Origin of the sequence: Pseudomonas sp. MIACH (assembly GCF_001269925.1) — a bacterium.
Classification (GTDB): Bacteria; Pseudomonadota; Gammaproteobacteria; order Pseudomonadales; family Pseudomonadaceae; genus Aquipseudomonas.
In genome coordinates this window covers 1-57,671 of the sequence record NZ_LHVO01000056.1, presented here as the reverse complement: position 1 = coordinate 57,671, position 57,671 = coordinate 1, and the positions used below count along the sequence as shown (strand labels likewise).

50 protein-coding genes and 2 tRNA genes (1 of these 52 running past the window's edge) are annotated in these 57,671 nt (G+C 58.4%); 33 read left to right on the top strand and 19 right to left on the bottom strand.

The annotated features are described in order from the left end of the window. The 3 genes in view from carB to AD670_RS23070 are tightly spaced (at most 28 nt apart) and all read left to right on the top strand, a layout consistent with a single transcriptional unit that may run on beyond the window. Positions 1-2,082, top strand: partial view of a carbamoyl-phosphate synthase large subunit gene (carB, locus tag AD670_RS23080; RefSeq protein WP_053137812.1) — the 3' portion only. Its footprint begins 1,140 nt before the window's first position; 2,082 of the gene's 3,222 nt are visible here — the last part of the coding sequence; its start codon lies beyond the left edge, outside the window; it ends in the stop codon at positions 2,080-2,082. After that, entirely contained in the window at positions 2,079-2,555 is a 477-nt protein-coding gene (greA, locus tag AD670_RS23075; protein WP_053137809.1) for a transcription elongation factor GreA, read from the top strand. The genes carB and greA overlap by 4 nt, the downstream gene beginning before the upstream one ends. Before the next feature lie 28 nt (positions 2,556-2,583). After that, positions 2,584-2,988, top strand: coding sequence for a hypothetical protein (locus tag AD670_RS23070; protein ID WP_053137806.1), 405 nt, complete (start codon positions 2,584-2,586; stop codon positions 2,986-2,988). A 9-nt stretch (positions 2,989-2,997) separates the two neighbouring features. On the opposite strand, the gene AD670_RS23065 is transcribed toward AD670_RS23070, so the two are convergent. Then, complete coding sequence (locus tag AD670_RS23065; RefSeq protein ID WP_017139256.1) at positions 2,998-3,306, bottom strand: YhbY family RNA-binding protein; 309 nt, start codon at positions 3,304-3,306, stop codon at positions 2,998-3,000. A gap of 105 nt (positions 3,307-3,411) precedes the next feature. Between AD670_RS23065 and rlmE the strand changes: the two genes are divergently transcribed. The 16 genes from rlmE (at position 3,412) to AD670_RS22990 (ending at position 19,637) form a co-directional block, all read left to right on the top strand. Continuing rightward, positions 3,412-4,062: a 23S rRNA (uridine(2552)-2'-O)-methyltransferase RlmE gene (gene rlmE / locus AD670_RS23060; protein WP_032862906.1), complete on the top strand. Its 651-nt coding sequence runs from the start codon at positions 3,412-3,414 to the stop codon at positions 4,060-4,062. A 200-nt stretch (positions 4,063-4,262) separates the two neighbouring features. Beyond that, positions 4,263-6,173 carry an ATP-dependent zinc metalloprotease FtsH gene (ftsH, locus tag AD670_RS23055; RefSeq protein ID WP_053137803.1) on the top strand — a complete coding sequence of 637 codons (1,911 nt, stop codon included), beginning with the start codon at positions 4,263-4,265 and terminating at the stop codon, positions 6,171-6,173. A gap of 8 nt (positions 6,174-6,181) precedes the next feature. Continuing rightward, positions 6,182-7,033: a dihydropteroate synthase gene (gene folP / locus AD670_RS23050; RefSeq protein ID WP_053137800.1), complete on the top strand. Its 852-nt coding sequence runs from the start codon at positions 6,182-6,184 to the stop codon at positions 7,031-7,033. A 16-nt stretch (positions 7,034-7,049) separates the two neighbouring features. Then, complete coding sequence (gene glmM / locus AD670_RS23045) at positions 7,050-8,387, top strand: phosphoglucosamine mutase (protein ID WP_053137798.1); 1,338 nt, start codon at positions 7,050-7,052, stop codon at positions 8,385-8,387. A 66-nt stretch (positions 8,388-8,453) separates the two neighbouring features. Continuing rightward, entirely contained in the window at positions 8,454-9,209 is a 756-nt protein-coding gene (gene tpiA / locus AD670_RS23040) for a triose-phosphate isomerase (RefSeq protein WP_053137795.1), read from the top strand. Between the two features lie 4 nt (positions 9,210-9,213). After that, positions 9,214-9,597, top strand: a complete 384-nt coding sequence (gene secG / locus AD670_RS31155) for a preprotein translocase subunit SecG (protein WP_082341032.1) — start codon at positions 9,214-9,216, stop codon at positions 9,595-9,597. A gap of 22 nt (positions 9,598-9,619) precedes the next feature. Then, a tRNA-Leu gene (locus tag AD670_RS23035) sits at positions 9,620-9,705 on the top strand. Between the two features lie 96 nt (positions 9,706-9,801). Beyond that, positions 9,802-9,878: transfer RNA gene (locus tag AD670_RS23030), tRNA-Met, on the top strand. Positions 9,879-10,018: 140 nt separating this feature from the next. Next, entirely contained in the window at positions 10,019-10,477 is a 459-nt protein-coding gene (gene rimP, locus AD670_RS23025; protein ID WP_038843818.1) for a ribosome maturation factor RimP, read from the top strand. Between the two features lie 47 nt (positions 10,478-10,524). Next, positions 10,525-12,006, top strand: coding sequence for a transcription termination factor NusA (gene nusA / locus AD670_RS23020; protein WP_003212187.1), 1,482 nt, complete (start codon positions 10,525-10,527; stop codon positions 12,004-12,006). 27 nt (positions 12,007-12,033) lie between these two features. Further along, entirely contained in the window at positions 12,034-14,559 is a 2,526-nt protein-coding gene (gene infB, locus AD670_RS23015; RefSeq protein ID WP_053137792.1) for a translation initiation factor IF-2, read from the top strand. Positions 14,560-14,718: 159 nt separating this feature from the next. After that, positions 14,719-15,114: a 30S ribosome-binding factor RbfA gene (rbfA, locus tag AD670_RS23010; RefSeq protein WP_053137787.1), complete on the top strand. Its 396-nt coding sequence runs from the start codon at positions 14,719-14,721 to the stop codon at positions 15,112-15,114. Positions 15,115-15,117: 3 nt separating this feature from the next. Then, positions 15,118-16,035: a tRNA pseudouridine(55) synthase TruB gene (truB, locus tag AD670_RS23005; protein WP_053137784.1), complete on the top strand. Its 918-nt coding sequence runs from the start codon at positions 15,118-15,120 to the stop codon at positions 16,033-16,035. A gap of 115 nt (positions 16,036-16,150) precedes the next feature. Then, positions 16,151-16,420: a 30S ribosomal protein S15 gene (gene rpsO / locus AD670_RS23000; protein WP_003176135.1), complete on the top strand. Its 270-nt coding sequence runs from the start codon at positions 16,151-16,153 to the stop codon at positions 16,418-16,420. Between the two features lie 195 nt (positions 16,421-16,615). Then, a complete protein-coding gene (gene pnp / locus AD670_RS22995) occupies positions 16,616-18,721 on the top strand; it encodes a polyribonucleotide nucleotidyltransferase (protein WP_053137781.1) in 2,106 nt (701 codons plus the stop codon). A 295-nt stretch (positions 18,722-19,016) separates the two neighbouring features. Next, positions 19,017-19,637 (top strand): BON domain-containing protein, encoded by a 621-nt coding sequence (locus tag AD670_RS22990; protein WP_053137778.1) that lies wholly within the window; start codon positions 19,017-19,019, stop codon positions 19,635-19,637. Between the two features lie 221 nt (positions 19,638-19,858). On the opposite strand, the gene AD670_RS22985 is transcribed toward AD670_RS22990, so the two are convergent. The 14 genes from AD670_RS22985 to dksA form a co-directional block, all read right to left on the bottom strand. After that, entirely contained in the window at positions 19,859-22,789 is a 2,931-nt protein-coding gene (locus tag AD670_RS22985; RefSeq protein WP_053137775.1) for a DUF748 domain-containing protein, read from the bottom strand. A gap of 87 nt (positions 22,790-22,876) precedes the next feature. After that, positions 22,877-23,893 carry a class I SAM-dependent rRNA methyltransferase gene (locus AD670_RS22980; RefSeq protein ID WP_053137772.1) on the bottom strand — a complete coding sequence of 339 codons (1,017 nt, stop codon included), beginning with the start codon at positions 23,891-23,893 and terminating at the stop codon, positions 22,877-22,879. 57 nt (positions 23,894-23,950) lie between these two features. Then, on the bottom strand, positions 23,951-24,820 hold the full coding sequence (locus AD670_RS22975) for an oxygenase MpaB family protein (RefSeq protein ID WP_053137770.1): 870 nt from the start codon (positions 24,818-24,820) through the stop codon (positions 23,951-23,953). A 15-nt stretch (positions 24,821-24,835) separates the two neighbouring features. Further along, positions 24,836-26,773: an acetate--CoA ligase gene (gene acs, locus AD670_RS22970; protein WP_053137767.1), complete on the bottom strand. Its 1,938-nt coding sequence runs from the start codon at positions 26,771-26,773 to the stop codon at positions 24,836-24,838. Between the two features lie 105 nt (positions 26,774-26,878). Then, positions 26,879-28,543 carry a glucose-6-phosphate isomerase gene (pgi, locus tag AD670_RS22965; RefSeq protein ID WP_053137765.1) on the bottom strand — a complete coding sequence of 555 codons (1,665 nt, stop codon included), beginning with the start codon at positions 28,541-28,543 and terminating at the stop codon, positions 26,879-26,881. Positions 28,544-28,766: 223 nt separating this feature from the next. Then, entirely contained in the window at positions 28,767-29,618 is an 852-nt protein-coding gene (gene panC / locus AD670_RS22960; protein WP_053137762.1) for a pantoate--beta-alanine ligase, read from the bottom strand. Next, on the bottom strand, positions 29,615-30,415 hold the full coding sequence (panB, locus tag AD670_RS22955) for a 3-methyl-2-oxobutanoate hydroxymethyltransferase (RefSeq protein WP_053137759.1): 801 nt from the start codon (positions 30,413-30,415) through the stop codon (positions 29,615-29,617). The genes panC and panB overlap by 4 nt, the downstream gene beginning before the upstream one ends. Before the next feature lie 214 nt (positions 30,416-30,629). Then, entirely contained in the window at positions 30,630-31,127 is a 498-nt protein-coding gene (folK, locus tag AD670_RS22950; protein WP_053137756.1) for a 2-amino-4-hydroxy-6-hydroxymethyldihydropteridine diphosphokinase, read from the bottom strand. A 2-nt stretch (positions 31,128-31,129) separates the two neighbouring features. Next, on the bottom strand, positions 31,130-32,533 hold the full coding sequence (locus AD670_RS22945) for a polynucleotide adenylyltransferase PcnB (protein ID WP_053137753.1): 1,404 nt from the start codon (positions 32,531-32,533) through the stop codon (positions 31,130-31,132). A gap of 697 nt (positions 32,534-33,230) precedes the next feature. Next, complete coding sequence (locus AD670_RS22940) at positions 33,231-34,670, bottom strand: sigma-54 dependent transcriptional regulator (RefSeq protein WP_053137751.1); 1,440 nt, start codon at positions 34,668-34,670, stop codon at positions 33,231-33,233. Positions 34,671-34,692: 22 nt separating this feature from the next. Then, entirely contained in the window at positions 34,693-37,647 is a 2,955-nt protein-coding gene (locus AD670_RS22935) for a sensor histidine kinase (protein ID WP_172681518.1), read from the bottom strand. Beyond that, on the bottom strand, positions 37,631-37,807 hold the full coding sequence (locus AD670_RS31535; RefSeq protein ID WP_003176118.1) for a hypothetical protein: 177 nt from the start codon (positions 37,805-37,807) through the stop codon (positions 37,631-37,633). Before AD670_RS31535 ends, AD670_RS22935 begins: the two co-directional genes overlap by 17 nt. A gap of 176 nt (positions 37,808-37,983) precedes the next feature. Beyond that, on the bottom strand, positions 37,984-38,871 hold the full coding sequence (gene gluQRS / locus AD670_RS22925; protein WP_053137745.1) for a tRNA glutamyl-Q(34) synthetase GluQRS: 888 nt from the start codon (positions 38,869-38,871) through the stop codon (positions 37,984-37,986). 82 nt (positions 38,872-38,953) lie between these two features. Continuing rightward, positions 38,954-39,385 (bottom strand): RNA polymerase-binding protein DksA, encoded by a 432-nt coding sequence (gene dksA / locus AD670_RS22920; RefSeq protein WP_053137742.1) that lies wholly within the window; start codon positions 39,383-39,385, stop codon positions 38,954-38,956. A 320-nt stretch (positions 39,386-39,705) separates the two neighbouring features. Between dksA and AD670_RS22915 the strand changes: the two genes are divergently transcribed. Both AD670_RS22915 and sfsA read left to right on the top strand, forming a co-directional pair. Beyond that, entirely contained in the window at positions 39,706-40,878 is a 1,173-nt protein-coding gene (locus AD670_RS22915) for a pyridoxal phosphate-dependent aminotransferase (RefSeq protein ID WP_053137739.1), read from the top strand. Further along, positions 40,878-41,588 carry a DNA/RNA nuclease SfsA gene (gene sfsA / locus AD670_RS22910; protein ID WP_053137737.1) on the top strand — a complete coding sequence of 237 codons (711 nt, stop codon included), beginning with the start codon at positions 40,878-40,880 and terminating at the stop codon, positions 41,586-41,588. The genes AD670_RS22915 and sfsA overlap by 1 nt, the downstream gene beginning before the upstream one ends. Here the strand turns inward: sfsA and AD670_RS22905 are convergent. Beyond that, positions 41,585-41,902: a Rieske (2Fe-2S) protein gene (locus tag AD670_RS22905; RefSeq protein ID WP_053137734.1), complete on the bottom strand. Its 318-nt coding sequence runs from the start codon at positions 41,900-41,902 to the stop codon at positions 41,585-41,587. The genes sfsA and AD670_RS22905 overlap by 4 nt on opposite strands. A 156-nt stretch (positions 41,903-42,058) precedes the next feature. Between AD670_RS22905 and AD670_RS22900 the strand changes: the two genes are divergently transcribed. From AD670_RS22900 to AD670_RS22890, 3 genes are read left to right on the top strand one after another with little or no spacing between them, the layout of a single operon-like run. After that, positions 42,059-42,937 (top strand): hemin ABC transporter substrate-binding protein, encoded by an 879-nt coding sequence (locus AD670_RS22900; RefSeq protein ID WP_053137731.1) that lies wholly within the window; start codon positions 42,059-42,061, stop codon positions 42,935-42,937. A gap of 50 nt (positions 42,938-42,987) precedes the next feature. After that, positions 42,988-43,971: an iron ABC transporter permease gene (locus AD670_RS22895; protein ID WP_172681520.1), complete on the top strand. Its 984-nt coding sequence runs from the start codon at positions 42,988-42,990 to the stop codon at positions 43,969-43,971. Further along, positions 43,971-44,738, top strand: a complete 768-nt coding sequence (locus AD670_RS22890) for a heme ABC transporter ATP-binding protein (RefSeq protein ID WP_053137726.1) — start codon at positions 43,971-43,973, stop codon at positions 44,736-44,738. Before AD670_RS22895 ends, AD670_RS22890 begins: the two co-directional genes overlap by 1 nt. A gap of 244 nt (positions 44,739-44,982) precedes the next feature. Here the strand turns inward: AD670_RS22890 and AD670_RS22885 are convergent, their stop codons facing one another. From AD670_RS22885 to AD670_RS22875, 3 genes are all read right to left on the bottom strand, one after another. Next, complete coding sequence (locus AD670_RS22885) at positions 44,983-45,255, bottom strand: TfoX/Sxy family protein (protein ID WP_032884753.1); 273 nt, start codon at positions 45,253-45,255, stop codon at positions 44,983-44,985. A 201-nt stretch (positions 45,256-45,456) separates the two neighbouring features. Beyond that, positions 45,457-45,801 (bottom strand): pentapeptide repeat-containing protein, encoded by a 345-nt coding sequence (locus tag AD670_RS22880; RefSeq protein WP_053137723.1) that lies wholly within the window; start codon positions 45,799-45,801, stop codon positions 45,457-45,459. 92 nt (positions 45,802-45,893) lie between these two features. Then, positions 45,894-47,450, bottom strand: a complete 1,557-nt coding sequence (locus AD670_RS22875) for a bifunctional aminoglycoside phosphotransferase/ATP-binding protein (protein WP_053137722.1) — start codon at positions 47,448-47,450, stop codon at positions 45,894-45,896. A gap of 118 nt (positions 47,451-47,568) precedes the next feature. Between AD670_RS22875 and mrcB the strand changes: the two genes are divergently transcribed. The 9 genes from mrcB (at position 47,569) to msrQ (ending at position 57,387) form a co-directional block, all read left to right on the top strand. Next, positions 47,569-49,893, top strand: a complete 2,325-nt coding sequence (mrcB, locus tag AD670_RS22870; protein WP_053137721.1) for a penicillin-binding protein 1B — start codon at positions 47,569-47,571, stop codon at positions 49,891-49,893. A 16-nt stretch (positions 49,894-49,909) separates the two neighbouring features. Beyond that, positions 49,910-50,644: a M48 family metallopeptidase gene (locus tag AD670_RS22865; protein ID WP_053137718.1), complete on the top strand. Its 735-nt coding sequence runs from the start codon at positions 49,910-49,912 to the stop codon at positions 50,642-50,644. After that, positions 50,644-50,973 carry a YqcC family protein gene (locus AD670_RS22860; RefSeq protein ID WP_053137714.1) on the top strand — a complete coding sequence of 110 codons (330 nt, stop codon included), beginning with the start codon at positions 50,644-50,646 and terminating at the stop codon, positions 50,971-50,973. Before AD670_RS22865 ends, AD670_RS22860 begins: the two co-directional genes overlap by 1 nt. A 431-nt stretch (positions 50,974-51,404) precedes the next feature. Continuing rightward, entirely contained in the window at positions 51,405-53,129 is a 1,725-nt protein-coding gene (locus AD670_RS22855; protein ID WP_053138330.1) for an acetolactate synthase 3 large subunit, read from the top strand. Positions 53,130-53,131: 2 nt separating this feature from the next. Continuing rightward, positions 53,132-53,623, top strand: coding sequence for an acetolactate synthase small subunit (gene ilvN / locus AD670_RS22850; RefSeq protein ID WP_003176102.1), 492 nt, complete (start codon positions 53,132-53,134; stop codon positions 53,621-53,623). A 47-nt stretch (positions 53,624-53,670) separates the two neighbouring features. Continuing rightward, entirely contained in the window at positions 53,671-54,687 is a 1,017-nt protein-coding gene (ilvC, locus tag AD670_RS22845) for a ketol-acid reductoisomerase (RefSeq protein WP_003176099.1), read from the top strand. Positions 54,688-54,832: 145 nt separating this feature from the next. Next, entirely contained in the window at positions 54,833-55,690 is an 858-nt protein-coding gene (pssA, locus tag AD670_RS22840) for a CDP-diacylglycerol--serine O-phosphatidyltransferase (RefSeq protein ID WP_053137711.1), read from the top strand. Positions 55,691-55,753: 63 nt separating this feature from the next. Continuing rightward, entirely contained in the window at positions 55,754-56,767 is a 1,014-nt protein-coding gene (msrP, locus tag AD670_RS22835) for a protein-methionine-sulfoxide reductase catalytic subunit MsrP (RefSeq protein WP_053137708.1), read from the top strand. Beyond that, positions 56,767-57,387, top strand: a complete 621-nt coding sequence (gene msrQ, locus AD670_RS22830) for a protein-methionine-sulfoxide reductase heme-binding subunit MsrQ (RefSeq protein ID WP_053137705.1) — start codon at positions 56,767-56,769, stop codon at positions 57,385-57,387. Before msrP ends, msrQ begins: the two co-directional genes overlap by 1 nt. The last annotated feature ends 284 nt before the right edge of the window (positions 57,388-57,671 follow it).

Sequence of the window (57,671 nt, the reverse complement as noted above, 5' to 3'; positions counted from 1 at the left end):
GTCGGTGAAGTCATGGCTATCGGCCGGACCTTCCAGGAATCCCTGCAGAAAGCCCTGCGTGGCCTGGAAGTGGGTGTTTGCGGTCTGGACGAGAAGCTTGACCTGAGCAACCCGGAAAGCATGAGCGTTCTCAAGCGCGAGCTGACCGTGCCGGGCGCCGAGCGCATCTGGTACGTAGCCGATGCTTTCCGTGCCGGCATGACCGTTGAAGACATCTTCGGCATGAACATGATCGATCCGTGGTTCCTGGTGCAGATCGAAGATCTGATCAAGGAAGAAGAGAAGGTCAAGACCCTCGGTCTGTCGTCTATCGACCGCGACCTGATGTTCCGCCTCAAGCGCAAGGGCTTCTCCGACCAGCGCCTGGCCAAGCTGCTGGGTGTGACCGAGAAGAACCTGCGCACGCATCGCCACAAGCTGGATATCTTCCCGGTCTACAAGCGCGTTGACACCTGCGCCGCCGAGTTCGCCACCGACACTGCGTACCTGTACTCCACCTACGAGGAAGAGTGCGAAGCCGCACCGTCGGGCCGCGACAAGATTATCATCCTGGGCGGTGGTCCTAACCGTATTGGCCAGGGCATCGAATTCGACTATTGCTGCGTACACGCCGCCCTTGCGCTTCGCGAAGACGGGTACGAGACCATCATGGTCAACTGCAACCCGGAAACTGTTTCCACTGACTACGACACTTCCGACCGTCTGTACTTCGAGCCGGTAACGCTGGAAGACGTGCTGGAAATCTGCCGCGTCGAGAAGCCAAAAGGCGTGATCGTCCAGTATGGCGGCCAAACCCCGCTGAAACTGGCACGTGCCCTGGAAGCCGCTGGCGTACCAATTATCGGCACCAGCCCTGACGCCATCGACCGTGCTGAAGACCGTGAGCGCTTCCAGCAAATGGTTGAGCGCCTGAACCTGCGTCAGCCGCCAAACGCCACCGTGCGCAGCGAAGACGAAGCCATCCGTGCGGCCAGCAAGATCGGCTACCCGTTGGTGGTGCGTCCGTCCTACGTGCTGGGCGGCCGGGCGATGGAAATCGTCTACGAAGAAGAAGAGCTCAAGCGTTACCTGCGTGATGCGGTGAAAGTGTCCAACGACAGCCCGGTGCTGCTGGACCACTTCCTCAACTGCGCCATCGAGATGGACGTGGATGCGGTTTGCGACGGTACCGACGTGGTCATCGGCGCAATCATGCAGCACATCGAACAGGCGGGCGTTCACTCTGGTGACTCCGCGTGCTCGCTGCCGCCGTATTCGCTGCCGGCGCACATCCAGGATGAGATGCGCGAACAGGTCAAGAAAATGGCCCTGGAGTTGGGCGTGGTTGGCCTGATGAACGTACAGTTGGCGCTGCAAGGCGAAGACATCTACGTCATCGAAGTCAACCCGCGTGCTTCGCGTACCGTGCCGTTTGTTTCCAAGTGTATCGGTGTGTCCCTGGCGATGATCGCTGCTCGTGTGATGGCCGGTAAGACCCTTAAGGAAATTGGCTTCACCAAGGAAATCATTCCGAACTTCTACAGTGTGAAAGAGGCTGTGTTCCCATTCGCCAAATTCCCTGGTGTGGACCCGATCCTGGGCCCAGAGATGAAGTCCACCGGTGAAGTGATGGGCGTGGGCGATACCTTCGGTGAAGCGTTCGCCAAGGCGCAAATGGGCGCGAGCGAAGTGCTGCCGACCGGCGGTACTGCGTTTATCAGCGTGCGCGATGATGACAAGCCGTTGGTTGCAGGCGTGGCACGCGATCTGATCAACTTGGGCTTTGAAGTCGTGGCGACTGCCGGGACCGCCAAGCTGATCGAGGCGGCTGGCTTGAAAGTTCGCCGCGTGAACAAGGTGACGGAAGGCCGTCCGCATGTGGTCGACATGATCAAGAATGACGAAGTCACACTGATCATCAACACCACCGAAGGTCGCCAGTCGATCGCGGATTCCTACTCCATTCGCCGTAATGCCCTGCAGCACAAGATCTACTGCACCACCACTATTGCTGCTGGCGAAGCTATCTGCGAAGCGCTCAAGTTCGGTCCGGAAAAGACCGTGCGTCGCTTGCAGGATCTACACGCAGGATTGAAGGCATGATCAAATACCCAATGACCGTCCAGGGCGCCAAGGCCCTGGAAGAGGAGCACGCCCATCTGACCAAGGTCGTACGTCCAAAGCTGAGCCAGGACATCGGTACGGCCCGCGAGCTGGGTGATTTGAAGGAAAACGCGGAATACCACGCTGCTCGCGAGCAGCAGGGTATGGTCGAGGCGCGGATCCGTGACATCGAAGGCCGTATGCAGAACGCGGTGATCATCGACGTCACGACTATCCCGCACACCGGCAAGGTGATTTTCGGCACCACCGTGGAAATCGCCAACGTCGAGACCGACGAAAGCGTGGTCTACCACATCGTGGGAGAGGACGAGGCTGACTTCAAACTCGGCAAGATCTCCGTCGGCTCACCCCTGGCCCGTGCCCTGATCGCCAAGGAAGAGGGTGACGTGGTGTCTGTAAAAACCCCAGGTGGCGTGATCGAGTACGAGATTGTTGAAGTTCGTCACATCTGAAAGGCGGCGCCCGCTTCGCGCGGGCGCTATGCTTTGGCAGCTCTCCCAGATGCTTTGGGTGGGCGGCCTGTGGTTGTTGCACATAGGTGTATTGCCGGCGCTGGGCCTGATTGGCCTGGCTCCGTTGCTGATCGATGAGATCGATGGATTATTGAGTGCGCTGCTGGTGGGTTTCGCGGCGGCGTGCGTAGCGCTTCAGGTGTTGGTGCTGGTCTGGGCTGAAGGCTTGGAGAGTTTGTGGCGGGATATTCGCGGCCAACTGCTGTTGATGGCGCTGTACGCGTGTGCAATGTATTGCGTTGTGCATGTGTGGTTGCCGGAAGCGTTGCGCTGGCAGTTGTTCAGCTATCTTGTGCTAGGGTTTTCCGGCCTTGTGCTGGTTATACAGCCGGCGCCGGGATGGAGTGGCGGGGCGCGCGAAGCACGCCCGTGACCCTTTTTATTACTTGAAGCGGTGTACGTTCGACAGTTGCTTGTTGACGCTGAAGTTCTTGCGATACAGCAGCGCCATCTTGCCGATGACCTGAACCAGGTCTGCCTTGCCCACCTTGCAGAGTTCTGCAATAGCGGCCAGGCGCGCTTCGCGGTCAAGGATGTTGACCTTGATCTTGATCAGTTCGTGATCGCCCAATGCGCGTTCAAGTTCGGCTAACACACCTTCAGTCAAACCGTTGTCTGCCACAATCAGAACTGGTTTCAGATGGTGGCCAATGGATTTGTACTGTTTCTTCTGCTCTTGAGTGAGCGGCATAATCTGACCCCTGCGTCTGATCTTGTAAAAAGCGGCGGCCAGTTTACCCGAGCGAGTCCGGGACCGCCCAGTTAATCACGACCCGTTTTATTTTCGAGGTGGCCCGTGGCCCGTTCCAAAACTAGCCTTAAGTGGCTGCAAGAGCATTTCAACGATCCTTACGTCAAAAAGGCGCAGAAGGATGGCTATCGTTCCCGGGCCAGCTACAAGCTGTTGGAGATCCAGGACAAGGACAAATTGATTCGTCCAGGCATGAGCGTTATCGATCTTGGCGCGGCCCCCGGTGGTTGGTCCCAGGTGACCAGTCGTCTGATTGGTGGGCAAGGTCGCCTGATCGCTTCCGACATTCTGGAAATGGACAGCATTCCGGATGTGACCTTTGTTCATGGAGACTTTACCCAGGACGCGGTGCTCGCCCAGATTCTTGAGGCTGTGGGAAATTCGCAGGTAGACCTTGTGATTTCCGACATGGCCCCCAATATGAGTGGATTACCGGCCGTTGATATGCCACGCGCCATGTTCCTTTGCGAATTGGCGCTGGATTTGGCAGGTCGGGTGTTGCGTCCCGGTGGTGATTTTCTGGTGAAGGTGTTCCAGGGAGAAGGTTTCGACGAGTACCACAAGAACATTCGCAAGTTGTTCGATAAGGTGCAGACGCGTAAGCCTGACTCTTCTCGGGACAGGTCCAGAGAGCAATACCTGCTGTGTCGCGGCTTCCGTGGCGTCGAAGGCGCGGCGAGTGAAGAGCGTTTTTGAGAAATTCGAGGAGGGCGATAGGTTTTTTTATATCGCTTTCGTCACGAAGCTTTACGAATATTGTGTAGTCAAAGTTTCACAAAGGGTTACAGACGGCGCCTGCCAGAGTTGTAGGTAATGTAGTAAGTTAGGCCGGTGAATATCATGCGAAGCGCGCGCCAGTAGCGGAGCTTGCTTCAGAGGGTAGTTAATTGAACGATATGGCAAAGAATCTGATCCTGTGGTTGATCATCGCGGCTGTTCTCGTGACGGTGATGAACAACTTCTCCAGTCCTAACGAGCCGCAGACCCTCAACTATTCCGACTTCATCCAGCAAGTTAAGGATGGCAAGGTCGAGCGCGTAGCGGTTGATGGCTACGTGATCACCGGCAAACGCAACGATGGCGATAGCTTCAAGACCATTCGTCCGGCAATTCAGGACAACGGTCTGATCGGCGACTTGGTGGATAACCACGTGGTTGTCGAAGGCAAGCAGCCTGAGCAGCAGAGCATCTGGACTCAACTTCTGGTGGCCAGCTTCCCGATCTTGGTGATTATCGCCGTGTTCATGTTCTTCATGCGCCAGATGCAAGGTGGTGCGGGAGGCAAGGGTGGGCCGATGAGCTTCGGCAAGAGCAAGGCTCGCCTGCTCTCTGAGGATCAAGTGAAAACGACCCTGGCTGACGTGGCGGGTTGCGACGAAGCCAAGGAAGAAGTCGGCGAGTTGGTTGAGTTTTTGCGCGATCCGGGCAAATTCCAGCGACTGGGTGGGCGTATTCCTCGTGGCGTGCTGATGGTCGGTCCTCCGGGTACCGGTAAAACCTTGCTGGCTAAGGCGATTGCCGGCGAAGCCAAGGTGCCGTTCTTCACCATTTCCGGTTCTGACTTTGTTGAAATGTTCGTCGGTGTCGGTGCGAGCCGCGTCCGCGACATGTTCGAACAGGCCAAGAAACATGCGCCATGCATCATCTTCATCGATGAAATCGACGCCGTTGGTCGGCATCGTGGTGCTGGCATGGGCGGTGGTCACGATGAACGTGAGCAGACCCTCAACCAGTTGCTGGTCGAGATGGATGGTTTTGAGATGAATGACGGCATTATCGTCATCGCTGCAACCAACCGCCCGGACGTGCTGGACCCTGCGCTGCTGCGTCCAGGTCGTTTTGACCGTCAGGTTGTGGTTGGCTTGCCAGATATCCGTGGACGCGAACAAATCCTGAAAGTGCACATGCGCAAAGTGCCGATGGGCGACGACGTCGCACCGGCTGTGATTGCCCGTGGTACCCCTGGGTTCTCGGGTGCTGACTTGGCCAACCTGGTGAACGAGGCTTCGCTGTTTGCAGCCCGTACCGGTAAGCGCATCGTTGAAATGAAAGAGTTTGAGCTGGCGAAAGACAAGATCATGATGGGTGCCGAGCGCAAATCCATGGTCATGTCCGAAAAAGAGAAGCAGAACACTGCTTATCACGAAGCCGGTCACGCCATTGTGGGGCGCGTCGTGCCTGAGCATGATCCAGTTTATAAAGTGTCTATCATTCCTCGTGGTCGCGCCTTGGGTGTCACCATGTTCCTGCCGGAAGAGGATCGTTACAGCCTCTCCAAGCGTGCGCTGATCAGTCAGATTTGCTCGCTGTACGGCGGTCGAATCGCTGAAGAGATGACCCTGGGCTTCGACGGTGTGACCACTGGGGCTTCCAACGACATCATGCGTGCCAGCCAGATTGCGCGAAACATGGTGACGAAGTGGGGCTTGTCGGAAAAACTCGGTCCTTTGATGTACGCCGAGGAAGAAGGTGAAGTATTCCTGGGTCGTGGCGGCGGTGGTCAAAACGCCAGTTTCTCCGGTGAGACAGCCAAGCTGATCGACTCTGAGGTGCGCAGTATCATTGACCAGTGCTATGGCACGGCCAAACAGATCCTGACCGATAATCGCGACAAGCTTGATGCAATGGCTGATGCATTGATGAAGTACGAGACGATCGATGCTGACCAGATCGACGACATTATGGCCGGTCGGGTACCTCGTGAACCTCGTGATTGGGAAGGTGGTTCGGGTACTTCGGGCACCCCGCCTGTGGTTCAGAACGAGCGCCCTGAAACCCCGATCGGTGGCCCGGCAGCTGACCATTAAGGTTTGAAATGACTTTTGCTTCGTCCTCCCCCCGGTTGCCTTGCGGCAACCGGGTTCTTGATTTGGCCCATACACATGTTATGGGCATTCTTAATGTAACCCCTGACTCCTTTTCCGATGGTGGCCGCTTCAGCCAGCTTGATGCTGCATTGCGTCACGCAGAAGCCATGGTGGCGGCCGGCGCGACCTTGATTGATGTCGGTGGTGAATCGACTCGGCCTGGTGCTCGCGTTGTTTCTCCTCTGGAAGAGTTGGAGCGCGTGGCGCCGATTGTCGAGCGCATCGCTCGAGAGTTGGATGTGATTATTTCGGTTGATACCTCCACCCCGGCCGTGATGCGTGAGACTGCTCGATTAGGTGCCGGCTTGATCAATGATGTGCGGTCCCTGCGGCGCGACGGCGCTCTGGATGCAGCTGCAGCTACCGGTTTGCCGGTGTGTTTGATGCATATGCTGGGTGAGCCCGGCAATATGCAGGACAACCCGCACTATGATGACCTGGTTGGTGAGGTGAGTGGTTTTCTCTCCGAGCGTGTTGCCCAATGCGCTGCGGTAGGTATTGCGCCGGAAAGGATCATCCTTGATCCGGGGTTTGGTTTCGCCAAGACCCTGCAACACAATTTGAGTTTGTTCAAACACATGGAGTCCTTGCATGCCCTTGGTCGGCCCCTGTTGGTCGGTGTTTCGCGCAAGAGCATGATAGGGCTGGCATTGAGCCGTCCGGTGGGTGAGCGGTTGTACGGCGGTCTTGCGCTGGCGGCGCTTGCGGTGACCAAGGGTGCGCGCATCTTGCGCGTGCATGACGTTGCTGAGACCGTGGATGTGGTACGCATGATTGCAGCTGTGGAATCAGCCGAATAAGAATGATGGAGCACTTATGACTAAAAAATACTTTGGCACCGACGGTATCCGTGGTCGGGTCGGCGAGTTTCCGATTACTCCTGATTTCATGCTCAAGCTTGGATGGGCGGCGGGTATGGCGTTCCGCAGCATGGGGGCGTGCCGCATCCTGGTGGGCAAGGACACCCGAATTTCGGGATACATGTTTGAATCAGCGCTTGAGGCCGGCTTATCCGCCGCAGGCGCCGATGTAATGTTGCTGGGGCCAATGCCGACGCCGGCGATTGCATACCTGACGCGTACCTTTCACGCTGAGGCCGGTATTGTGATCAGTGCTTCGCACAATCCACATGACGACAATGGCATCAAGTTCTTTTCCGGTCAGGGCACCAAGTTGCCGGACGAGATTGAGCTGATGATCGAAGAATTGTTGGATGCGCCGATGACCGTGGTCGAGTCCAGTAAGTTGGGCAAGGTGTCCCGAATCAACGACGCGTCAGGTCGTTATATCGAGTTCTGCAAAAGCAGTGTGCCAACCAGCACCAATTTTGCCGGCCTGAAGATTGTTGTCGACTGCGCCCATGGTGCGACCTACAAAGTCGCGCCAAGCGTATTCAAGGAGCTGGGGGCGGACGTGACAGTGCTGTCGGCTCAGCCCAACGGATTGAACATCAACGAAAACTGCGGCTCCACCCATATGGAGCAGTTGCAGGCCGCTGTCCTGGCCGAACATGCCGACCTCGGGATTGCCTTCGACGGTGACGGCGACCGCGTGCTGATGGTTGATCACACGGGTGCCGTGGTCGATGGCGATGATCTGTTGTTCATCATTGCCCGCGACCTGCATGAGCGTAACAAGTTGCAAGGCGGTGTCGTCGGTACGCTGATGAGCAACCTTGGGCTTGAGCTGGCGTTGGCAGACCTGGGTATTCCTTTTGTTCGTGCCAACGTCGGTGACCGGTATGTTATCGCCGAGCTGCTGGAGCGTAACTGGCAGGTAGGTGGCGAGAACTCCGGGCACGTGGTGTGCTTCCAGCACACGACCACCGGTGACGCGATTATTGCGGCGTTGCAGGTGCTATTGGCCTTGCGCCGCCGCGAAGAGAGCCTGGCTCAGGCGCGCCAGGCTTTACGCAAGTGCCCGCAGGTATTGCTTAACGTGCGTTTCGCAGGTGGGGAAAACCCGATTGAGCATCCTGCTGTGAAAGAGGCTTGCGAGCGCGCGACGTTGGCAATGGCTGGTCGCGGACGGGTATTGCTGCGCAAGTCCGGCACAGAGCCTCTGGTGCGCGTTATGGTTGAAGGTGACGACGAAATACAGGTTCGCGGCCATGCCGAAGACCTGGCAAAACTGGTAACTGAAGTTTGCGCCTGAATTCGGCTTGCCAGTGGTGATGTGGTTGGGTAACATCTGCGCCCACTTTGACCGACGAGGTACAGCATGCGTCGCACTATGGTAGCTGGTAACTGGAAGATGCACGGTACCCGCGCCAGTGTCGCTGAGCTGATCAATGGCCTTCGTCACTTGGCCTTGCCCAGCGGTGTTGATATCGCGGTGTTCCCGCCTTGCTTGCATATCACCCAAGTGGTTGATGGCTTGAAAGGTAAGTCGATTCAGGTCGGCGCGCAGAATTCTGCGGTGGAAGCCATGCAAGGTGCGTTGACCGGAGAAGTTGCACCGAGTCAGCTGGTTGATGCGGGTTGTTCCTATGTGCTTGTTGGGCACTCCGAGCGCCGCCAGATGATGGGCGAGCGTGACGGGACACTCAATCGCAAGTTCGCAGCGGCACAGGCTTGTGGCTTGATTCCGGTGTTGTGTATTGGGGAAACCCTTGAGCAGCGTGAATCAGGCAAAACTCTTGAGGTTGTCTCGCGTCAGCTTGGCAGCATCATCGAGGAGCTGGGTGTTGGTGCGTTCGCAAAAGCGGTAATTGCTTACGAGCCGGTCTGGGCCATTGGTACCGGGCTGACTGCTACACCGCAACAGGCGCAGGATGTGCACGCAGCCATCCGCGCTCAGTTAGCGGCAGAGAATTCTGAAGTCGCACAAGGTGTGCGGCTTCTATACGGCGGCAGCGTGAAGGCGGCCAATGCGGTCGAACTGTTCGGCATGCCGGATATCGATGGGGGGCTCATTGGTGGAGCTTCCCTGAATGCAGATGAGTTCGGTGCGATTTGTCGCGCCGCGGGAAACTGAAAAAATGCTGGAAACAGTCGTAGTCGTTTTTCATCTGTTGGCTGCCTTGGGCGTAGTTGCCTTGGTTTTGTTGCAACAGGGTAAAGGTGCGGATGCTGGTGCGTCTTTCGGTGCAGGTGCTTCAAATACTGTGTTCGGAAGCCAAGGTTCCTCTACCTTTCTTAGTAAGTTTACTGCTATACTTGCCGCCGGTTTCTTCATAACCAGCTTAGGGTTAGGTTACTTTGCTAAAGAGAAAGCTCATGTGCTGACTCAAGTAGATTTGCCAAACCCAGCAGTGTTGGAAGTACCAAAGGCAAAACCGGCTTCTGATGATGTCCCGGTGCTTCAAGAGCAAAAGTCGGCTACTCCAGCGACTGACGTGCCTCCAGCTCAAGAGCAAAAGTAAGAAGGGTTGTAAACGCTGTATTGCCGAGGTGGTGGAATTGGTAGACACGCAACCTTGAGGTGGTTGTGCCCATAGGGTGTAGGGGTTCGAGTCCCCTTCTCGGTACCAATTATCAGGAGAGCCCGCTGTTGCGGGCTTTCTTGTAGGTGGAAGGTTACATTGACCCTGTAAGGGATCGGTCGTATACTTCCGCCCCAGCTTTGTCGCGGGGTGGAGCAGTCTGGTAGCTCGTCGGGCTCATAACCCGAAGGTCGTCGGTTCAAATCCGGCCCCCGCAACCAGTTTTAGCGGAGCCCCTTTTAAGGGGCTTTTTGTTAGCTGGACACTTTCAACGCCGCTGTTCGACGGCGTTTCAAGGATGGGCGTTTCGCCCATTTTTTTATTTTGCACAGCATGCACATACATGCACGAGGGGGTTCAGGTGTCGAGCAAGCTAGAAGAGTTGCAGGCCTTGTTGGCCCCGGTGGTCGTGGCCCTAGGCTATGAATGCTGGGGTATTGAGTTTTCGGCTCAAGGTCGCCACTCAATGTTGCGCGTTTATATCGATAAAGAGGGCGGTGTGCTGGTGGACGATTGTGCCATTGTCAGCCGTCAGATCAGTGGTGTTCTGGATGTTGAAGATCCTATCTCCGTTGAATATACCCTCGAAGTTTCCTCGCCAGGCATGGAACGCCCACTGTTCACTATTGAGCAGTTTGCAAAATTTGCCGGTGAACAAGTGAAGATCAAGCTGCGATCCCCGTTTGAAGGGCGTCGCAACTTTCAGGGCCTTCTGCGCGGTGTAGAAGAACAGGATGTCGTGGTGCAGGTAGAAGACCATGAATTCCTGTTGCCGATCGATATGATCGACAAGGCCAACATTATTCCCAGTTTTGACTGAGACGCGGATCCCGCGGATCCAATGGCTTGCGAAAGGCGAGGCGTACGATGAGCAAAGAAGTACTGCTGGTTGTTGAGTCGGTATCCAATGAAAAGGGCGTACCGGCAAACGTGATTTTTGAAGCGTTGGAGCTGGCCCTGGCCACTGCTACCAAAAAGCGTTTTGAAGACGAAGTTGATCTGCGTGTGGAAATCAACCGCCACACCGGCGCCTACGAGACGTTCCGTCGCTGGACGGTTGTCGAAGAAGCCGATCTTGATGATCCGGCGATTGAAACCTGGCCAAGCAAGGTTGCTGAAACGCACCCAGGCGCCCAGGTCGGTGATGTCGTCGAAGAAAAGATCGAATCCATCGAGTTCGGCCGCATTGCTGCACAGACCGCCAAGCAGGTCATCGTGCAGAAGGTTCGTGAGGCCGAGCGCGCTCAAGTCGTTGACGCCTATCGCGAGCGCCTGGGTGAAATCATCTCCGGCACCGTGAAAAAAGTTACCCGCGACAATGTGATCGTCGACCTGGGCAATAACGCCGAAGCGTTGCTGGCCCGCGAAGACATCATCTCTCGCGAAACCTTCCGTGTCGGCGTGCGTTTGCGTGCGCTGCTCAAGGAAATCCGCACCGAGAACCGTGGCCCTCAGTTGATCCTGTCGCGTACCGCGCCGGAAATGCTGATTGAGCTGTTCCGTATCGAGGTGCCGGAAATTGCCGAAGGCCTGATCGAAGTCATGGCTGCGTCCCGCGACCCGGGTTCGCGCGCCAAGATCGCGGTCCGTTCCAAGGACAAACGCATCGACCCGCAAGGCGCTTGCATCGGTATGCGCGGTTCGCGCGTCCAGGCAGTGTCGGGCGAATTGGGCGGTGAGCGTGTGGACATCGTCCTATGGGACGATAACCCGGCGCAGTTCGTGATCAACGCCATGTCGCCGGCTGAAGTGGCGGCAATTATCGTTGACGAAGATGCCCATGCAATGGACATCGCCGTTGGCGCAGACAATCTGGCTCAGGCCATTGGTCGTGGTGGTCAGAACGTGCGTCTGGCCAGCCAATTGACCGGCTGGACCCTGAACGTGATGACCGAATCGGACATCCAGGCTAAGCAGCAAGCTGAAACCGGTGACATCCTGCGCAACTTCATCGACGAGTTGGAAGTCGACGAAGACCTGGCGCAGGTGCTGGTAGATGAAGGCTTTACCAGCCTGGAAGAGATTGCCTACGTACCGTTGGAAGAAATGCTCAACATCGACGGCTTTGACGAAGACACCGTCAACGAGCTTCGCGCTCGGGCCAAGGATCGTTTGTTGACTAAAGCCATCGCTACTGAGGAAAAGCTGGCAGACGCCCATCCGGCCGAAGACCTGCTCTCGCTTGAGGGTATGGACAAGGATTTGGCGATGGAACTGGCGGTGCGCGGCGTAATTACCCGCGAAGACCTGGCCGAGCAGTCTATTGACGATCTGCTCGACATCGACGGCATTGACGATGATCGTGCCGGCAAGTTGATCATGGCCGCCCGAGCCCATTGGTTCGAGTAATTAGGCGCGGCCTGAGGAGAGAAGTGCATGACGCAAGTCACGGTGAAACAACTGGCCGATGAGGTCAAAACACCGGTAGAGCGCCTGTTGCAGCAGATGCGTGAGGCAGGTCTGCCGCACACCGCCGCCGATGAAGGTGTGAGCGATAGTGAGAAGCAGTCTTTGCTGACTCACTTGAAGAGCAGCCACAAGGCGAAAGTGGAAGAACCGCGCAAGATTACATTGCAGCGCAAAACCACCAGCACCCTGCGTGTTGCGGGTAGCAAGAGCATCAGCGTTGAAGTACGCAAGAAGAAAGTCTTCGTACAGCGCAGCCCGGAAGAAATTGAAGCCGAGCGCAAACGCGAACTGGATGAACGTCGCGCAGTAGAAAATGCTGCACGTCAGAAGGCTGAAGAAGAAGCCAAGCGTCGCGCCGAAGAAGAAGCGCGTCGCCAGCCTGCTGCTGCGCAAACTGCTTCCACTGAAGCGGTCGCCGCGCCTAGCGCTCCTGTAGAGGCTGTGCGTGAGGCTGCTCCGGCAGCCGCAGCACCAGCGCCTGCAGCTGATGCCCGCAAGCGTGACGAACCTCGTCGTCCGGATAAACCACGTGCCGACGATAACAATCGTCGCGGTGGTGGTGGCGATGGCGAGCGTAAAAACGCTCCGCATCGTGCTTCGGTCAAAGAGAAAGCGCCTGCTCCACGCGTTGCCCCACGTACTACCGACGAAGAAAGCGATAGCTTCCGTCGTGGTGGTCGTGGCAAGGCCAAGCTGAAGAAGCGCAATGCCCACGGTTTCCAGAGCCCAACCGGCCCTGTCGTGCGTGATGTGCAGATCGGCGAGACCATCACTGTTGGCGATCTTGCCAACCAGATGTCGGTCAAGGCTGCTGAAATCATCAAGTTCATGTTCAAACTGGGTACTCCAGCGACCATCAACCAGGTGCTTGATCAGGAAACTGCTCAACTGGTAGCCGAAGAACTGGGCCACAAAGTGACCCTGGTCAGCGACACCGCTCTGGAAGACTCCCTGGCTGAGTCCCTGAAGTTTGAAGGTGAGACGTTCTCCCGTGCGCCAGTCGTGACCGTAATGGGCCACGTTGACCATGGTAAGACTTCGCTGCTCGACTACATCCGTCGTGCCAAGGTAGCTGCTGGCGAAGCCGGTGGTATCACCCAGCATATCGGTGCGTACCACGTTGAAACCGAGCGCGGCATGGTCACCTTCCTCGATACCCCAGGTCACGCCGCGTTTACCGCAATGCGTGCCCGTGGTGCCAAGGCGACTGACATCGTGATCCTGGTTGTTGCAGCGGACGACGGCGTGATGCCGCAGACCATTGAAGCTGTCCAGCATGCTAAAGCAGCTGGTGTTCCTCTGGTTGTTGCTGTGAACAAGATCGACAAGCCGGGCGCCGATCTCGATCGCATCCGTAGCGAACTGTCGGTTCATGGCGTGACGTCTGAAGAGTGGGGCGGTGATACGCCGTTCGTTTCGGTTTCGGCGAAAGTCGGTACTGGCGTGGACGAACTGCTCGAAGCTGTCCTTCTGCAAGCTGAAGTACTTGAACTGAAAGCAACCCCATCGGCCCCAGGTCGTGGTGTTGTGGTTGAGTCGCGTCTCGATAAAGGTCGTGGCCCGGTTGCAACCGTATTGGTTCAAGACGGTACTCTGCGTCAAGGCGATATGGTTCTGGTCGGTTCGAACTATGGCCGTGTACGTGCCATGCTCGACGAGAACGGCAAGCCAATCAAGGAAGCCGGTCCTTCCATCCCTGTCGAGATCCTCGGCCTGGACGGTACTCCGGACGCTGGCGACGAGATGAGCGTGCTGTCTGACGAGAAGAAAGCCCGTGAAGTGGCTTTGTTCCGCCAAGGCAAGTTCCGCGAAGTCAAACTGGCTCGCGCTCACGCAGGCAAGCTGGAAAACATCTTCGAGAACATGGGCCAGGCAGAGAAGAAGACGCTTAATATCGTCCTCAAATCTGACGTTCGTGGTTCCCTCGAAGCGTTGAACGGCGCCTTGAATGGCCTGGGTAACGACGAAGTGCAAGTGCGTGTTGTGGGTGGCGGTGTCGGTGGTATCACCGAGTCCGACGCCAACCTGGCACTGGCTTCCAACGCTGTACTGTTTGGCTTCAACGTGCGTGCCGATGCTGGCGCTCGCAAGATTGTCGAGCAGGAAGGCCTGGACATGCGTTACTACAACGTCATCTACGACATCATCGAAGACGTCAAGAAAGCCCTCACCGGCATGCTTGGCAGCGACGTTCGGGAGAATATCCTGGGTATCGCCGAGGTACGTGACGTGTTCCGCTCGCCGAAATTCGGCGCGATCGCCGGTTGCATGGTTATCGAAGGTACTGTGTACCGTAACCGTCCAATCCGTGTACTGCGTGAAGACATCGTTATCTTCGAAGGCGAGCTGGAATCCCTGCGCCGCTTCAAGGATGACGCTTCTGAAGTACGTGCCGGCATGGAATGCGGTATCGGCGTCAAGAGCTACAACGACGTCAAGGCTGGCGACAAGATCGAAGTCTACGAGAAGGTTCAGGTTGCTCGCAGCCTCTAACTCGCGCACTTCCGGAGCCACGCCGCGTGTGGGCATGCAAATGCCCCGCAAAGCGTACGGACTCTAAACGCAACGCCCGGTCTGGCTTTTGTCAGGCCGGGCGTTTGCCGCTTTCAGACCCCATGGGTTTCACCGTGTGGCAGTAACAGGTAACAAGACATGGCAAAAGAATACAGCCGTACCCAGCGTATCGGCGATCAGATGCAGCGCGAGCTGGCCCAACTGATCCGTCGCGAAGTCAAAGACCCGCGCGTTGGCCTGGTCACTATCACCGCCGTTGAAGTGAGCCGTGACGTGGGTCACGCCAAGATCTTCATCACCGTGATGGGTGAGGACAGTGCCGAAGAAATCGCACAAAGCATCAAGGTGCTCAACGCTGCTGCAGGTTTCCTGCGCATGCAGTTAGCCCGCGAAATGAAGCTGCGCAGCGTGCCCCAGTTGCACTTCCACTACGACGAAAGCGTCGTGCGTGGCGCGCACCTGTCGGCACTGATCGAGCGTGCCGTGGCGGAAGACAGTCAGCACCCATCCACACCTGAAGACGCCAAGGAGTAAGCGGTGGCTCAGGTCAAACGTATCCGTCGCAACGTCAGCGGCATCATCCTGCTCGACAAGCCGCTTGGCTTTACCTCCAATGCTGCGTTGCAGAAGGTCCGCTGGTTGCTCAATGCCGAGAAAGCCGGACACACCGGCAGCCTCGATCCCCTGGCCACCGGCGTACTGCCGTTGTGCTTTGGCGAGGCCACCAAGTTCTCGCAATATCTGCTCGACTCCGACAAGGGTTACGAAACCCTGATGCAACTGGGTAAGACCACCACCACGGCTGATGCCGAAGGTGATGTTTTGCAGGTTCGCGACGTGACCGTTGGTCGTGCTGATATCGAAGCGGCTTTACCTGCTTTTCGTGGGCAAATCAGTCAGATACCGCCGATGTACTCGGCCCTCAAGCGTGATGGGCAGCCCCTTTACAAGCTGGCACGTGCGGGTGAAGTAGTGGAGCGCGAACCGCGTTCTGTTACTATTGCGCGCTTGGAATTACTCGCCTGTGAAGGTGACACCGCACGCTTGGCCGTCGACTGCAGCAAAGGCACCTATATCCGTACCCTGGTGGAAGATATTGGTGAACAACTCGGTTGCGGCGCGTACGTTGCAGAGCTGCGACGCACTCAGGCCGGACCTTTCAGCCTGGCCCAAACGGTCACGCTGGAGGAGTTGGAAGCGGTACACGCTGAAGGCGGAAACGAAGCGGTTGATCGCTTCCTGATGCCATCGGACAGCGGTTTGCTGGATTGGCCATTGCTGCACTTTTCGGAGCACAGCGCGTTCTACTGGCTGAATGGCCAGCCGGTACGCGCCCCGGATGCCCCGAAGTTCGGCATGGTGCGGGTACAGGATCATAACGGTCGCTTTATCGGTATCGGTGAAGTGAGCGAAGACGGGCGCATCGCGCCGCGTCGACTGATTCGGTCAGAATGACCGAACGAGTGTGGCTGTTAACAGGCATGGTCAACACTCATTTTTAGATACAGGGATTTGTCCCTGGCCTGTTGAAACTGCCCTTTGGGTGGTTTCCTGAAAAAAGGATTGCCTCATGGCTCTCGACGTTCAAGAAAAAGCACAAATCGTAGCTGACTATCAGCAAGCTGTTGGTGACACTGGTTCGCCAGAAGTGCAAGTTGCACTGCTGACCCACAACATCAACAAGCTGCAAGGTCACTTCAAGGCCAACGGTAAAGATCACCACTCCCGTCGTGGTCTGATCCGCATGGTAAACCAGCGCCGTAAGCTGCTGGACTACCTGAAAGGCAAGGATCTGGGTCGTTATCAGGCTCTGATCGGTCGCCTGGGTCTGCGTCGCTAATCAGCGATTGCGCTAGAGGTTGGTTGTCTGCCGTGTGTCAGTGGGATTCCCGCTGGCCCATGGTAGGCTCCCAGCCTCAAGTTTTATCTGGATACACGTTTTACCCCTGGACAAGGGTTGGGCCGATTCCCGACATTGCCCAAGAATTTCGCAAGAAGACAAGTTCCCCAAGAGCCACAAAGAAGGTAGGACACCGTGAACCCGGTTATCAAAAAATTCCAGTTCGGTCAGTCGACCGTTACCCTCGAGACAGGCCGTATCGCCCGTCAAGCCTCCGGCGCAGTGCTGGTTACCGTTGACGACGACGTTACCGTATTGGTGACCGTTGTTGGCGCCAAGCACGCCGACCCAAGCAAAGGCTTCTTCCCTCTTTCTGTTCACTACCAGGAAAAGACTTACGCTGCCGGTAAGATCCCTGGCGGTTTCTTCAAGCGCGAAGGCCGTCCTTCCGAGAAAGAAACCCTGACTTCCCGACTGATCGACCGTCCGATCCGTCCGCTGTTCCCAGAAGGCTTCATGAACGAAGTGCAGGTTGTCTGCACCGTCGTTTCCACCAGCAAGAAAACCGATCCTGACGTCGCTGCGATGATCGGTACTTCGGCTGCCCTGGCCATCTCCGGTATTCCTTTCGATGGCCCGATCGGCGCAGCCCGCGTTGCTTTCCACGAAAGCACCGGTTACCTGCTGAACCCGACTTACGAGCAGCTGAAAGCGTCGAGCCTGGACATGGTCGTTGCGGGTACTTCGGAAGCCGTATTGATGGTTGAATCGGAAGCCAAAGAGCTGACCGAAGACCAGATGCTGGGCGCCGTACTGTTTGCTCACGACGAGTTCCAGGTTGTGATCAACGCTGTGAAAGAACTGGCTGCCGAAGCTGCCAAGCCTACTTGGGCCTGGGCTCCGCAAGCCGAAGCCACCGAACTGCTGGGCGCTATCCGCTCCGAGTTCGGCGCAGCGATCTCCGACGCCTACACCATCACCGTCAAGGCCGATCGTTACGCTCGCTTGGGTGAGCTGAAGGACCAGGTTGTTGCCAAGCTGTCCGGCGAAGAAGGCCAGCCTTCTTCCAGCGAAGTCAAAGCAGCGTTCGGTGAAATCGAATACCGCACCGTTCGCGAAAACATCGTTAACGGCAAGCCGCGTATCGATGGCCGCGACACTCGCACCGTTCGTCCGCTGAACATCGAAGTCGGCGTTCTGCCGAAGACTCACGGTTCGGCACTGTTCACCCGTGGTGAAACCCAGGCACTGGTCGTTGCGACCCTGGGTACTGCCCGTGACGCACAGCTGCTGGACACCCTGGAAGGCGAGAAGAAAGACCCGTTCATGCTGCACTACAACTTCCCTCCGTTTTCGGTGGGCGAGTGTGGTCGCATGGGTGGCGCTGGTCGTCGCGAAATCGGTCACGGCCGTCTGGCCCGTCGTTCGGTTCAGGCCATGCTGCCTGCTGCTGACGTGTTCCCGTACACCATTCGTGTGGTGTCGGAAATCACCGAGTCCAACGGTTCCAGCTCCATGGCTTCGGTCTGCGGTGCTTCCCTGGCTCTGATGGACGCGGGTGTGCCGATGAAGGCGCCGGTTGCCGGTATCGCCATGGGCCTGGTTAAAGAAGGCGAGAAGTTCGCCATCCTGACCGACATCCTGGGTGACGAAGACCACTTGGGCGACATGGACTTCAAAGTAGCCGGTACCGCTAAAGGTGTTACCGCGCTGCAGATGGACATCAAGATCAAAGGTATCACCGAAGAAATCATGGAGATCGCCCTGGGCCAAGCCCTGGAAGCGCGCCTGAACATCCTCGGTCAGATGAACCAGATCATTGGTCAGTCGCGTACCGAACTGTCGGAAAATGCTCCGACCATGATCGCGATGAAAATCGACACCGACAAAATCCGCGATGTTATCGGTAAAGGCGGCGCGACCATTCGTGCGATCTGTGAAGAGACCAAGGCTTCGATCGACATCGAAGACGACGGCTCGATCAAGATCTTCGGCGAAACCAAGGAAGCTGCAGAAGCTGCGCGTCAGCGCGTCCTGGGCATCACCGCTGAAGCTGAGATCGGCAAGATCTACGTCGGTAAGGTTGAGCGCATCGTCGACTTCGGCGCATTCGTCAACATCCTGCCGGGCAAAGACGGTCTGGTTCACATCTCCATGCTGAGTGACGCTCGCGTTGAGAAAGTGACCGACATTCTGAAAGAAGGCCAGGAAGTGGAAGTGTTGGTACTGGACGTGGACAACCGCGGCCGTATCAAGCTCTCCATCAAGGACGTAGCAGCAGCCAAGGCTTCGGGCGTTTAATCACCCCGTGGCTCACGCTGAAAAGAAGGACTCCTCGGAGTCCTTTTTTTATGTTCATGGGAAAGTACCGATAAATCAGGCGCTTAGTAAATCCTAAAAGCCGCAACTTGCATGCAGGCACGATCGACTTCATGCAACTTGCACGATTTCGAAAATTTGCTGTTTCCGTAACTTGTTGTTTTTTAAGGATTTAATTGAGTGTCAGGACTTGGCACACTGCCTGCAATAACCCTGTTAACGCTGCAGCATCAAGGTTTACACGCTGCAGACTTTTTATAAAACAGGAGTTACTCGTATGAAGAAGTTCGCTTTCGCTGCTGCTACCGCTCTGACCCTGGCCATGGGTGCTAACGTGGCCTTTGCTCAGACTTCCCAAGCTCCAATGACCCTGGCCGCTGGTGAAGTGACCAAGGCTAAAGAATCCACTTCGGATACTTGGATCACCACCAAAGTCAAAGCTGACCTGCTGACTGAAAAAGGCATTCCTGGTTCGGACATCAAGGTTGAAACCAACAAAGGCGTGGTTTCCCTGTCTTCGACCGTTGCAATCTCTGATTCGCAAAAAGCTACCGCCGTAGCAATCACCAAGCGCATTAAAGGTGTAACTGCCGTTTCTGCTGACGGCCTGCTGGCTGGCGGCGCTACCAAGGCCGACGGCATCGACAAAACCAAAAGCGCAGCTGCTGATGCCAAGGGCGCAACCTCCGATACCTGGATCACCACCAAAGTGAAAGCTGACCTGGTTACCGAGAAAGGTATTCCTGGCACCGACATCAAAGTCGAAACCAACAAAGGCGTAGTTTCCCTGTCCTCTTCGGTTGCAGTGACCGAAGCACAGAAAACCACCGCGGTGAATATCACCAAGAAAATCAAAGGCGTTAAAGCTGTATCGGCCGATGGCCTGAAAGCAGAGTAACGCTTAACGATTCGTCTGAACTAGACAGAGGCGGCAACGGGTGAGTCAGATATCCACTTAATGCACCTCAAGGGTTCATGCGACCGACCACACGGATGTGGTCATTACAGGCCCCGGCACTTGTGTCGGGGCCTGTTCTATTGTGGGCTGGAACAAACCTGAATCGGATAAAGATCAAAGGTGGGGCTTGCTCCCACACCTTGATCCATGTGGATGGCTGATTACTCGGCATCCAAGTGCATTGGGGTCACGACACGGCCATCTTTCTCTGCCTGGCCCAGGCTGGCATCAATAAAGTACACCCGGTCATCTTCCAGCTGGCCTTTGTCCACCAGGTAATCCTTGATCGTGCTTGCGCGGTCCTGGCCCAGTTGACGCAGCAGCACATCACTGGAACTCCAGAACGTGATCACCCCGTCACGCAGTTTCGCGGTACGGTCTTCATCGCTCAGGTTTTTCCATTCGGCCGGTGGTTGTTGTTTGAGGCGGGTGCGGTAAATGCCTTCCAGCAACGGTGCCTTTTCCTTCTCAGGGACCACAAGCAACGATGCCTGGGCCGGGACTTTATCGCCACGGCGCTGCAAGATTTTGTAGTAGTTATATTGGTATTCACGTTCCAGGCGCTGACCGGCCAGGAACGGGCCATCACTGCTGGCAGCGGCCGTGCCTTCGATTTCCAGGCGTAGGGTAGGGCGTTCCTTGAGCGCCTTGGCTAGCTTGCCCAGGGCGTCCTCGGCGTCTTTGTTCAATTCGCTGGAGCCCGCCGCGAACGACACATTACCCAAGTCCTCCGAACCCCCTCCGGTTACCAGCCCACCAATGAACTTGAATGGCGCCGTAGCGGCGCGTACCACCAAGTTACGCAGGGTCTGCCACACGATCGGCATCACGCTGAATTGCGGATTGTTCAAATCCCCTGTCACGGGCAGTTCGATAGAGATCTTTCCGTCACTGTCCTTAAGCAGGGCGATCGCCAGGCGAATCGGCAAGTCCACGGCGTCGGCGCTGTCGACTTTTTCACCCAGTTGCAGTTGCTCGACCACTACTTTGTTTTCGGCCTTCAACTGGCCTTTGATGATCACATAGTGGAGGTCGAGGTTGAGGCGGCCCTTGCGGATCCGGAAACCGGCGAACTTACCAGAGTAGGGCGTCAGGGTGGTCAGCTCGACACGTTTAAAGCTGGTGGCAATATCCAGTGCGGCCATCGGATCAAACGGGTTCACGCTGCCCTTGATCGTAACGGGCGCGTAGCGATCGACCTTCCCTTTGATATCCACACTGGCCGGTTTGGCTTGGCGACTGTCGATGGTGCCGATCTGCCCGTTCAGCTGTTGGATGGCAGTGGCGAAGTTGGGTGTGAGGCTGAAGTCGGCAAAGTTGGCGGAGCCGTCGTTGATCGCAATCTGCCCGATATGAATGCCCAGAGGTTTGTCTTTGCTGGTCGGTTTTGCCGCCGACTGGGTGCCACTGCTGGCCGGCTGTGGGATCAAGAGATCATCGACGTTGGTGGTGCGATCATCGTTGATCATGAAGCGCGCATACGGCTGCAACAGGTTGACCTTGTCGATCGACAGGCTATCGCCGTGCTGGTAGTTCACGCCCTCCAGCACCAGTCGTTGCCACTTGAGGAAGTCGCGGGTCTTAAGGGTGTCCAGGGTGTGCAATTGATCGACCTGCGCTCGGCCGGTGATCTGCAGCGCCAGGGGATCGGTGCTTTTCAGGTTCACGTCCAGGTTGCTGCCAAGCATGCCGCTACGCAGTTCCAAACGAATAAACGGGCTGATATAGGATTGGGCCACTCGCAGGTCGATGTCTTGAGTGTTGACCTTCAGCTTGGCGCTGACCGGGTTGAGATTGACCACGCCGGTTGCCTGGATCTTGCCCTGCTTGCCCAGGCCGGTGTCGACCTTCAGGGTAAACGGGCTCTGGTTGAGACTGTCGAAGTTCTGCACGTCGACGTTCAGCGGGCCCAGTTCCAGTGCGACGGCCGGTTTGGCCTGGCGGTCGGCCAAGTGCACCTGATAATTGCGCAGTTGCACATCCTTGAGCAGCACTTGCCAAGGTTTGCTGGGCGCGACCGGTTCAGGTTTTGGCGAGTCTGCAGTGGCGGGTGCACTGGCAGGCTCCGGCGCCTTGGCCGGTTTGTTCGGTTGACTGGCGAACAGCTTTTGCCAGTCCAGTTGCCCGTCGGCCTCACGGGCTGCCCAGGTTTCCAGCTTGTTACTGCGGATTTTGCCGACCACCATTTGCTGCTTGGCCAGGTCGATCGTCGTTTCGCTGACGTCCAGGCGTTCCAGGCGCACCAATGGGCGGCCACCCGGCGCCTTGATGGCAAAGGGCGCGATGCTGGCGGCGGTGTTGGTCAGGTTCAGTTCGGTCTCTTTGGCCAGGGAGAACTTGTACGCGGTGCTGAAGTTGAGCACGCCGTCTTCAAGCACCAGTGGCAAGGCGTCACGCACATAAGGCCACCAGGCTTTCATCTTGCCGCCGGTGACCTTCAGCGTACCTTCGGAGGTGATCGGCACCAGGCTGAAGTTGCCTTTCCAGTCGATCTGCCCACCTTCAGGACCGGCGGCCACCAGGGTCATGTCGGCATTGTCTTCCGGCAGGGTGCTGAGGTTCTTCAGCTCGAAGTCGAGGGTGTCGTAGAGGAATTCGATAGGTTCGCTGGGGCGCAAGTCTTGAAAATGCACGTAACCGCTGGTCAGCTTGATACTGTCGACACGCAGCGGGAACGGTTTGGCGTCGGGGTTAGCAGGGGTAGGCTCGCTCGGTGGCAGCTTGAACAACTGCGCCAGATTCAGCTGGCCTGATTTGTCGAACAACAACTCGGTCTTGGGCTTGTCCAGTTGCACATCAGCCAGGTGCAGGGCGCGGGTCCACAGGCTATCGACCTGCAGGTTGGCGTAAAGCCGTTCGAAACCTACCTGTTCCTTACCGGGCTCGCCGATCTTCAAGCCCCATACCGTTACTTCCAGGCTTAACGGGTTAAGTTCGATCCGTTCGATGCGTGCCGGCACCGTGGCGTAATTGGCCAACTGTTGGTTGGCAACGCGAAGAGCGATGCCAGGCAAAATCAGAAAGCCCAGCAAGCTGTACAACGCGAGGGCGGTCAACAAGGCGCCAGCGGCGCGAATCAATCCTTTGGGCATGGGGCGGCGCCATCTATGTCAAACAGGAGTGCCTTGGAGTATGGCACGGGTTTTCGGTTCCGAAGAACCGGGCCTTTAGGATGCTTCTTACAGTTGAAGTATCAGAGTCTTCAGCGGTGGCTGTTGATCTTGTGAAGGAAAGTCCGCGCCAGGCGTCATGATTTTCCAATCCCGCACCGGACGCCCAGCCTTTTCCGCACAACGCAGCACCTGTTCACGCCAATCCTCCATGCTGACTTTTGCCAGATTGTTGCAGCAGATCAGCACGCCATTGTCGGCAGTAGCGAGCAGCGCAGGCTTGAGCAGGCTCTGGTAGTCGCGCAATAGGTCGACGGTACCGAAGGCGCTTTTGGCCCAGGCAGGGGGATCAAGCAATACCAGGTCATATTGGCGCTGCTCCAGGCGTGGATAGCTCGGCAGTTTCTGCCCACGACGCTGAGTGATCGGCAGTCCGGCCAATTGGCGAATCGCCGGGAAGTAGTCCGATTGCACGAACTCCATGGTTGGAAGCTGGGGATTGAGCACGCCGTTCTCACGCCCGACCGCCAGGTTACCCTCGGCGAAGTCCAGGTTACACACCTCGCGCGCTCCGCCGGCCGCTGCGCTCAGGCCTACGCCACAGGTGTAGGCAAACAGGTTCAGTACGCTCTTGCCGGCACTGTGGTCCTTGACCCAGCCGCGCGTATTGCGCAGGTCAAGAAACAGCAGCGGGTCCTGACCGGCGTGGCGCCCACGCACACGGTAATTAAGGCCCCATTCGTGGCCCACCAGGTCTTCCAGCGCGGCAGGCTCGGCGCGGTACACCGAATCTTCGCGATCGACCCGCGAGTTACCGCGGGAGCGATCGTTATATACCAGCAGCAACTCCAGGCCCATGTACTGGTTGATCAGTTGATGCAGGTCCAGCAGGTCGGCGGTTTCCAGCGACTGATGGAAGCTTTGCACCAGTAACTGCGGGCCATAGCGATCGATGGTCAGGCCGCCGGCGCCTTCCTGGCTGCCATGGAACAGCCGATAGCAGTCGGTGCCCTGGGCGTGCAGCTCGTTGATCAGGTCTTGGCGATGATCGAGGGCGGCGCGCAGCGCCTGATTCAAGGGAGACATGGAGCGCGCCTTGCTGGGGAAATGAGGGCGCGAAGTCTAACAGTTATGGGCTACCGCCTACATCAACCCCATCCGCCGGTGTGCACGCTGCACCGAACCATTGCGCATTGCCCAGCGCAGCAACGGCGCGCTGCGCCTGACCCCGGTGCGAATCATCTGGCGTTGCAGCGGGTTCTGGTGCTGATCGAGCATGGCGCTGGCCCAGTCCGGCAGCAGGTCGATTCCGGCTTGCATCATCAACGCACCAAATGGCTTGGCCAGCGCACTGGGGGAGGGGGCGTTCAGTAGCAGGCGCAGCACTTCACGGCTGCGGTCGTCGCACAGCAGTTGCGGGCGGATGCGCGCCAGATAATCGGAAATCTCCTGCCTTGAGCGTGGCACATTCCGCGCACCCAGGCGCTCCGCCACCAGGGCGATCTCGCTGTAGTAACGGTCCTGATCGTGGCCCGAAAGACTCGGGTTGCGATAGCGCACGTGAGCGGCGAGAAAGTTGCTGACCTCTGCCACATGCACCCAGGTGAGCAGCTCCGGATCGCTGGCCGCATACGGCCGTCCATCCGGCGCATGACCGATCACTTGCAAGTGAATGGTGCGCACTTTTTCGATCAGCCAGTCGGCGTCTTTGCGCGAGCCGAATGTAGTGCCGGAGATAAACTGCGAAGTACGGCGTAGGCGCCCGAGCATGTCCTGGCGAAAGTTCGAATGGTCCCACACGCCGGCCAGGGCCAATGGGTGCAAGGCTTGCAGCATCAAGGCGCTGATGCCGCCGATGAGCATGCTGCTGAAGTCACCATGGACTTGCCAACAGACCGAGTCCGGCCCGAACAGGCCTGGATCGCCCTTGGGGTTTTCCAGGTCCAGTTGGCCCAGTGACAAGCCGGTGAGGCTCATCAGTTGGGTTTCGATACGGCTGCGGATAAATTCCATGGCGACTCGGGTTTCCTAGCGGTTCAGGCGTTTGTCGATCAGGCCGTCGACGACGCTGGGGTCGGCCAGGGTCGAGGTGTCACCCAGGCTGTCCAGTTCGTTGCAGGCAATCTTGCGCAAAATCCGGCGCATGATCTTGCCGGATCGGGTTTTCGGCAGCGCCGGTGCCCATTGGATCAGTTCCGGCTTGGCAAAGCTGCCGATTTCCTTGCTGACCAACTCCAGCAGATGTTTTTTCAGTGCGTCGCTGGGTTCGACGCCATTCATGGGGGTGACGAAGGCATAGATGCCCTGGCCTTTGACATCGTGGGGGTAGCCCACCACGGCGGCCTCGGCCACCTGGTCATGCAGCACCAGCGCACTTTCTACCTCGGCCGTGCCAATACGATGGCCGGACACGTTGATCACATCGTCGATACGCCCGGTGATCCAGTAGTCGCCGTCTTCATCACGGCGCGCGCCATCACCCGTGAAGTAGTAGCCAGGGTAGGGTTTGAAATAGGTGTCGACCATGCGCTGCGGGTCGCCGTACACGCTGCGAATCTGCCCCGGCCAGCTGGCCTTGATCGCCAGCACACCGCTGCCTGCGCCGTTGATGACCTTGCCTTGTTCATCCAGCAGCACGGGCTGTACGCCAAACATCGGCTGGGTGGCGCAACCCGGTTTGATCCGTTGGGCGCTGACCAATGGGCTGAGCATGATGCCGCCGGTTTCGGTCTGCCACCAGGTATCGACAATAGGGCAACGCTGTTCGCCCACAGCGTTGAAGTACCAGTCCCAGGCTTCCGGGTTGATCGGTTCGCCCACGCTGCCGAGCAGGCGCAGGCTGGCGCGGGAGGTCGTCTCCAACGGGGCGTGGCCCTCGCGCATCAAGGCACGCAAGGCGGTAGGGGCGGTGTAGAAGATGTTCACCTGATGTTTATCGATGACCTGCCAGAAGCGCGAACTGTCCGGGTAGCTTGGCACACCTTCGAACATCAGCGAGGTAGCGCCATTGGCCAACGGTCCATACACGATATAGCTGTGGCCGGTGACCCAGCCCACATCGGCGGTGCACCAGAACACCTCACCGTCGCGGTAATCGAGCACGTACTTAAAGGTCATTGCCGCCTGGAGCAAGTAGCCGCCCGTGGTGTGCAGCACGCCCTTGGGTTTGCCGGTGCTGCCGGAGGTGTAGAGGATAAACAGCGGGTCTTCGGCGTCCATCGGTTCGGGAGGGCAATCGTCGCTCGCCGCATCCAAGGCCTGTTGATACTTGAGGTCGCGGCCTTCGCTCCAATTCACTTGGGCGCCGGTGCGTTGTACTACCAGCACCGTGCGGACGTTGGGGCAACTCGCCAGGGCCTTGTCGACATTCTGTTTCAGCGCCACCGGCTTACCGCCGCGCACGCCTTCATCGGCGGTGATCACCGTGCGGCAGTCGGCGTCCAGAATGCGGTCGCGCAAGGCATCCGGTGAGAACCCGCCAAATACCACCGAGTGCAGCGCGCCAATCCGTGTGCAGGCCAACATTGCGTAGGCCGCTTCCGGGATCATCGGCATGTAGATACACACCCGGTCGCCTTTCTTCACGCCACGGCTTTTCAGCACATTGGCCAGGCGGCAGACGTTTTGGTGCAGTTGGCGGTAAGTGATTTTGCAGGATTTTGCAGGATCATCGCCTTCCCAGATGAAGGCCGGCTGATCGGCGCGTTGCGCCAGGTGGCGGTCGATGCAGTTGTAGCTGACGTTTAACTGGCCACCGGCAAACCATTGGGCGGCGCCGGTCTTGATGTCTGACTGCTGGACGGTGTGCCACGGCGTTATCCAGTCGAGAAAGCCCTTGGCCTGTTCGGCCCAGAACGTGTCCGGCTGTTCGATGGATTGGCGATAGAGGCGCTGGTAGTCCTCTTGACTGAGTTGCGCAGCCCGGCGGACGGCATCGGCGGTGGGAAACGTGCTGATATCGAACATGAGCGATCCTTATTCTTGTTTTTGCGACAAGTCATAAAGATGCACTCAGTAGAGGGAGGGTTCAAGGCCAACGTCCAAACGGACGTTGGCCCTGTAATACCTGCATCAGCCGCGGTGACGACCGCGGAAGTAGTTGATCAGGCCCTGGGTCGAAGCGTCTTCGGCCAAGGTTTCTTCGGCGCCGGTCAGGCGGTTGTATACGCCCTTGCCCAGCTCCTTGCCCAGCTCCACGCCCCATTGGTCGAAGGCATTGATGCCCCAGATGACGCTCTGCACGAACACCTTGTGCTCGTACATGGCCACCAGCGCGCCCAGACGACGCGGGCTTATGCGCTCCACCACCAGGGTGTTGCTCGGACGGTTGCCCGGGATGACCTTGTGTGGCGCCAGCTTCTGCACTTCGTCTTCCGCGATGCCTTTGTCGCGCAGCTCGGCTTCGGCTTCGCTGCGGGTCTTGCCGAGCATCAGTGCCTGGCTCTGGGACAGGCAGTTGGCGTACAGCCACTGATGGTGGTCGGACACCGGGTTGAAGCTGACGATCGGCACGATGAAGTCGGCCGGGATCAGTTGGGTGCCTTGGTGCAGCAACTGGTGATAAGCATGTTGGCCGTTGCAGCCTACGCCACCCCAAATCACGGGGCCGGTGTCGGTGGACACCGGTTTGCCGTCCTGGCGCACGCTCTTGCCGTTGGATTCCATGTCCAGCTGTTGCAAGTGCTTGGTGATGTTACGCAGGTAGTGGTCGTACGGCAGGATCGCATGGCTCTGTGCGCCCCAGAAGTTGCCGTACCACACGCCCAGCAGGCCCAGCAGCACCGGCATGTTTTGTTCGAAGGGCGCGTTCTGGAAATGCTGGTCCATGGTGTAGGCCCCGGACAGTAGTTCCTTGAAGTTGGACATGCCGATGGCCAGGGCGATTGGCAAGCCGATGGCCGACCACAACGAATAACGGCCGCCCACCCAGTCCCACATCGGGAAGATGTTTTCTTCGCGAATACCGAAGGCCACGGCTGCCGCGTTGTTGCTCGACACGGCGATAAAGTGGCGATACAGCTCGGCTTCCGAGCCACCCTGGGCCAGGTACCAGGCGCGGGCGGCCTGGGCGTTTTTCAGGGTTTCCAGGGTGTTGAAGGATTTCGACGAGACGATGAACAGCGTGGTCTCGGCGCGCAGCTTCATGGTCAGTTCGTGGAACTCGCTGCCATCGATGTTTGCCAGGTAGTGGCAGCGCACGCCTTTGTGGGCGTAGGACAACAGCGCTTCAGAAACCAGTTCCGGGCCGAGGAACGAGCCGCCGATGCCAATGTTCACCACGTCGGTGATCGGCTTTTCGGTGTAACCGCGCCATAGGCCATCGTGGATGCGGCCGACCAGGTCAGTGATCTGGTTCAGCACCTTGTGCACGTCCGGCATGATATTCACGCCGTTGACCGACAGCTTGTCGCCCACCGGGCGGCGCAGGGCGGTGTGCAGGGCTGGGCGGCCTTCGGAGGAGTTGACCGGTTCGCCGGCATACAGCGAATTGATTGCGTCTTTAAGACCCACCTCGTTGGCCAGGCCCACCAGCAGATCGCGGGTCTCGCTGGTGATCAGGTTTTTCGAGTAATCGAGGAAAAGTCCGCAGCTGCTCAACGTGAACTGGGAAAAGCGCTGAGGATCGGCATTGAACGCTTCGCGCATGCTGAAATCCTGCATGGCTTGGCGATGTTGATTGAGCGCTTGCCAGGCGGGCAGAGCGGTAACGTCATGAGGAGTGCGGTAGTACGCCATCGCTGCGGGTTTCCTTTTATTACGGGGACTGCCTTTAGGACACTTCAAAGCCCGGAACATCCAGTCTTATCTCAAGGAGTGGGTTCCAGACAGCGCTAACTATAGCGCCGGGCGATTACATTAAACCTAGCGTGTCGATATGTCTTGGCTTTGTCTGCGCTGTGGCCGGTACTTTTTTATACCGGCACAGCGATCAGGGCAATCGGCGGGGTGTTCAGAGAGGTCAGTTGAGGTTCAGGTGCAGGTTGTCGATCAGGCGGGTGGTGCCCAGAAAGGCCGCCACCAGAATCACAATATCCCGATCCTCAGCCGTGGCGGTCCGCAGGTGTATGCCCTGGCGCACTTCGAGGTAATCCAGGCGCAACCCGGCCGCCTCGATCTGCTGCACCTGTTCGGCGCGAAGCCTGGCGAAGTCGTGGTCACCGCTTTTGATGGCGGCGGCAATCTGGCTGAGGCTGCGGTACAGCACCGGCGCGATCGCACGTTCTTCTTCGCTGAGAAAACCGTTGCGCGAGGACAGTGCCAAGCCATCATCGGCGCGCACGGTGGGCTCGCCAATGATCTGGATCGGCATGTTCAGGTCGTGGACCATGGCGCGAATCACGGCCAGTTGCTGGTAGTCCTTCTGGCCAAATACAGCCATGTCCGGCTGAACCATGTTGAACAGTTTGCTGACCACGGTCGCCACACCTTCGAAATGCCCGGGACGGCTGGCGCCGCACAAACCTTCGGACAGTTGCGGGACGCTGACGCGGGTCTGGCCGGTCGTGCCGCCGGGGTACATCTCCTCGACGGTCGGCGCGAACAGCAGGTTACAGCCGGCTTGCAGGAGCTTTTCCTGGTCGGCTGCCAAGGTGCGTGGGTACTTGTCCAGATCTTCGCCCGCGCCAAATTGCAGTGGGTTGACGAAGATACTCGCCACGACAAAGTCCGCCTGCTGCACAGCCTTGCTGACCAGGCTGGCATGGCCACTGTGCAGGTTACCCATGGTAGGCACGAAGCCGATGCGTTTGCCGGCCTTGCGGGCGTGGGCGACGGCGGCGCGTAGCTCGCGTACGGTTTTTACGGTGTTCATGCAGAGAATCCGTGTTCGGCGCCTGGGAAGGTCACGCCTTTGACTTCGGCGACGTAAGCACTCAAGGCGGCGTGGATGCTGTCCTGGCCGGTCATGAAGTTCTTCACGAACTTCGGTACGCGGCCGGTAATCGACAAACCGAGCATGTCGTGCAGTACCAGCACCTGGCCATCGGTGGCCGAGCCTGCGCCAATACCGATCACCGGCACTTTAACGGCCTGGGTGATTTCTGCTGCAAGTTCGCTGGGTACGCATTCGAGCAGGATCATCGCAACGCCCGCTTGTTCCAGGGCGATGGCATCGGCACGCATCTGGCGCGCCTGGGCTTCGTTGCGGCCTTGTACTTTGTAGCCGCCGAGGATGTTCACCGACTGTGGCGTAAGGCCCATATGTGCACAGACCGGCACGCCGCGTTCAGCCAGCAGGCGAATCGACTCGGCGAGCCATACGGCGCCTTCCACTTTGACCATGTGCGCACCGGCGCGCATCAGTTTGCCAGCGTTGTGGAACGTCTGCTCGACTGTGGCGTAATCCATGAACGGCAGGTCGGCGATGATAAATGCGCCGTCGTTGCCGCGCTTGACGCTGGCGGTGTGATAGGCGAGTTCATCGGTGGTGACGGGCAGCGTGCTGTCATTCCCTTGAAGAACCATGCCCAGGGAGTCACCCACCAGCAACACTTCAACCCCGGCCTGGCAACTGGCGTGGGCGAAGGTGGCGTCATAGCAGGTCAGCATGGTGATTTTTTCACCTTTGAGCTTGAGGCTCTGCAAGGTGGTCAGGGTAATGTCTGGCATGAAAAGGGTCCTCGTTCAGGCGCTTGGAAACAGCGAGTAACGCGCGTGAGTCTTCGTTTATACAGGCGCACTGTCTTGAGAGCAGTGCTTATAAGGCCTGGATTGCGCCCTTCATTGCCGGGTTGGCGGCAGCGGGACGCCTATAGTCGTGAGGAGGACACGGGAAGTCAATTGGATGTGTTACCGCATTGTTACGATGGCGGTGTTACCGCTGTTACTGACGCGATTCAGCAACGGGGAGCCGTTCCAGGCCGACAAACGGGCAGGCGTCAAGCAGGGCACTGAGGCGTTCGCCATCCGGCAATTGCAATGCGGCAGGCGCCAGTTCGGCCAGCGGATACAACACAAATGCACGCAGGTGCATCTGGTAGTGGGGCACCTTCAAGCGCGGTTCGTCGATCAGGCGATCGCCAAACAGCAGAATGTCCAGGTCAAGGGTGCGAGGGCCCCAACGCTCCAGGCGCTCGCGGCCTTGGTCGTTTTCGATGGCTTGCAGCGCGTCCAGCAGCTCTAGTGGCGCAAGGCTGCTGTCCAGGGCGGCAACCGCGTTGGTGTAGCGCGGTTGGCCCGGTAGCAGCGAATCACTTTGGTAAAAGGCGGAAACGCCGGCGACGCAAGTGTCTGGCAATTGTGCCAACGCCTCGACAGCGCTGCGCAATTGTTGATCCGGGGCAGCCAGGTTGCTGCCCATGCCGATGTAGATGCGTTCCACGTTTATTCGCCCGCGGCGCCCGAGGCATCGGCCGCACTGCGTTTACGCTTGGTGCCGCTACGACGACGCTTCTTCGGCCCAGCGCCTTCGGCATCACCCTTGCTGCCGAGGTCGCGAATCATATCGCGGCGCTGGCTGTCATTGGCATCCTGGTAATCGGTCCACCATTCGCCCAGGCCGTCGGTCTGCTCACCGGCGCTTTCGCGCAGCAGCAGGAAGTCGTAGCCAGCACGGAAGCGCGGGTTGTCCAGCAGCAGGTCGGCACGTTTGCCGCTGCGGCGGGGCAGGCGTTCCTGCATGTCCCAGATCTCGCGGATCGGCATGGTGAAACGTTTCGGGATAGCGATGCGCTGGCACTGTTCGGCGATCAGCTCGTGAGCGGCTTCCTGCATGGCCGGGATCGGCGGCATGCCACGGTCCTGCAGGCGCAGTACGCGCTTGGGCAGGGCAGGCCACAACAAGGCGGCAAACAGGAACGCCGGTGTTACCGGCTTGTTCTGCTTGATGCGCAGATCGGTGTTTATCAACGCTTCGCTGATCAGCGTGTGTGTATAGGTCGGGTTGTGTTCCAGTGCTTCGGCGCTGGCCGGGAACAGTGGGTCGAACAACTGCAGGTCGACGAGCATTTCGAAGGTGTCGGCGGCGTAGCCCGAGAGGAACAGCTTGAGCACTTCTTCGAACAGGCGCGCCGAGGGGATTTCCCGCAGCATCGGTGCCAGTTCGCGAATGGGCGCGGCAGTGTGTTTCTCGATACCGAAATTGAGCTTGGCGGCGAAGCGCACGGCCCGCAGCATGCGCACCGGGTCTTCCTGATAGCGCTGCGTCGGGTCGCCGATCAGGCGGATCAGGTTATTGCGAATGTCGTGTACGCCATTGGCGTAATCGAGAATGCGTTCGCTGACCGGGTCGTAATAGAGGGCATTGATGGTGAAGTCACGACGCTGCGCGTCTTCTTCCAAAGTGCCATAGACGTTGTCGCGCAAGATGCGCCCGCTCTCGTTGCGAGAGGACTGATTGGTGTCTTCCTCTTCATCGTTTTGCGGGTGGCCAGCACGGAAGGTCGCGACCTCGATGATCTCGCGGCCAAAATGGATATGCACCAGCTTGAAGCGGCGGCCGATGATTCGCGCATTGCGAAATTCGGCACGCACTTGCTCAGGCGTGGCGCTGGTGGCGACGTCGAAATCCTTCGGCGTGATATTGAGCAGCATGTCGCGTACACAACCGCCTACCAGATAAGCCTGGTAACCGGCGTTCTGCAAACGTTCGACGATATTCACCGCATAACGGCTGAACTGAGCGCGTTGCAGCGAATGCTGGCTGCTATTGAGCACTTCAGGCGTGCTGCGTTTGTGTTGCGTACGACGCAAGGGAGAACGGAATGACTGGAACAACTTCTTCAGCATGGGATGCACTGTTTGAAGGAATGTTCGGCCATAACGAAGAATGACCGCATGATGGGCCGGGATTCTAGCATTTAGTCAGGGGATGGTGTAGGAACAAGCTGCCGGCCTTGCGCCATAAGCCTTAAATCGTCAAATCCCGGAAACTACAAGGGGAGCCGAAGCTCCCCCAGAAGTAGTTGCGTGCTCTATTTTTATTATTGGTTTCGGGCTTCTTGTTTTTGTTGATCGCCCTCGCCATGAAGCTTCACCTTCATGACACTCCCAATCGGGAGTCAAGAGCAAACGGATTGCTTTGGTCGCTGTGTTGCTGATCTACGATCCAACCAGTTCAGGCTCTGCCTTAGGGCAGTTTTTGTTGTTCTCGGCCTGGTTGCGGGGCAAGCCCCAAATGCAACGCCTCTCCAAAAGAATCAGTTAGCTGCGCCTCCGCCGTGTTGTTTTTGTTATGCGTGAGTCGATTCGTCTTATTTTTATTGTCTTGTACAAAGCTTGTTATTGTTTTTGTACTAAGCATATAGCAGGGTGCGTGCCAACTTTTGCGCCGACCAGCAAAACCGGGGGGTTGAGGTGGTTTCTGGTTTTTGAGGGGCCAAAAAAAGCCGGGGCTTCGTTACCGTAAGCCCCGGCTTTTGTTACGTGAAAAATCAGCGGTAACAGTTTTTTCACATCGGTGGGTGTTACCTGTGGGGGCCCACCCTCAGCTTTCGCTGGCCACACCGGTCTTGCGCCGTGGAATGCCCAGGCGCTGGCGCCGTTCCCACAGGCACTTACGGCTCACGCCCAGTTTGCGTGCCAGTTCGGTCTCGGTCATGTGGTCCTGATGCTCAAGGACGAAATGCTGGAAGTAGTCTTCCAGGGACAAATCTTCCGTCGGCTCATGGCTGGTATTGCTACCGCCGCCTTGTGTCGGGGCCAGGCCGATGAAATCGTCATCCTCCAAGTCACTGAGTTCGATATCGATACCCAGCAGCTCGGCGGAAATTTCCGGGCTTTCCGACAGGATCACCGCACGTTCAACGGCATTCTCCAGCTCCCGCACGTTTCCCGGCCAAGAGTAATGCCGAATCGCTTGCTCGGCGTCTGGCGCAAACTTCAGGTCGGTACGGTTGATGCGCGCACTCTGGCGCAGCAGGAACGCGCTGGCGATCTCATTGACGTCGGCGCCGCGCTCGCGCAGGGCCGGCAGCTTGAGGGCGATCACATGCAGGCGGTAATACAAGTCTTCACGGAACTGGCCGATCTTGGCCAGACTCTTGAGGTCGCGGTGGGTGGCCGCGATCAGGCGCACATCGACCTTCTGCGATTGCACCGAGCCCACACGGCGAATCTCGCCTTCCTGGAGCACGCGCAGCAATCGCGCCTGTGCCTCCAGTGGTAGCTCGCCGATCTCATCGAGAAACAGCGTGCCGCCGTCAGCAGCTTCCACCAGGCCCGCACGCCCTGCGCTTGCGCCGGTAAACGCGCCTTTCTCGTGGCCGAACAATTCGGACTCAATCAGCGACTCGGGGATCGCCGCACAGTTCACCGAAATCATCGGCGCCTTGGCGCGCTTGGACAGGTTGTGCAGGGCGCGGGCCACCAGTTCTTTACCGGTGCCTGACTCGCCCTGGATCAATACATTGGAGTCGGTCGGCGCGACTTTACGGATCTTGCTGTACAGGTCCTGCATCGGCGGGCAGGAGCCGATGATGCCGATCTCGCCGTTGCTGTTGTCGACGCCCGGTTTGTCGGCGCCGTTGATGGCTTTGCCGGCGGGGCGTTGTTCGGCAGGCACACTGACGGCTGACTGGCGGTCACGCAGGATGCGGGCCACGGCCTGGAGCATTTCATCGTGGTCAAACGGCTTGGCGATGTAGTCCACCGCGCCCATCTTCATGGAGTCCACCGCCGAGCGCAGGCTGGCGTAGCTGGTCATGATCAGCACCGGAGTGCCCTGGCCAAGCTTGATCAGCTCGGTACCCGGTGCGCCAGGCAGGCGCAGGTCGCTGACAATCAGGTCGAACGTGGGGATGCTGAAACGCTCTTGTGCTTCCTGCACCGAGCCGGCTTCGCTGACCTGGTACTGATTACGTTCAAGCAGGCGACGCAAGGCAGAGCGGATAATGGTTTCGTCTTCGACGATCAAAATGTGCGGCATTGATTCAATTCTCTCGACGGTCTCAGTTCACAGCGGACGTCGCTTCGACATGACGCGGCAAGGTCACCCGAATACGGGTGCCGCGTTGGCTTTCGGTGTCAGCCGGGCTGTCGATGGTGATTTGTCCATAATGCTCTTCAACGATGGAATAGACCAGTGCAAGGCCCAGACCGGTACCTTCACCTGGGTCCTTGGTGGTGAAGAAGGGTTCGAACAATCGGTCCATGATGTTCTGTGGAATACCGCTGCCCTCATCTTCGACGATCAGATCGACCGTATGCTCGAAAGCCTCGGTCTTGACACGTACCGCGCCGCCGGCCGGGGTTGCATCGCGGGCGTTGGACAGCAGGTTGATCAGTACTTGGGCGAGGCGTTGTGAGTCGCCGTCGACCCAATGGTCGGGGTCGCACAAGTTGAAGAACTGTACTTCGAAATTGCGCCGGTTCAAGGCGAGCAGCCCAATGGCATCCTGGGCCACTTCAGCCAGGCACACTGCCTCATCCAGATTCTGATGGCCGCCGGCATGGGCAAAGCTCATCAGCGACTGCACGATGCGCGACACGCGTTTGGTCTGTTCGAGGATCTGCCCGCTGATTTCGATGATTTCGCCGTCTTCCTCACGCTCTTCCCGCAGGTTCTGCGCGAGGCAGGCGATACCGGTGATCGGGTTGCCGATTTCGTGGGCCACGCCCGCGGCCAGGCGACCAATGCTGGCCAGGCGCTCGGAGTGCACCAGTTTGTCTTCGAGCATCTGGGTTTCAGTCAGGTCTTCGACCAGCAGCACCAGGCCGCTGTTACCGGGGGCCAACGGTTCATCGATCGCGGCTTTGTGCAGGTTGAGCCAGCGCGTCTGGCCGTCGAGCGCCAGATGCTGCTTGTGCAAATGTTCGTCGGGCAAATTGATAAAACCCTGGAGCAGCTCCTTCCACGGATCGCCCAGGGTGTTCAGGCGCGAGCCCACCACCCGTTGCGCGGCGATGCCGGTGAGCTCTTCCATGGCCTTGTTCCACATCAGGATCTCCTGATCCTTGGCCAGGGAACACACGCCCATCGGCAGTTCCTGCAGGGTCTGGCGGTGGTAACGGCGCAGGGCGTCGAGTTCGGCCGCCAGGCCGGTGAGGCGTGAGTGGTAATCCTCCAGCCGGCTTTCGATGAAATGGATGTCCTCGGTGACGTAGTTTTCACCGCCGGCCTTGTAGGGCAGAAAGGTTTCCACCATGTCCTGGGACACACTGGGGCCCATCAGGCCGGAGAGGTTGGCTTCGATGCGGTCGCGCAGGCGACGCAGCGCATATGGGCGACGCTCGTCAAAGGGCAGATACAGATCGCGCAGCGCCTGCTCGACTTCCTTTTGCGCAGCCTTGGCACCCAAGGGCTTGGCCAGTTGCGTGGCGAACTCCTGGGGCGAGGCCGCGTGCAGTTCGCGGCGTTGCGGTCGACGCACGTTATCCACCGCGCACGCCTCGGCGGCGCTGGTCTCTTCCGGGCTGGCGTTGGTGAACAGCGATATCAGGGTGAACATCAGTACGTTGGCGGCCAGCGAGGCAATCGCCGCCATGTGCCAACTGGTGTCGTCCAGCACGTAGATCATGTTCAGCAGCGGAATGTAGAACCCCTGCAGGTTGCCGACCAATGGCAGCAGCATGGTGACGACCCACACCAGGATGCCAGCCAGCAAACCGGCGATAAACCCACGGCGATTGGCGGTCGGCCAGTACAGCACCGACAACACCCCTGGCAGGAACTGCAAGGTGGCAACAAACGCGACAATGCCCAGGTTTGCCAAGTCCTGCCCTGCACCCAGCAATAGGTAGAACCCGTAGCCGGCCATGATGATCGCGACGATCAATGCGCGGCGCGTCCATTTCAGCCAGCGGTAGATATTGCCTTCGGCCGGCGGCTGATACAGCGGCAGCACCAGGTGATTGAGCGCCATGCCCGAGAGCGCCAGCGTCGTGACAATGATCAGTCCGCTGGCTGCCGACAAACCACCGACATAGGCCAGCAACGCCAGGGCCGGGCTGTTGGCAGCGATGCCGATACCGAGGGTGAAATACTCAGGATTGGTGGTGGCCCCGAGTTTCAGGCCGGCCCACAGGATCAGCGGCACCGCGAGGCTCATCAGCAGCAGGAACAGTGGCAAGCCCCAACTGGCGCTGACCAGCGAGCGCGGATTGAGGTTCTCGGTGAAGGTCATGTGGTACATGTGCGGCATCACGATGGCCGAGGCGAAGAACACCAGCAACAGCGTGCGCCATGGGCCTTCCTGCAACGGGGTGTGCAGGGCGGCGAGGGCGGTCTGGTTCTGCAGCAGCCATAGCTCCAGCTGTTGCGGGCCGTCGAATACGCCATAGAGCGCGTAGAGGCCGACGCCGCCGATGGCGATCAGCTTGATCACCGATTCGAACGCAATCGCAAACACCAGGCCTTCGTGTTTCTCGCGGGTGGCGATATGGCGTGAACCGAAGAAAATCGTGAACAGCGAGATCAACGCGCAGAAGGCCAGGGCGACGCGGTGTTGCACCGGCTCGCGGGTCAGGATGCTGATGGAGTCGGCCACGGCCTGGATTTGCAGGGCCAGCAGGGGCAGCACGCCGATCAGCATGAAAATGGTGGTCAATGCGCCGGCCCAGGTGCTGCGAAAGCGAAAGGCAAACAGGTCGGCCAGGGACGACAGTTGGTAGGTCCGGGTGATTTTCAGGATCGGATACAGCAATACCGGCGCCAGCAGAAAGGCACCGGACACGCCAAGGTAACTGGAGAGAAAACCATAACCATACTGATAGGCCAGGCCCACCGTGCCATAAAACGCCCAGGCGCTGGCGTACACGCCCAAGGACAAGGTGTAGGTCAACGGATGGCGAATGATCGCCCGCGGAATCATTCCGCGCTCACTGATCCAGGCAACACCGAACAGTGCAGCCAGGTAGGCGGCGCTGATCAGCAGCATCTGGGTGAGGCTAAAGCTCATCGGCATCTTTTTGGCTCTGCAGGATGAAGGTCACGACAATCAGGATCAGCCACAGCAGATAGGGGCGATACCAGGCGCCCGTGGCGTCGATCCACCAATCCATGATGGCGGGGGAAAACAGGTAGATCCCGACGACCAGCAGCAGGACCAATCGATAGATGTACATGTTGGCCTTTGATTGAGAGTGCGGTAATGCAACGGTTTTCTGTAGGAGCGAGCTTGCTCGCGAAGGGCGCTAACCTAAACGCGTACATCCTGGATAAACGTGTTGCCTGGGAGTTTTTCGCGAGCAAGCTCGCTCCTACGCGATGGTAACGGATGGCTGGCAGGCTGCAAGCGCCTTCAGCTCAATTGCGCTTCGGCCAGGGTCAGTGTGCGCGGGATCTTGCTGGCATCCCAGTGCTCAATGCCCCAATCCAGCAGCTCCCGAGGTCTGGCGTGCAGCAGTTCGGTGCCAGGTTGCTGGCCAAGGGCGCGCAGGGCTCGCAACAGCAATGGCGTCGCCTGATCGGGATTCAGCGGCGGGGAACGATAGGATTTGCCCAGCTTGTTACCGTCCGGCTGGACGATCAACGGTACGTGCAGATAGCGCGGCTGGCGCAGGCCCAGCAGCTCTTGCAGGTACAGCTGGCGCGGCGTGGAATCGAGCAGGTCGGCGCCGCGCACGATATCGGTAATCCCTTGCCAGGCGTCGTCGAGCACTACGGCCAGTTGGTAGGCGTAGAGGCCATCGCGGCGACGGATGACGAAGTCGCCGACATCACGGCCCAGGTGCTGTCGGAATTCTCCTTGTACACGGTCAGTAAAGTGGTACTCCAGCTCGGGAACACGCAGGCGGATGGCGGCGTCCTGCTGGTCGTGGCCAGCATTTCGGCACAGGCCTGGGTAAATCCCGTCGTAGGGCTCCAGTTGTTTACGTGAACAGGTGCAGGCGTAAGCCAGGCCGTGGTTGAACATATCGTTCAGTACTTTGGCGTAGGCGTCATGCCGCTCGCTTTGTCGGACCAGTTCGCCATCCCACTCAAAGCCGTAACTCTCCAGGGCGTGCAGGATCGCCGCCTGGGCGCCGGGCTCTTCGCGGGGAGGGTCGAGGTCTTCCATGCGCATCAGCCAGCGGCCATGGTTGGCGCGAGCGTCAAGGTAGGAGGCGAGGGCGGCAACCAGCGAGCCGAAGTGCAAATGGCCGCTGGGCGTGGGGGCGAAACGCCCGATATAGGTAGAGGCAGTCATGGGCCGGATACTACTGGAAGTCGGTAAATCCCAGAAACAAAAATGGGGCGTTTGCACGCCCCATTCGTTCAGTTCGGCTGGATTACTTGCCGACCTGTTTTTCCTTGATTTCAGCCAAGGTCTTGCAGTCTACGCAGAGGTCCGCAGTTGGGCGGGCTTCCAGGCGACGTATACCGATCTCGACACCGCAGGATTCGCACCAGCCGTATTCTTCGTCTTCGATCAGTTGCAGCGTCTTGTCGATTTTCTTGATCAGCTTGCGCTCGCGATCACGGGCGCGCAGTTCGAGGGCGAATTCCTCTTCCTGGCTGGCACGGTCTGCCGGGTCCGGGAAGTTGGCTGCTTCGTCCTTCATGTGGTCAACCGTGCGGTCGACTTCCTGCATCAAGTCCTGCTTCCACTGCTTCAGGATTTTGGAGAAGTGCTCGCGCATGGGCTTGCCCATGTATTCCTCGCCCTTCGATTCAACGTAGGGTTGGAAGCCGCTGATGTTCTGCTTTGCTTGGGTGGACATGAATAGACCGCCTCTCACTCTTCTAATCCATTGCGCAGGATTGCAACGTCACCGACACCTGCCGGCCCTGCGGCTGCAAGCGGGCGAACTTACCAGATAGATTCAGGGCGCGCCACTCCCGGTTGTCGAGGCCCGTCACGCGGGGGTTGCAAACTGCAGCAGCCCGCTGTGGCGGGGTATGTATCGTCCCGAACGTTGATTTTAGTCGTTTTGCAAGCGCTTGCCGGGTTCATCTTGGACGGCCGGGCAGGCAATAGAGCATGTTTTACCGCGAGGGTTCGGTAGAATCCTGATTTTGTCCTCACCGTTAAGGAAGGCTAATGGCTCAGCCCTACAGTGCGCGCAGTCGCGCCATCGAACCTTTTCATGTCATGGCGTTGCTGGCGCGCGCCAATGAGCTGCAAGCGGCAGGCCATGATGTGATTCACCTGGAAATCGGTGAGCCAGACTTCACCACCGCCGAGCCGATCATCCAGGCCGGCCACGCGGCATTGGCCAATGGCAAGACTCGCTATACAGCGGCCCGTGGCCTGCCGCAATTGCGTGAAGCCATCAGCGGTTTCTACCAGCAACGCTACGGATTGAACGTCGATCCCGAGCGTATCCTGATCACCCCTGGGGGCTCCGGAGCGTTGTTGTTGGCCAGCAGCCTGCTGGTGGATCCAGGCAAACATTGGCTGCTGGCAGACCCGGGTTACCCGTGTAACCGGCACTTCCTGCGACTGGTGGAAGGCGCCGCGCAACTGGTACCGGTGGGCCCGGACGTGCGATATCAACTGACCGCTGACCTGGTTGCCAGGCATTGGGATCAGGACAGCGTGGGCGCGTTGGTTGCCTCCCCGGCGAATCCTACCGGCACAGTCCTTTCACGCGATGAATTGGCCGAACTTTCCGCTGCAATCAAGGCGCGCAACGGCCATCTGGTGGTGGATGAGATCTATCACGGCCTGACCTACGGCACTGACGCCGCCAGCGTGCTGGAGGTCGACGATGAGGCCTTTGTCCTGAATAGTTTTTCGAAGTATTTCGGCATGACCGGTTGGCGCCTGGGTTGGCTGGTCGCGCCGCCCGCTGCGGTGGGCGAACTGGAGAAGCTGGCGCAAAACCTCTATATCAGCGCGCCCACCCTGGCCCAGTATGCGGCGCTCGCCTGCTTTACCCCGCAAACCCTGGGCATCCTGGAAGAGCGCCGCGCCGAATTTGGCCGGCGCCGCGACTTCCTGCTGCCCGCTTTGCGCGAGTTAGGCTTCGGGATTGCCGTTGAGCCGGAAGGGGCGTTCTATTTGTATGCCGATATCAGTGCGTTCGGCGGAGATGCCTTCGCGTTTTGTCGCCATTTCCTCGAAACCGAACATGTCGCCTTTACGCCCGGCCTGGATTTTGGTCGCTATCAAGCCGGCCATCATGTGCGCTTTGCCTACACGCAAAACCTTGATCGGCTACAGGAGGCGGTGGAACGTATCCAGCGAGGTCTACGGAGCTGGCAAGGCTGATGCGCTTTTATCCTCCCCTCGAAGAAGGCCGATTGATTCGCCGCTACAAGCGTTTTCTCACCGATATCGAAACCGTTACCGGCGAGTTATTGACCATTCACTGCCCAAACACCGGTTCGATGCTCAACTGCATGGTGGAAGGCGGGCAGGTCTGGTTCAGTCGCTCCAATGACCCCAAGCGCAAGCTGCCCGGCACTTGGGAAATTGCCGAAACACCCCAGGGCCGGTTGGCGTGCGTTAACACGGCGCGGGCTAATCAGCTGGTTGAGGAGGCGCTGCGCGCAGGAGTGATTACTGAGCTGAACGGGTTCACCGCGTTGAAGCGGGAAGTGCCTTACGGCCAGGAGAAAAGCCGTATCGACTTTCGACTGGAATACCCCGACGGCGCAGCCTACGTGGAAGTCAAAAGCGTCACGCTGGGGTTTGATGGCACCCGGGTTGCCGCCTTCCCCGATGCCGTGACCCAGCGTGGCGCCAAGCACCTGCGGGAGCTGGCGCACCTGGCCCGGGAAGGTGTGCGGGCGGTGCAGTTGTACTGCGTCAACCTCTCGGGAATTGATGCCGTGCGCCCCGCGCTGGAAATCGATGCCGCCTATGGTGCGGCCTTGCGCGAGGCCAAGGCCGCCGGTGTGGAAGTGTTGGCGTATGGGGTGCGCGTGACGTCCGAAGAGATTTGTGTGGAGCGGCGCTTAGAGGTGCTGCTCGACTAGATATCCACCCACAGGCCCTGCTCGTCTTCGCGACCGCGCAGGGCCTTGAGGCTTTTACCTGCACATGGGCCGGCAATGCACTCGCCGCTCTCGATCAGGAACAGCGCGCCGTGGGTGGCGCATTGAATCAGGCTGGCGCTGTCGTCAAGGAACTGGTCGGGTTGCCATTCCAGTGGAATACCGCGATGTGGGCAGCGGTTGATATAGAAGTAGGCGATGCCATCCCTGCGTACCACTAGCAGCGGGCTGCCATCGATTGTAAAACCGAGGCTGCTGTTGGGTGCGAGCGTGTCCGAGGGGCAGAGAAACTTCATTTCAATCCTTAAGTGCCTTGACGTTCAAATGCAAACAATTATCAAATGCCGGCTTCGCCCGTTAGCTGACTGGGTGCTCAGTTCGATGCCGGGCAGGGTGTATCTGTCACATCGATGAGTGCTCGAAAGGCCCTGCCCTTGGAAGGAAACCCTGTTATGCGCCTGAGTGCCAGCGCTATTGCGCTTGTTGTCGGACTGCTGGTCAACCATGGGGCGCAAGCCTCTGAACTGCCACAACGCTGGGTGAGTGCCGGTGGGGCTCTGTCGGAATGGGTCGCGGCATTGGGTGGTGAATCGAAGTTGGTAGGCGTCGATACCACCAGTCAGCATCCTGAATCGCTCAAGGCATTGCCAAGTATCGGCTATCAGCGGCAATTGTCGGCCGAAGGCATTCTCAGCCTGCGCCCGCAGGTGCTGGTAGGAACTGAAGAGATGGGGCCGCCGCCGGTGCTGGCGCAGATTCGCAGTGCAGGTGTCCAGGTCGAAATGTTCTCGGCGCAGCCGGATTTGCCGACCTTGAAGGGTAATCTCCAGCACTTGGGTAAGTTGCTGGGAGGTGAGGCTAAGGCCAGTGAATTGTTTGCCGGATATGAACAGGCGCTTGATCAGCAGAAAAACTGGGTCGCCAAGGCTCGGGCCTCGCAGAAGGCACCCGGTGTGTTGCTGCTGATCGGTAATGCTGGCGGCAAGCCGCTGATTGCCGGCAAGGACACGGCGGGCGATTGGGTGTTGCAGCAGGCCGGCGGGCGTAACCTGGCCACGCACAGTGGTTACAAACCGTTTTCGGTAGAGTCGTTGGCAGGGCTGAGCCCCGATGTGCTGGTGTTTGCCGACCGCGCCCTTACGGGGGATGCGGCGCGCGCGGCGCTGTTCAAGGAAAATCCGATCCTGGCTTCGACGCCGGCGGCCAAGCGTGGCCGCGTGTTCGAGCTGGACCCGACCTTGCTGGTGGGCGGGCTTGGGCCACGCCTGCCGCAAAGTCTTGTGAAACTCTCGGCCGGCTTTTACCCGTCAGAGGCTAAACCCGCCCCATGACCACTCTGGTTAAACCGAAAACGCTGTTTATCGGGCTGTCGCTGCTATGCCTGTTCGCCATCTGGCTTTCGTTGGCATTGGGACCGGTGAGCTTGCCGTTGCTGGATACACTCAAGGCAGCATTGCGCTTGCTGGGCGTGCCGATCGAGGCGCAAGGCCTGGAGCAGGCTGAGTTGATCCTGGGGCAGATTCGTTTGCCGCGTACGTTGCTCGGCCTGGCGGTTGGCGGCGTATTGGCACTGTCGGGCGTGGCCATGCAAGGGCTGTTTCGCAACCCGTTGGCCGATCCGGGGTTGGTCGGGGTTTCCAGCGGGGCGGCACTGGGGGCGGCAATTGCGATTGTCGGCGGTTCGTTTTTCGGCGGGTTGCCGGAGGCGTTCGGGCCCTATCTGCTGTCGCTATGCGCGTTTCTTGGCGGGCTGGGCGTGACTGCGCTGGTCTATCGACTGGGGCGGCGCAACGGTCAGACCAATGTGGCGACGATGCTGCTCGCCGGTATTGCCCTCACTGCGCTGGCAAGTTCGGCGGTGGGCCTGTTCACCTACCTGGCGGACGACGCCACCCTGCGTACCCTGACGTTCTGGAACCTGGGCAGTCTCAACGGCGCGAGCTATTCGCGGCTATGGCCCTTATTGCTGGTCAGTGCCGGTGTGGCGCTTTGGTTGCCGCGCCGGGCCACGGCGTTGAATGCGCTGTTGCTCGGCGAATCCGAGGCCAGTCACCTGGGTATTGATGTTGAAGGGCTCAAGCGCGAGTTGGTGTTCTGTACCGCATTAGGTGTGGGCGCTGCGGTGGCTGCGGCGGGCATGATTGGTTTTGTCGGGCTGGTGGTGCCGCACCTGGTCAGGTTGCTGGCCGGGCCGGATCACCGCGTTCTGTTGCCGGCGTCAATACTGGCGGGCGCGAGTTTGTTGCTGTTTGCCGATTTGGTCGCGCGACTGGCCTTGGCGCCGGCTGAATTGCCGATTGGTATCGTGACGGCATTTATTGGCGCACCGTTTTTTCTTTACCTGTTGTTGCGGGGACGTGCCTGATGCTGCGTGTTGAAGACCTGCAGATCCGGCGTGGCCGCAAGATCGTGCTGGCGGATGTCACGCTGGACCTGCTGCCGGGTGAAGTGCTTGGTGTGCTGGGGCCCAATGGCGCAGGCAAGAGTACGTTGCTGGGGGCGTTGTGCGGTGAGTTACATCCCGATCAGGGCAACGTGTGGCTGGGTTCGCAGGCGTTGAAAGACTGGAGCGGATCGCAGCGTGCACAGAGACTCGCAGTGTTGCCCCAAACTTCGACCCTGGACTTCGCATTCCGTGTCGAAGAAGTGGTTGGCATGGGCCGTCTGCCCCATCAGACGGGGCGTGTGCGCGATGATGAAGTTATACGCGCAGCCTTGCAGGCGGCGGATGTCGACCACTTGAGCGGTCGTAGTTACTTGGCGCTGTCTGGCGGCGAGCGTCAACGCGTGCACCTGGCGCGGGTGCTGGCGCAGCTATGGCCCGGTGAGGCGGGGCAGACGTTGCTGCTGGATGAGCCGACATCGATGCTGGATCCCTTGCATCAACATACGACCCTGCAAGCGATTCGCACCTTTGCCGATCGGGGTGCGGCTGTGCTGGTGATCCTCCATGACCTTAACCTGGCGGCACGTTACTGTGATCGTATCCTGCTGCTGGAGCAGGGGCGTCCCCATGCGTTGGATACGCCGGTGAGGGTGCTTCGGCCTGAGCCGCTTAAAGCAGTGTTTGGCTTGGATGTATTGGTGCAGCCGCATCCGGAGCGTGGTCACCCGCTGATCATTGCACGCTGAGGTGTGCCTTTTTTCAGGCAAAAAAAGACCCGGCAAGAGCCGGGTCAAATAACCGTGATTAGCCTGATGAGGAGATAATCTGAGAGTCCGAACCAATGGTCTTTCAGTTATCGGCTGATCTCGCGACCAGTTGTGATAATCATAACGATTCTCATTTGAGAGTCAACAATTGTTTTCGCGCGATTTTCCGTTTTCATCAAACGTCCGTTCGAAATGTCCGTAAATATTGGGCCTACTAGCCGAGCTAATTCTTCTGCCGAGTTGAAATAGCGTCCAGCTGGCGGTTCAACGCCTCCTTACGCTCGACCGGAATGTCGTTCCAGTGCACATCCATCAGTGCCCCTTCGATTGCATACAGCAACACTTTTGATGCGCGGAACCCGCGCGTCCTGACTGCTCGATACGCATCGACGGCTCCCAGGCGGCGCAGGTCTGACGCACTGTGGATGCCCACCGCATGCAGCCACTGTGCTGACGTCTTGCCGAGGTTTTTCAGGTGTTGCAGCTCATCGTTCATCAAGCCTCCTTGCGACGGCCGAATGGTGCGGTGGGTATCGTGACCAGGACAGCCTGAACAGGAGTGTAGCGCTCAGTAGGAAAAGCGTGGTTCTTTGGTCCGAAACGGCCAAAAGCTTATAAGAATGGCGCGGGGATTTTGACGGCGGGCATGCGTGAAGCGCCCGCTACGCGTTGCGCGTAGTCGGGCTTGGATCGAATCTTACTTGGTGCGATAGCGCAGGCGCGTGCCGAAATTGACCGACATGAGGATCTCGTCGGCAGTCAACTCAGGCGGGAAGTAGGTGCCCGAAATCTGCGCGTGGGCCAGGCTGGCGCCTTCCAAAGAGCAGTCGCGCAAATCCAGGCCGCGCAAGTCGGTGGAGCGAAAATACGCGTCGGTGAAATCCACACCGATGGCGTTCAGTTCACGTAAGTCCAGGCCACGGAAATCGCCACCACGCATATCGATAATGCCGTCTGCAGGGCGCTGCTGATTAAAACCACGAATGTCGTCTTTATGCAGGAGTGCGTAGAGCGGTGTGTCTAGAAGCTTGGGCTGACTCATGAAAACGACTCCTGTTGGAATTATGACGCCATTATAGTGCCACTATTCCTTGGGCGTGCGCCCAAGGAGGCGACACGACCAAGAAATTTTTCTTACAGTCCTGGCAGGCGCTGGCGAATTTGTGCCACCAACGCATCGAGAGTCCCGCTTTGATTGGTTTCGACGCGTTTGCTCAACAGCAGTTCTTCGGCGGTCAGTGGGTCACGGTTGGCCTGCTGTTCTTCGATAATGGTTAGCGTCGCGTCGGACGGATCGTTTTTGTCTGCCTGACGTTGCGCCAACCAACTGGTGATAACGGCGTGTGGCGCGTTGCAGTCCAGAATCAGGAACGGCGCCCCCGTTGCTTCGGCAACCTTGGCTGCTGCGTCGCGTTGTTCGCGTTTCAGGAAGGTGGCATCCAGTACTACCGGGAAGCCGGCGCGCAGCACGGTATCCGCGATTTCATTCAAGCGCGCGTAGGTCTTGGCGCTGACGTCGGATGCGTAGATGCCGGCCTGTGGCGTGTTTTCCACCTGCTGCTCGCCGAACATGCGCTTGCGCTCCACGTCCGAGCGCACGCGCACAGCGCCTAGTGCTTCCACCAGACGCATGGCAACGTGGCTTTTGCCCACTGCCGAGACGCCATGGGTAATCGCCAGGAAGCGCGATGGAATGGTGCTGTAGCTTTCCGCCAGGTTGGCGTAGTTGCGGTACTGGCGCAGGGTTGTGGCGCGTTGCACCGGGCTTGCCTCGCTCGGCATGCTGAACAGAGACACCTTGGCACGGACCAGGGCGCGGTAGGCTTTATAGAAGTTGAGCACTTCAAGGCCCTGATAGTCACCGGTCAGTTCCAGGTACTGGCTGATAAAGCGACGGGCCAGGGACTTGAGGCCGCGGTCTTCCAGGTCCATGGCCAGAAAGCCGGTGTCGGCGTACACATCGGTGAAGCGAAACGGTTCGTTGAACTCGATGCAGTCGAAGATCACCACGTTGCCGTCAATCAAGGTGGCGTTGCCGAGGTGAATATCACCGTGGCATTCGCGGGTGAAACCGTCGAGCTTGCGCTGTGCCAGCAGCGGTTTCAGGCGCTCGAAGCTGCTTTCGGCCCAGGCTTGCAGGGCTTCCAGTTGGATCAGGTCGGCTTTGTCGCTGAGGAATGGACGGATCTGGTCGAAGTTCTGCCGTACCGGCGCAATCACTTCATCCGGGGTGCCGGCCACATGGTCTTGCGGCACTTTAGGTGCGGTGAGGTGAAAGTGCGCGATCTGCCTGGCCATTTCATCGATGTGTGCGGCGGTCAGTTCGCCATTGGCCTGCAGGGTGCTGAGCAGTTGGCTTTGCGGGAACTGACGCATCTTCAGGGCGTATTCGATCACCGGACCGTCGCCACCTAATTGCGGGGCGTCGGCAGTGCCGGTAATCGGCAACACGTCCAGATACAAATCGGTTGTCAGACGCTGGTTGAGGCGCAGTTCTTCGTTGCAGAAATGCCCGCGTTTTTCCAGGTCGGTGAAGTCCAGAAACCCGAAGTTCATCGGTTTCTTCAATTTATAGGCGTAGGGACCGGTCAGGATGACCCAGGAAATATGCGTTTCGATGACTTGGAACGCTTCAACCGGATGAGGGTACAAAGCCGGGTTTTGCAGGGCTGCGATCAGTGACTGGCTCACGGGCGATCCTTCAGAGTCGGGGGGAAATCATGGCGCGCATTATGGCTGCTACGGGCGGTCGTGCAAACCGCTGTCCGGCTCATGTTGATCATCAATAAAGTGCGTATAATCCGCCGCCATGACTCGATCCCGATCTCCCCGTTCCCGTAAAAAACCTCCTTCCCGCGGCCTGCGTCCGTGGCTTGGCTGGGCGCTCAAGCTCGGCCTGGTGGGCCTTGTGGTGCTCGCCGGCTTTGCGGTGTACCTCGACGCTGTGGTCCAGGAGAAATTCTCCGGCAAGCGCTGGACCATTCCGGCCAAGGTGTATGCACGCCCACTGGAGCTGTTCACCGGCCAGAAGCTGAGCAAGGATGATTTCCTCACCGAGCTCGACGCCCTGGGCTACCGACGCGAACCCGTGAGCAATGGTCCGGGCGCGGCGGCGGTCAGCGGCAATACCGTCGACCTCAATACGCGCGGCTTTCAGTTCTATGAAGGCCTGGAAAAAGCCCAGCCGGTGCGCGTGCGCTTCTCCGGCGACTATGTGGCCGAGCTGTCCTCGCTCAACGGCTCGAAGTTACCGGTGGTACGCCTTGAACCGCTGATGATCGGCGGGATTTACCCGAAGAATCTTGAAGATCGCATCCTGATCAAGCTTGATCAGGTGCCGCCGTATCTGCTCGAAACGTTGGTGGCTGTAGAGGATCGTGACTTTTATAGTCACTGGGGTGTTTCGCCGAAGTCGATCGCCCGTGCCGTCTGGGTGAATACTTCCGGCGGCAGGATGACCCAGGGCGGCAGTACGCTGACCCAGCAGTTGGTGAAAAACTTCTACCTGACCAACGAGCGCAGCCTGACCCGCAAGCTCACCGAAGCCATGATGGCGATGCTGCTTGAACTGCACTACAGCAAGCAGGAGATCCTTGAGGCGTACCTCAACGAGGTATTCGTCGGCCAGGATGGCCAGCGCGCGGTGCACGGTTTCGGTTTGGCCAGCCAGTTCTTCTTCGGTCAGCCGCTGTCCGAGTTGAAGCTGCATCAAGTGGCCTTGTTGGTGGGCATGGTCAAGGGGCCGTCCTACTACAACCCGCGTCGCAATCCCGAGCGTGCGCTGGAGCGCCGTAACCTGGTGCTCGATGTGCTGGAGCAGCAAGGCGTTGCCACGGCTGAACAAGTTGCCGCGGCGAAGAAAATGCCACTGGGTGTGACAACCCGCGGGAAGTTGGCAGACAGTTCATTCCCAGGCTTTATCGATCTGGTAAAGCGCCAGTTGCGTGAAGACTATCGCGACGAAGACTTGACCGAAGAGGGCCTGCGGATCTTCACCAGCTTCGACCCGATTCTGCAGATGAAGGCAGAAGCGTCGGTCAACGACACCTTCAAACGCTTGACGGGCCGTAAGGGTGCCGACGAAGTAGAAGCCGCAATGGTGGTGACCAACCCGGAAACCGGTGAAGTCCAGGCCATGATCGGCAGCCGCCAGGCCAGCTTTGCCGGGTTCAATCGCGCACTGGATGCGGTGCGGCCGATCGGCTCGCTGGTCAAGCCAGCGGTCTACCTGACGGCGTTGGAAAAACCGAGCAAATACACCCTCACCAGTTGGCTGTCGGATGACCCGCTGTCGGTCAAAGGGGCCGACGGCCAGGTTTGGACGCCGCAGAACTTTGATCGCCGCTCCCACGGCACGGTATTCCTGTATCAGGGCTTGGCGCATTCCTACAACATTTCCACGTCTCGGCTGGGGCTTGAGGTTGGCGTGCCGAATGTCCTCAAGACACTCGCTCGCCTGGGCATTACCCGCGAATTCCCGGCCTTCCCATCGATTCTGCTGGGCGCCGGCGCCATGACGCCGATTGAGGTGGCGACCATGTACCAGACCCTCGCCAACGGTGGCTTCAATACCCCGATGCGCGGGATTCGCAGTGTACTGACGGCTGAGGGTGAGCCGCTCAAGCGCTATCCGTTCCAGATTCAGCAGCGTTTCGATGCGGGCTCCATCTATCTGATCCAGAACGCCATGCAGCGTGTCATGCGTGAAGGTACCGGTAGCTCGGTCTATAAGGTGTTGCCTTCCAACCTGACGCTGGCGGGTAAGACCGGTACCAGTAACGACTCGCGCGATAGCTGGTTCGCAGGTTTCGGTCAGGATGTGCTCGCAGTGGTGTGGCTGGGTCGTGACGATAATGGCAAGACGCCATTTACCGGTGCCACCGGCGCATTGCAGGTCTGGACCAGTTTTATGCGCAAGGCTGACCCGCTGCCGTTGAACATGCCGCAGCCGGATAACATTGTGCAGGCCTGGATTGATCCGCATACCGGCCAGGGCTCCGATGCCAACTGTCCGGGCGCGGTGCAGATGCCGTATATTCGCGGCAGCGAACCACCACCCGGTGCTGCGTGCGGTGGCGGTGCCCCTGCAGATGCGGAATCGGTGATGGATTGGGTCAAGGGCTGGATGAATTAAGCAAAGAGGGTTTCAAGTGAACAAGTGGTTTATTCCAGCTATTACAGCTCTGGCTTTGCTCGGCGGTTGCTCCAGCGTGCAGCGCGGCTCTATTCCTGTGGTGGATTCGAGTACAGCTGTTTCCAATAACGACCGGATCTCGGCCAACGGTGGTTTTCGCCAAACCGTGACCAACCGTCCGGCCCAGGCCAAAACTCAGGCGGTGCCGCAGGATTCGGGTGTGGTCGTAATGGTGCCAGGCGGCGGTGCGGCCACCTCGGCGCCAATCAGTGCCGAGCCTTGGACGCCTGGGCCAAGTGCCTCCGGGCCGATCGATTCCGCGCCGATGCAGACCGCGCCGATCAACCAGGGCACCTACAACATGCCGTCGACGCCGAGTGGCATTCCATCGTCCTCCAGCGCTGGCGGCCTGTCGGCTGACGAGCAGTTGGACGGTCCGGTACTGGCGTTGCTGACCACTGCCCAGCAACAGCAGGCGGGTGGTGACCTGAATGGTGCGTCATCCAGCCTTGAGCGTGCGCAACGTGTTGCACCGCGCGAGCCGCAAGTGCTGTATCGCCTGGCTCAGGTACGCATGGCCCAGGGCGATGCGCCGCAGGCTGAGCAATTTGCGCGTCGTGGCCTAACCCTGGCCAACGGCCGTCCTGACCTTCAAGCCAGTCTGTGGGCTTTGATTGGTGATGCGCGCGCCGCACAAGGTGACGCCGCCGGCGCTGCCCAGGCCCGGCAGAAAGCCAAGGTCAGCCTCTGATGGATGTACGTTTTCCCGCGATTGCCGAACAGTTATTGCTGATCGAGCGCGAATTGCGTGTGCAGGGCTGGTGGGACGAAGTGTCCCCCAGCGCCGAAGCACTGAGCAGCGTTGAGCCGTTCTCTGTCGACACCTTGGACTTCCACCAGTGGCTGCAATGGGTCTTCCTGGTGCGCATGAAACAGATCCTCGAACAGGATCTGCCGTTGCCCAATGCTTCAGGCATTCTCGAAATGGCCGAGATGGTCTATGCCGATCGGCCGCGAGAGAGCCTTGGCTTGCGTAATGCGCTGAAAAAGTTCGATCAACTGATCGTCGACGCTCGTTAATTGCCTGGCTGCCGGTTTTTCCGGCAGTCTTGCGCACATTTCTACCGCTTGACGACATTCAGGCGAGTTTTATCCCTCATCAAAGCCCTTTCTTCTGCGTTCTCATGCGCTTAGTTGGAAAAAAGCGCAATTATTGCTTGACTTGAGAGGCCTGAAACAGAAGAATCCAAAGTCCGCTGTATCGGGACTGCCAGAAGCAGGCCCGCTCAGCAGATCATGAGGCGCACATCCGCGCCGACCTGTTACACCCGCAACGCGTTACCTCGCGCTGGGTGGGAAAAGCCCGCAACACTTGGGACGATCCCAATACTTGCTCAGTCAGTGCTGACGTAGTCGGCGACCACCGTCGCTCATGCTCTGTTGAGAAGTAAACCTATTAAGACCCGTCGGTTTTCAACGGACGGTATTCTGGCGTTTTAGAGGTGAACAACGTGGAGCTTTTATCTGGCGGTGAGATGCTCGTCCGCTTTTTGCGTGACGAAGGCGTCGACTATATCTACGGGTACCCAGGTGGTGCTCTGCTGCATGTCTACGACGCACTGTTCAAGGAACCGGCTGTTACCCACATCCTGGTTCGCCACGAGCAGGCCGCGACCCATATGGCTGACGGTTACGCCCGTGCCACCGGTAAAGCCGGCGTGGTACTGGTAACGTCCGGTCCAGGCGCAACCAATGCCATTACTGGCATTGCGACTGCTTATATGGACTCCATCCCGATGGTGATCATTTCCGGCCAGGTGCCAAGCACGATGGTGGGGACCGATGCGTTCCAGGAAACCGACATGATCGGTATCTCCAGGCCGATCGTGAAACACAGCTTCATGATCAAGCATGCGTCGGAAATCCCGGAAATCATGAAAAAGGCCTTCTACCTCGCGCAGTCCGGTCGCCCGGGCCCTGTCGTGGTCGATATCCCGAAAGACATGACCAACCCGGCTGAAAAATTCGAATACGTTTTCCCGAAGAAAGCCAAGCTGCGTTCCTACAGCCCGGCCGTCCGTGGGCACTCGGGGCAAATCCGCAAGGCGGCAGAGATGCTCCTGGCGGCCAAGCGTCCAGTGCTGTACTCGGGTGGTGGCGTGATTCTGGGCGGCGGTTCCGCACCGCTGACCGAACTGGCCAAGCTGCTCAACCTGCCGGTAACCAACACCCTGATGGGCCTTGGCGCATTCCCGGGTACGGACCGTCAGTTCGTGGGTATGCTGGGCATGCACGGCAGCTACACCGCCAACCTGACCATGCACCACGCCGACGTGATCCTGGCAGTGGGTGCGCGTTTCGATGACCGCGTGATCAATGGCGCGAGCAAGTTCTGCCCGAATGCCAAGATCATCCATATCGACATCGACCCGGCGTCCATCTCCAAGACCATCAAGGCCGATGTGCCGATCGTAGGTCCTGTTGAAAGTGTATTGACTGAAATGGTCGCTGCGCTCAAGGACATCGGCGAGACGCCGAACAAGGAATCCGTTGCCAGCTGGTGGAAGCAGATCGACGAATGGCGTGGTGACCGTGGCCTGTTCCCTTACGACAAGGGCGACGGCAGCATCATCAAGCCACAGACCGTGATCGAGACCCTCTGCGAAGTGACCAAGGGCGACGCCTTTGTGACCTCCGATGTGGGCCAGCACCAGATGTTCGCCGCGCAGTACTACAAGTTCGACAAGCCTAACCGCTGGATCAACTCCGGTGGCCTGGGCACGATGGGCTTTGGTTTCCCAGCAGCCATGGGTGTGAAGCTGAGTTTCCCGGACTCTGACGTCGCATGCGTCACCGGTGAAGGCAGCATTCAGATGAACATCCAGGAACTGTCGACGTGCCTGCAGTACGGTCTTCCCGTGAAGATTGTCTGCTTGAACAACGGTGTGCTGGGTATGGTTCGTCAGTGGCAGGACATGAGCTACGGTAGCCGTCATTCCCATTCCTACATGGAATCGTTGCCGGATTTCATCAAGTTGGTTGAAGCCTATGGCCACGTTGGCGTTCGCATCACCGATCTGAAAGATCTGAAGCCGAAGATGGAAGAAGCGTTCGCCATGAAGGACCGCCTGGTGTTCCTCGATATTCAGGTGGATACCAGCGAGCACGTGTACCCGATGCAGATCAAAGACGGCTCTATGCGCGATATGTGGCTGAACAAGACGGAGCGTACTTAATCATGCGGCACATTATCTCCCTGCTTCTGGAGAACGAACCCGGCGCTCTGTCTCGTGTTGTCGGCCTGTTTTCGCAACGTAACTACAACATCGAAAGCCTGACCGTGGCGCCGACCGAAGACCCGACCCTGTCGCGCCTGACGTTGACCACCGTTGGCCATGATGAGGTGATCGAGCAGATCACCAAGAACCTCAACAAGCTGATCGAAGTGGTCAAGCTGGTCGACCTGTCGGAGAGTGCCCACATCGAGCGCGAGCTGATGTTGGTTAAAGTCAAGGCCACGGGTGCCCAGCGTGCCGAGATCAAGCGCACTACCGATATTTATCGCGGGCAGATCGTCGATGTGAGCGCCAGCGTTTATACCGTTCAGCTGACCGGTACGAGCGACAAACTGGACAGCTTCATCCAGTCGATCGGGACGGCCTCGATTCTGGAAACGGTACGCAGTGGTGTCACCGGGATTGCCCGTGGCGACAAAGTACTCAGCATCTAACCCAAATTAGCGAATGGCCTTAAGGCCTGGATATATAGAGGAACCTCATGAAAGTTTATTACGATAAAGATTGTGACCTGTCGATCATCCAGGGCAAGAAAGTCGCCATCATCGGCTACGGCTCCCAGGGTCACGCGCAAGCTTGCAACCTGAAAGACTCCGGCGTTGACGTGACTGTTGGCCTGCGTAAAGGCTCGGCCACCGTTGCCAAGGCGGAAGCCCACGGCCTGAAAGTGACTGACGTTGCTTCCGCCGTTGCTGCTGCCGACCTGGTCATGATCCTGACCCCGGACGAGTTCCAGTCCGCGCTGTACAAGAACGAAATCGAGCCGAATATCAAGAAGGGCGCCACCCTGGCCTTCTCCCACGGCTTCGCGATCCACTACAACCAGGTTGTGCCGCGCGCTGACCTCGACGTGATCATGATCGCGCCGAAAGCACCGGGTCACACCGTACGTTCCGAGTTCGTTAAAGGCGGCGGTATCCCTGACCTGATCGCGATCTACCAGGATGCTTCGGGCAACGCCAAGAACGTTGCGCTGTCTTACGCTGCTGGCGTAGGTGGCGGTCGTACCGGCATCATCGAAACCACCTTCAAGGACGAGACCGAAACCGACCTGTTCGGCGAGCAAGCCGTTCTGTGCGGCGGTACCGTTGAGCTGGTTAAAGCCGGTTTCGAAACCCTGGTTGAAGCTGGCTACGCGCCGGAAATGGCCTACTTCGAATGCCTGCACGAACTGAAGCTGATCGTTGACCTCATGTACGAAGGCGGTATCGCCAACATGAACTACTCGATCTCCAACAACGCCGAATACGGCGAGTACGTGACTGGCCCGGAAGTGATCAACGCCGAGTCCCGCCAGGCTATGCGCAACGCCCTGAAACGTATTCAGGATGGCGAATACGCCAAAATGTTCATCAGCGAAGGCGCTACCGGCTACCCTTCGATGACCGCCAAGCGTCGCAACAACGCTGCGCACGGTATCGAAGTCATCGGCGAGCAACTGCGCTCCATGATGCCGTGGATCGGTGCCAACAAGATCGTCGATAAAGCTAAAAACTAAGTCGTACGCATCAACAGAAAACGCGGCTTAGGCCGCGTTTTTTCGTTTGGGGGGCGGGTTCTGGTATAAAGCTGCATCGTTTGCGGGCGAACACTCGCCGCAAGTATTGGTCGAATTTTTTTCACACCGTTGCAAGGTAAAGTCCATGAGCGAACGTCCCGAAGAGCCAAACCAGGCTTCTGACGCCGAAAGCCTGCTGCCGATCGATGAGCATGTCGAAGAAGGGCATGACGCTGAAGGCCGCAAGGTCCGGCATCGTGGCATCTATTTGCTGCCCAATCTGTTCACTACGGCAAACTTGTTTGCCGGGTTCTATTCCATTATCAACTCCATGAGTGCCCAGAGCGCACTGGCGGCGGGTGATGCGGCGAGCGCCAGCAAGTATTTCGGCTTTGCTGCCATCGCAATTTTCGTGGCCATGGTGTTGGACGGCCTTGATGGTCGCGTGGCGCGCATGACCAACACCCAAAGCGCCTTCGGTGCCGAGTATGACTCGCTATCGGACATGGTTGCCTTTGGTGTTGCGCCTGCACTGCTGGCCTTCGCCTGGGCGCTGGGTGATATGGGCAAGGTTGGCTGGATGGTTGCCTTCATCTATGTCGCAGGTGCGGCGCTGCGTCTGGCGCGCTTCAATACCCAGGTGGGGACTGCTGACAAGCGTTACTTCATTGGTTTGGCCAGTCCGGCAGCGGCAGGCGTGGTGGCGGGTATTGTCTGGGCGTTCAGCGACTACGGCATCCAGGGGTCGAAAATGTCGTTCCTGGTGGCGCTGATGGTTGCTGCGGCCGGTATGCTGATGGTCAGCAACATCAAGTACAACAGCTTCAAGGAGCTTGATCTCAAAGGGCGTGTACCTTTTGTGGCGATCCTGGCAGTGGTACTGGTGTTTGCGGTGGTCTTCAGTGACCCTCCTCGGATTCTGCTGTTGGCCTTCCTGGTCTATGCCGCTTCCGGGCCAATTCAGTACTTGCTGCATATGCGTCGGGACAAAACGTTGCCTTAATGTAATTTCCCCCATACTCCGCAGTCTATTGGTGCATCAGTTCTCCAATGCTGCGGAGTTGCCATGTTAATCAAATTGCCCAAAGCGTCCGATTGCCAAGAATCGGATGTCACGCCTGAGTCCTTCTACCTTTCTCGCCGTAGCTTGCTCGGTGGTGCGCTTGTCGGCATTGCTGCCAGCAGCCTGCCGCGTTGGGCCAGTGCTGACGAGGCCGCGCGTTATCCCGATGTTGAGGCTGGCAAGGCGCCCAATTGGTTTGCCGAAAAATTGCCGGCAACGAAATGGCAGGCGGTGACGGTCAAGGATGAGTCCATCACCCCGTTCAAGGATGCAACCCACTACAACAACTTTTATGAGTTCGGTACAGACAAGGGCGATCCTGCGAAAAATGCAGGCTCACTCAAGACCGAGCCCTGGAGTGTGGTGATTGATGGTGAAGTTGCCAAGCCGGGGCGGTATGCGCTTGAAGACTTTATGAAGCCCTATCAATTAGAAGAGCGGATCTATCGTTTGCGCTGTGTAGAGGCGTGGTCGATGGTCATCCCGTGGATGGGTTTTCCGATCTCTGCCTTACTCAAGCAGGTTGAGCCGACCTCCAAGGCCAAATACATCCGTTTTGAAACCCTTCAGGATGCCAAAAGTATGCCTGGGCAGCGTTCGAGTTTTGGCTTGATCGACTGGCCTTATGTAGAAGGGTTGCGGCTGGATGAAGCGATGAACCCTTTGGCGATTCTTGCCGTTGGCATGTATGGGCGCGAGTTGCCTAATCAAAATGGTGCGCCGCTACGTCTGGTGGTGCCATGGAAGTACGGTTTTAAGAGCGTTAAGTCCATCGTGCGCATCAGCCTTGTGAGTGAGCAGCCAAAAACCACCTGGCAGAGCATCGCGGCAGATGAGTATGGCTTCTATGCCAATGTGAACCCCACAGTGGATCATCCTCGTTGGACCCAGGCGCGGGAGCGCCGTCTGCCAAGCGGCCTGTTCAGTCCCAATGTGCGTGAGACGCAGATGTTCAATGGCTACTCGGATGAGGTTGCCTCCTTATATACCGGTCTCGATCTACGGAAGAACTACTGATGCGTTACCCCGTCTGGCGCATTGGCGTTTTTATGACTGCGGCAGTGTGGCCATTGTTATGGCTATATGAAGCGTGGAGTTTTGCCTTGGGGCCGGATCCGGGCAAGGTGCTGGTTGATCGGCTGGGCTTGGGCACTTTGATCCTGCTGCTGATTACCCTGGGAATGACGCCGCTGCAGAAACTGAGCGGTTGGGCTGGGTGGATCGCGGTGCGTCGGCAGCTTGGGTTGTGGTGCTTTGCTTATGTAGTGCTGCATTTGGCGGCGTACTGTGTGTTTGTCCTGGGACTGGATTGGTCGCAATTGGGTGTGGAGCTGCGTAAGCGGCCTTACATCATTGTCGGGGCATTAGGGTTCCTGTCTTTGTTGGTGCTGGCGGTGACGTCCAATCGCTATAGCCAACGCCGACTGGGTAGTCGTTGGAAGAAGCTGCATCGTCTGGTGTATGTGATTCTTGGGCTTGGTTTGTTGCATATGTTGTGGATCGTGCGGGCCGATCTGAAGGAATGGGCGATCTATGCTTCTATAGGTGCGCTGCTCCTGGTGTTGCGTGTACCGCCGGTAGCGCGCCGAATCCCCCGACTTATTGCTAAAAAAGCACCCTCTGCAACAAAAGCGTAATTAACGCTTGACCGCAGATCCTAGAAGTCTATAATTCGCCCCACTTCCGGCGCAGTCGAAACGTAAAACTCCTTGATAAACAAAGAGTTATGCAAGATTAGACAGCGGTTTGCTTCAGTTCATCGAAGCCCAGAAGGAGTTGATAGCGTCGTGTTATTTGGCACTATTAACGATTCGATCTTCTCGGTCGAAAGCGGAGAAAAAGAGGTGTTGACAGCAGCGTGTAACGCTGTAGAATTCGCCTCCCGCTAACGAGAGATCGGAAGCGCAAGTGGTTGAAGTTG

Excerpts from the sequence above, each read along its gene's own strand:
- pgi (WP_053137765.1), bottom strand. The coding sequence starts at position 28,543 with ATGGCGTACTACCGCACTCCTCATGACGTTACCGCTCTGCCCGCCTGG.
- rbfA (WP_053137787.1), top strand. The coding sequence starts at position 14,719 with ATGGCAAAAGAATACAGCCGTACCCAGCGTATCGGCGATCAGATGCAG.
- AD670_RS22940 (WP_053137751.1), bottom strand. The coding sequence starts at position 34,670 with ATGCCGCACATTTTGATCGTCGAAGACGAAACCATTATCCGCTCTGCC.
- AD670_RS22890 (WP_053137726.1), top strand. The coding sequence starts at position 43,971 with ATGCTGCGTGTTGAAGACCTGCAGATCCGGCGTGGCCGCAAGATCGTG.
- msrQ (WP_053137705.1), top strand. The coding sequence starts at position 56,767 with ATGCGTTACCCCGTCTGGCGCATTGGCGTTTTTATGACTGCGGCAGTG.
- AD670_RS22990 (WP_053137778.1), top strand. The coding sequence starts at position 19,017 with ATGAAGAAGTTCGCTTTCGCTGCTGCTACCGCTCTGACCCTGGCCATG.
- ftsH (WP_053137803.1), top strand. The coding sequence starts at position 4,263 with ATGGCAAAGAATCTGATCCTGTGGTTGATCATCGCGGCTGTTCTCGTG.
- mrcB (WP_053137721.1), top strand. The coding sequence starts at position 47,569 with ATGACTCGATCCCGATCTCCCCGTTCCCGTAAAAAACCTCCTTCCCGC.
- AD670_RS22885 (WP_032884753.1), bottom strand. The coding sequence starts at position 45,255 with ATGAACGATGAGCTGCAACACCTGAAAAACCTCGGCAAGACGTCAGCA.
- AD670_RS23070 (WP_053137806.1), top strand. The coding sequence starts at position 2,584 with ATGCTTTGGCAGCTCTCCCAGATGCTTTGGGTGGGCGGCCTGTGGTTG.
- AD670_RS22935 (WP_172681518.1), bottom strand. The coding sequence starts at position 37,647 with ATGCCGATGAGCTTTAGCCTCACCCAGATGCTGCTGATCAGCGCCGCC.
- AD670_RS22980 (WP_053137772.1), bottom strand. The coding sequence starts at position 23,893 with ATGTCTCCCTTGAATCAGGCGCTGCGCGCCGCCCTCGATCATCGCCAA.
- tpiA (WP_053137795.1), top strand. The coding sequence starts at position 8,454 with ATGCGTCGCACTATGGTAGCTGGTAACTGGAAGATGCACGGTACCCGC.
- folP (WP_053137800.1), top strand. The coding sequence starts at position 6,182 with ATGACTTTTGCTTCGTCCTCCCCCCGGTTGCCTTGCGGCAACCGGGTT.
- nusA (WP_003212187.1), top strand. The coding sequence starts at position 10,525 with ATGAGCAAAGAAGTACTGCTGGTTGTTGAGTCGGTATCCAATGAAAAG.
- rpsO (WP_003176135.1), top strand. The coding sequence starts at position 16,151 with ATGGCTCTCGACGTTCAAGAAAAAGCACAAATCGTAGCTGACTATCAG.
- AD670_RS22860 (WP_053137714.1), top strand. The coding sequence starts at position 50,644 with ATGGATGTACGTTTTCCCGCGATTGCCGAACAGTTATTGCTGATCGAG.
- secG (WP_082341032.1), top strand. The coding sequence starts at position 9,214 with ATGCTGGAAACAGTCGTAGTCGTTTTTCATCTGTTGGCTGCCTTGGGC.
- acs (WP_053137767.1), bottom strand. The coding sequence starts at position 26,773 with ATGTTCGATATCAGCACGTTTCCCACCGCCGATGCCGTCCGCCGGGCT.
- msrP (WP_053137708.1), top strand. The coding sequence starts at position 55,754 with ATGTTAATCAAATTGCCCAAAGCGTCCGATTGCCAAGAATCGGATGTC.
- AD670_RS22880 (WP_053137723.1), bottom strand. The coding sequence starts at position 45,801 with ATGAGTCAGCCCAAGCTTCTAGACACACCGCTCTACGCACTCCTGCAT.
- ilvN (WP_003176102.1), top strand. The coding sequence starts at position 53,132 with ATGCGGCACATTATCTCCCTGCTTCTGGAGAACGAACCCGGCGCTCTG.
- AD670_RS23065 (WP_017139256.1), bottom strand. The coding sequence starts at position 3,306 with ATGCCGCTCACTCAAGAGCAGAAGAAACAGTACAAATCCATTGGCCAC.
- glmM (WP_053137798.1), top strand. The coding sequence starts at position 7,050 with ATGACTAAAAAATACTTTGGCACCGACGGTATCCGTGGTCGGGTCGGC.
- AD670_RS22915 (WP_053137739.1), top strand. The coding sequence starts at position 39,706 with ATGGCTCAGCCCTACAGTGCGCGCAGTCGCGCCATCGAACCTTTTCAT.
- greA (WP_053137809.1), top strand. The coding sequence starts at position 2,079 with ATGATCAAATACCCAATGACCGTCCAGGGCGCCAAGGCCCTGGAAGAG.
- sfsA (WP_053137737.1), top strand. The coding sequence starts at position 40,878 with ATGCGCTTTTATCCTCCCCTCGAAGAAGGCCGATTGATTCGCCGCTAC.
- infB (WP_053137792.1), top strand. The coding sequence starts at position 12,034 with ATGACGCAAGTCACGGTGAAACAACTGGCCGATGAGGTCAAAACACCG.
- gluQRS (WP_053137745.1), bottom strand. The coding sequence starts at position 38,871 with ATGACTGCCTCTACCTATATCGGGCGTTTCGCCCCCACGCCCAGCGGC.
- AD670_RS22945 (WP_053137753.1), bottom strand. The coding sequence starts at position 32,533 with ATGCTGAAGAAGTTGTTCCAGTCATTCCGTTCTCCCTTGCGTCGTACG.
- ilvC (WP_003176099.1), top strand. The coding sequence starts at position 53,671 with ATGAAAGTTTATTACGATAAAGATTGTGACCTGTCGATCATCCAGGGC.
- AD670_RS22975 (WP_053137770.1), bottom strand. The coding sequence starts at position 24,820 with ATGGAATTTATCCGCAGCCGTATCGAAACCCAACTGATGAGCCTCACC.
- AD670_RS31535 (WP_003176118.1), bottom strand. The coding sequence starts at position 37,807 with ATGTACATCTATCGATTGGTCCTGCTGCTGGTCGTCGGGATCTACCTG.
- AD670_RS22905 (WP_053137734.1), bottom strand. The coding sequence starts at position 41,902 with ATGAAGTTTCTCTGCCCCTCGGACACGCTCGCACCCAACAGCAGCCTC.
- panC (WP_053137762.1), bottom strand. The coding sequence starts at position 29,618 with ATGAACACCGTAAAAACCGTACGCGAGCTACGCGCCGCCGTCGCCCAC.
- pssA (WP_053137711.1), top strand. The coding sequence starts at position 54,833 with ATGAGCGAACGTCCCGAAGAGCCAAACCAGGCTTCTGACGCCGAAAGC.
- panB (WP_053137759.1), bottom strand. The coding sequence starts at position 30,415 with ATGCCAGACATTACCCTGACCACCTTGCAGAGCCTCAAGCTCAAAGGT.
- AD670_RS22985 (WP_053137775.1), bottom strand. The coding sequence starts at position 22,789 with ATGCCCAAAGGATTGATTCGCGCCGCTGGCGCCTTGTTGACCGCCCTC.
- AD670_RS22900 (WP_053137731.1), top strand. The coding sequence starts at position 42,059 with ATGCGCCTGAGTGCCAGCGCTATTGCGCTTGTTGTCGGACTGCTGGTC.
- dksA (WP_053137742.1), bottom strand. The coding sequence starts at position 39,385 with ATGTCCACCCAAGCAAAGCAGAACATCAGCGGCTTCCAACCCTACGTT.